This is a genomic window from Achromobacter sp. ACRQX (assembly GCF_022346505.1).
In the GTDB taxonomy this organism is placed as follows: domain Bacteria; phylum Pseudomonadota; class Gammaproteobacteria; order Burkholderiales; family Burkholderiaceae_B; genus Achromobacter; species Achromobacter animicus.
Genome location: NZ_JAKRML010000044.1, coordinates 1 through 40,378, shown reverse-complemented (window position 1 = coordinate 40,378; position 40,378 = coordinate 1). Strand labels below are relative to the sequence as shown.

The window sequence follows — 40,378 nt, the reverse complement described above, 5'->3', positions numbered from 1 at the left end:
TCGCGATCTGCACCATCAGCAACAGCTTGCGGCGGTCCATCGTGTCGGCCAGCGCGCCGGCCAGGAGCGACAGCAGGAAGACCGGCAGCGCGCCCGCCGTCTGCACCAGCGCCACGAACATCGGCGACGGCGACAGCGACGTCATGAGCCATCCCGCGCCCACGTCATGCATCCAGGTACCGATGTTGGACAGCACGGTGGCAACCCAGATCACGGAGAAGGCGGAATAGGCGAAAGGCGAGGACGGCTGGGCGTCGGCGGGGCGGATGTCGGCGGTCGTCATGGGAGGCTCCGGGGCTGCCGGTCAATACGAGAAAAAAAGCCCGCGGCATCGGCCGCGGGCCTGGGGATTTAGCGAGCGATAACCGGCGCAGCGACAGGCGCGATCGCCTCATGCTTCGTCTGCGTACGTTGCGCGGCCTTGTGCACCATCGTGTAGGCGTAGTCCACGCCCATGCCGTACGCGCCCGAGTGTTCCTTGACGATTTCCATCACGGCATCGTACGAATCGCGGCGTGCCCAATCGCGCTGCCATTCCAGCAGCACTTGCTGCCACGTCACCGGCACCACGCCGGCCTGGATCATGCGTTGCATGGCCATGTCGTGCGCTTCCTTCGACGTGCCGCCCGACGCGTCGGAAACCATGTAGATCTCGTACTCGCCTTCCAGCATGGCGCACAGCGCAAAGGTGGTGTTGCAGACTTCGGTCCACAGTCCGGCGACGATCACCTTCTTGCGGCCATTGGCGGCGAGCTGGTCGCGCACCTTCTGGTCATCCCAGGAGTTCATCGACGTGCGTTCCAGCACTTTCTTTTCCGGGAAGACATCGAGCAGTTCGGGGTAGGTATAGCCGGAGAACGACTCGGTTTCGACGGTGGTGATGATGGTCGGAATGTCGAACGCCTTGGCGCCCTTGGCCAGACCCACGACGTTGTTCTTGAGCGTCTGGCGGTCGATCGACTGCACGCCGAAGGCCATTTGCGGTTGGTGATCGATGAAGATGATCTGGCTGTTTTCAGGGGTCAGCACTTCGAGCTTGGCGGTGGCGTTGGTCATGTCAGTGTCCTTGAAGAAGTAGGTTTGGGGTGTTGCTTGCAGCGCGTTGCTGCGATGAACAGAACTATATTCTTCGGGACAATACGGCGGTAGATGGCGATTTTTGACTTCATCGTTCTTTTTATGGAACGATGGTGAGCAACGAAGGATCTTTGCAGACGGTGCGGCAGCCGCCGGCATAAAGCTTGCAATCGACAGCGGATTCCGGTCCTATCCAGAGCAGAAGATGCTATGGGATGGATTTCAGAAGCGGCTTCCAGGGATTAACCTCGCCGCAAAACCCGGCAATTCGAACCATCAGAATGGGATTGCCCTCGATATCTCCGTTAGAGCAGCGGACGGCAATGAAACATAAGAGTGGCTCAAACAACATGCACCTGCATTTGGCTTCGTACGTACTGTCAACGCTGAGCCATGGCACTGGGAATATGACCCCGCTCGCGCACAGCTCGCGGTGCAGAATGGCACCTACAAAATTCCTTCAGTGACGAACTGATCGGTCATCGGCGCAGGGCGTTCGCCCCCCGCTGCGCTACAGTCGGTCGTCCAGCGTGTGAGTTGTATCTAGCCGAGGCGTATCAAGCAGTCGTGCTTTTACATCGAGCAGCTTTTCGTCAGATACATCGAAGCGCTCAACCCACGCTTCGCCTTTTGGTCCGGTCAGCCGCGGTTCGCCGGCGGCACTGGCCGCCAGGTGTAACCCGAACACAGCACTGCGCAGCGATTTGAGCGCTGCGTTAGGTAGCGCGTACTGTGGAGGCTTAGGGTCGATAGCCGTCGCAGCAAGGCCGGGTTCGTTGCCAGCCTGAATGACGATGCCAGCGCCGTAGTCATAGAAGGCGAACCAGTCTGGCGGCAATTCCGAGCGCAACGTGTGCAAGCCGCCTGCCTGCGCCACCATGTCACGATTGATTGCGGTCAGCCAAGACACTGTCTTGAACCTGTCGGGCTTGAGCACCATGGCGGAGAAAACTGGCGTCCCCACATCAACGCCGCGGGCCTGCTCCGACGCGAAGGCTTCGGTGGGCTGATTACTGTTCCATTCCGACGGGGACAGCACAAAACCAAAACCGCCATGGCCATGCAATGCTTGCAGCCTCGCAGCGAATTCTACGAACAAGGTTTGAAAGGCTTTGGGTTGCTCGACAATATCAACAAAGGGCAACGCGAACCGCAACACATCCAGACGGCCTGTTTTTTTGGCGGCCCAAGCCGGTGCGGCATTGACATAAAAGGAATACGGGCCGGCATCCTCGCGCTTGGTGCCACTCGTGTACTGCAGGTCAAGCTTCTCGTCTTCGTCGAGCGTTGCGAAAAAATCGCGGATTGTCGGACTCTTGACGTAGGGCATGCACGGCGGGCCTGACGGGGGCTCGCCACGCCACAGCCATGTGAGGGCATCGCCCGCGTGCGCCAGGTAATCGTCAAAACACTGTGCGATTGCCTCCCGCTTAAGCTGTGTATAGCCGCCTTCGAAATATAAAGTGCCTGTAATGGCGATGACGGCGCCCACATAGTCGTGGCGGCTCTTAGGCATGAGCATCGCCCCGGGGAACTGCTGCGCCTGCGCGTTCTCGCGAAGTGCTGCGGCAAACGCCTCGCGGCTCATGTCGGGATGAAAAGCTGTCATAGGTCGTCTCAGGATACGGCGGGGATGGCCGCGGCTCATGGCTCACATTCTCTCAAGAGTTGGAGCCTCCGCAATGTCCGGGGCGATTCAAGAAGTGAATGAAAAATAGGCCGCACTGGGCGACCTATTCTGCATGGAAGCGCTGGCTTAAAGAGCACTTGTCTCAAGCGATTTTTATTCCTCGAAAGCGAACTTTATTCACGCGCTTTAAAAACTGAAAATAAAGTCGGTCGCAAACGGCCCGCGTGTCGATGGCTGCGAATGTTGGCGAGGTACAGGCGCACGTTGCGCCACACTTAAAACGTGTACTTCGCCGTCAGCAAGAACGACCGCGGCGCGCCGAAGTGGTTGTTGTCCTGGGTGCTGCCGATCGCCTGGTAGTAATACTTGTCGAACAGGTTATAGACGTTCAGGCGCAGATCCAGATTTTGTGAGGCCCGATACGCCACCACCGCATCCCACACGCTATACCCCGGCTGGCGCACGTTATACGCGGGCACACTGATCGCGCTTTGCACACGTACCGCCCCCCCCACCCGCCACGCATTCAGCGCGCCCGGCAATGTGTACATGGTCGAGAGCTTGAACAGATGACGCGGAGTCTGCGTGTCGTAGGGCGCGCCCGCACGGAGGCTGCCCGAATCCTCCAGGTACTTGGACTGGTTGTACGTATAGCCGGCAGCCACCTGCCAGCCCGGCGTGATTGCGCCCGCCACTTCAAACTCCACCCCCCGGCTTTGCACCTTGCCCGACGGCGCATAGCATTCGATCACCCCCGGGCTGCACGCGGACGTGGCCAGCGCGACCGGTCGGTTGCGCTGTCGGATCTGGAACACCGCCGCGCTGGCGTTGAGCCGTCCGTCGTAATACGCCCCCTTGATTCCGGCCTCCAGATTGGTGCCGATGACCGGGTCCAGCGGCGCGCCGCTGGTTGACTGGCTGCTCTGCGGCTGGAACACGCTGGTCCAGCTGGTGTAGACGGAATGGTGGCGGTCCAGGTCGTAGATCAGGCCCGCGTAGGGTGTCAGCTCGTGCTTGACCTTATAGTCCGCAGGCGGGCTGACGTAGTCGCCGGACTTCAGCGTCATGTCGTACTCATACCAGTCCAGCCGAGCGCCCAGCATTAGCGTCAGCGGGTCGGCAAGGCTCAGGCGGGTGGTGGCGTAGCCGCTCATCTGGCGCTGGTATCCCTTGCGCGACCAGGGGTAGACGAACGCGGGTTTCTCCACGGCGCTGGAGTTCCAGTGTTCCGGGTCGACCGTCATGTTGTAGTCCAACGGCCACCCGCCGGGGCCGTCGTCGTCCTTGTTCTTCAGGAAGCTGCCGCCCAACACCAATTCATGCGTGCGCCCGAGCAGCGAGAAGGGGCCGCTCAGGTAGCCGTCCACGCTGTACTGGGTTTTGTCATAGGCATACTGGCCCAGGCCCTGCCCGAAGAACGTCGAGTCTTCCAGCGGGTACAGATAACTGCCCAGCATGTTCATCCTGGCGCGCAACGTGCGGGCGGTGAGCTTGCCGGACCAGCCGTTCTCGAAACGGTGGTCGAGCTCGGCGAAGAAGCTGGTGTTTTCCTTGTTCCAATAGGCCCAGTCCGGCGACAAGCGGATCGAGCGATTGAAGTCGTAGAAGCTGCCGTCTCGGCGCGTGGGCAGCCCATTCCAGTCCGCGCCCGGGTTGTCCTCGCGGTTGTAGTAGCCGCCGACGCTGAGCGTCGTGTTTGCCGTGAGATCGGCTTCGATGGTGCCGTAGAAGAGCTGGCGCTGGTGCTCGTAGGCCTTCTTGAAGGTATTGGAATCCTGATACGCCACCACCCCCCGGGCGCGCAGTGTGCCGGCCTCGTTCAGCGGGCCCGAGCCGTCGACTTCGCCCCGGTAATTGTCCCAACTGCCGGCGCTCGCCGTCACCGAGAACTGCGGCACCGCCGTGGCGCGCTTGCGCACCAGGTTGATCGTGCCCGAGGGATTGCCGGCCCCCGTCATCATCCCGGCCGCGCCGCGCAGCACCTCGACGTGATCGTACATAGCCAACGTCGCCACGCCCTGCGTGTCGTAGTCGTAGCCCAGCGGCACCCCATCAGCCAGGAACGAACTGATCTCGAACCCGCGAGAGAAGAACTGCGTGCGTTCCCCGCCGCCGATCTGGCGCGTGGTCAGCCCGGTCGTGTCGCGCGCCACATCGTCCAGCGACTGAAACCCCCGGTCCTCGATCTGCTGGCGCGTCACCACGCTGACCGACTGCGGCGTCTCGCGCGGAGACAGCGCGAACTTGGACGCCGTGGACATGACCGTCGTGGTGTAGGAATGGGTGCCTTCCGTCACGCCCAGCGTGTCCGCTTCCACCGACACCGGCGCCAGCGTCGTCGTGTTAGCCGGGGCTACCGACAGGCTGCCGTCCGGCGTACGCCGCAGCTCCAGCCCACTTCCGGCCAGGGCGCGAGCGGTGGCTTCTTCTAAGGACATCCGGCCAGAGACGGCCGGCGCGGACTTGCCCGCCACAAGATCCGCCCGAAACGAGATCACCGCGCCCGCGATGCGCGCGATCTGGGTCAGCGTCACATCCAGCCGGCCCGCAGGCAAATCGTATTGGCGCAGCGCCTGGGCATGGGCGGTGCAGGCGGCGGCTGCGATGACGCAGGCGGCCGGAAACCTCAGGGAAAGCATGGATCACTCCGTGGTTGCGTGAGTACGCGTTCCCTGTATGTGCATCGGCACCATCAAAAAAACACCCGGCGCGTGAAATAGTCAGGCCAGATCGATCATCACGTACCAGCGGCTCACCCGCTGCATTCGGATCGGCAAGGTATTCCTCAGCGCCTCGAGCGCCCGGTCGCCATCGTCCAGCGGAAACAGCCCCGTCACGCGCAGCCGCGCCGCCTGCGGCGACATCCGCAGCCAGCCCGCCCGGTAACGGGCCAGCGCATCCACCACGGTTTGCAGGGGCTCGTCATGGACTTCCAACTCACCGTTCTGCCAAGCGGCGGCGTGTGCCTGGCCGTTCTGCACCGCATCCACCTGCCGCGCATCGAACCACACGCTCTGCCCCGGTGCCAGGGGCTGGCGCACGCCTGCTAGCGTGGTCACCACGGCGGTCCCGCTCAATGCCAGGCAGAAACTGCGCCCGGCAGCGCAGCGCACCATGACGCGCCCCTGGGCAAGCCTGACCTCGCCTTGCGGCAGCCGCAGCTGCAACTCCTGGCTGCCCCCCAACTCAAAAATCGCCGCCCCGGCCGACACGCGTACCACGTGCGGCCCCTCCCACGACGCCGCGCTGCGCGCATCCAGCTCCATGGTGTTGCCGTCCGGCAAAGCCACCCGCCGGCGCTCACCGGTGCGGGTGACATAGCCCGCCGCCAGAGATTGCAACGGCACATAGCGGTCCGCCACGCCCGCTCCCAGCAGCAGCGCCCCGCCCGCCAGCGCCAGCTTCCCCAGCCGCCGACGCTGCGCCAGCTGCGGCCCCACCAGCGAACGCCGCAGCGCATCGCCGTCGGCCAGCAGCCCTGGCCGCAGCGCATGCAACGTACCATTGAGCGCTGCGTTCAGCCGCTGCCACGCCGCGCCATGGCCCGGGCTCTCCGCCAGCCATCGTTCAAACGCCGCGCGGTCTGCATCGCTGGCCTGCCCGCTGGACAAACAGACCTGCCACTCGATCGCCGCCTCGCGGGTGCGCGCATCCAAGGCCGTCATACCCAAAACACCTCGCAGCAACGGTTCAAGGCCTGCACGATGTACTTGCGCACCATGGTCGGCGATACCTTCAGCCGCGCCGCAATTTCCACATGCGTCATCCCATCGAGCTGGCTATACAGAAACGCCATCCTGGCTTTGGCAGACAGCCCCTCGAGCGCCACATCCAGCGCCTGCAAGGCTTGCAGGGTCTGCACCCGCTCCTCGGCCGACGGCTCCAGCGGCTCCGGCTGCAACCGCAACGTCTCCAGCCAGGCCTGCTCCAGCTCGCGCCGCCGCCACAGCCGCCACGTAATTCGCCGGGCGATCGTGACCAGCATGGCCCGCGGCTCGTTTAGCTGCTCCAACGCCGGCAGGCAAAGCAACTGCGTAAACGTCTCGCCCGCCACGTCCTCCGCGTCCTCGCGGTTGCGCAGGCCATTGCGCAGCCGCCGCTCCAGCCACGGGTGGTCATTCTTATAAATGGTGGAAAAACGGCTATCGCGTGTCGAGGCCACGGGCTGCGCTATAAACAAATAGGAATCGTTATCAATTATCGCATAGGGCGCGCCGCTGTTTCCAGTCCCACCCCCTGTTCCTGCGAAACTCCCCGCCACGGTACGACTCGGCAATCTCAGCAAACGCTCGCGTGAGATGGGGATGCATGTAGTCGAGGTTGGCGTCGACGATGCCGCACGTAGTTAGGCAAAGCAATCGTGAGGCACGCGCGACCGACTTTATTTGTCGTTTTCATGCTGAGCAGATCCACGTGCCAAATGTGAACAGGGCCGCGTATTCGCGGCCCTGTTCACGTTTGGATAAGCGCTGCGCTACCGCATCACTCCACCGTCACGCTCTTAGCCAGGTTCCGCGGCTTATCCACATCCGTCCCCCGCGCGCATGCCGTGTGATACGACAGCAACTGCAGCGGCACCGTATGCAGAATAGGCGACAGCTTGCCATAGTGTTCCGGCATACGAATCACATGCATGCCTTCGGCGCTCTGGATCTTGCTGTCGGCGTCGGCAAACACATACAACTCGCCGCCACGCGCACGCACTTCCTGCATGTTGGACTTCAGCTTTTCCAGCAGCTCGTCCTTGGGCGCGATGGTGACGACCGGCATGTGCTCGGTGACCAGCGCCAGCGGACCGTGCTTGAGCTCACCGGCCGGGTAGGCTTCGGCGTGGATGTAGCTGATTTCCTTGAGCTTGAGCGCGCCTTCCAGCGCGATCGGGTAGTGCATGCCGCGGCCCAGGAACAGGGCGTTTTCCTTGGAGGCGAAACGATCGGCCCAGGCCATGATCTGCGGTTCCAGCGCCAGCACCGAACCGATGGCGGACGGCAGGTGGCGCAGGGCCTTCAGGTGCTCGGCTTCCTGCTCTTCCGTGAGCTTGCCGCGCGTCTGCGCCAGCGCCAGCGTCAAGAGGAACAGCGCGGTGAGCTGGGTGGTGAAGGCCTTGGTCGAGGCCACGCCGATTTCGACGCCGGCGCGCGTGATGTACGACAGCTTGCACTCGCGCACCATGGCGCTGGTGGACACGTTGCAGATGGTCAGCGTGTTTTCCATGCCCAGGGAGCGGGCGTGCTTCAGCGCGGCCAGCGTGTCGGCGGTTTCGCCGGACTGCGAGATCGTCACGACCAGCGAGCGCGGGTTCGGCACGCTGTCGCGGTAGCGGTATTCGCTGGCGATTTCGACGTTGACCGGGATCTTGGCGATGGATTCGATCCAGTACTTGGCGGTCAGGCCGGCGTAGTAGCTGGTGCCGCAGGCCAGGATCAGCAGGGAATCGACTTCCTTGAAGATCTTGTAGGCCTCGTCGCCAAAGAGTTCGGGCGTGATGGACTCGATGTCCTGCAGGGTGTCGCCGACCGCGCGCGGCTGCTCGAAGATTTCCTTCTGCATGTAGTGGCGATAGGGGCCCAGCTCGGCGGCGCCCGTGTGCACGTGCACGGTGTGCACTTCGCGATCGACGTTCTTGCCGGCGGCATCCACAATCCAGACGCGCGAGAGCTGCAGGTCGACGACGTCGCCGTCTTCCAGGTAGATGATCTGGTCGGTCGTGCCGGCCAGCGCCAGCGCGTCGGACGCAAGGAAGTTCTCGTTCTGGCCCACGCCCACCACCAGCGGCGAGCCTTGACGCGCGCCGACCACACGGTGCGGTTCGTCGCGGCAGAACACGGCAATCGCATACGCGCCATGCAGGCGGCGAACGGCGTTCTGCACCGTTTCGAAGAGGTCGCCCGAGTACAGGTGATTCACCAGGTGTGCGATGACCTCGGTGTCGGTCTGGCTTTCGAAGACGTAGCCGACGGCTTGCAGCTCGGCGCGCAGTTCGTCGTGGTTTTCAATGATGCCGTTGTGAACGAGCGCGATGCGCGGCTCGTCGTTGCCCAGGTGCGAAAAGTGCGGGTGGGCGTTGTGCGTGGCGGGCACGCCGTGCGTGGCCCAGCGGGTGTGGGCGATGCCGGTGAAGCCTTGGATCTTGTCCTGCGCAACCTGGTCGGCCAGCTCGGCCACGCGCTGCGTGCTGCGCGTGCGGCGCAGATGGCCGTCGGCGTAGACAGCGACGCCGCAGGAGTCATAGCCGCGGTATTCCAGGCGCTTCAGGCCTTCAACGAGGATCGGGGTGATGTCGCGCTGGGCGACGGCGCCAACAATGCCGCACATAGGAGTGACTCCGGGTAAGTTCAGTACCGACGCATTGTGCGCGACCCTTAAAGAAATTTGATTTCTTTATGTTCGACAATTTGGCAGTTAATTCCCTTACACAAATGTGATTAAATTATCTTTCGTCAGAATCGACATTTTGAATTAATCATGCAAAACACGTCCATTCCCCTGCCTGAACTGGATGATCTGGACCGGCGCATTCTTGAACAGTTACAAGAAGACAGCTCGCTGACCAACCAGGATCTGGCCGCGCGGGTGCACGCATCGCCCCCGACCTGCCTGCGGCGGGTGCGGCGATTGGTGGAAGAAGGGGTGATCGACCGGCAGGTGGCCATCCTGTCGGCCGAGAAGCTGGGCAGCACGCTGACGGCGATTGTGGAGATCACGTTGGACGTGCAGGCCGCGGAAAGCCTGGACGCGTTCGAGCAAAGCATGCTGACGGAGCCGGCGGTGCTGCAGTGCTACCGGGTGTCGCCCGGTCCGGATTTTGTGGTGATCGCGCAGGTGAAGGACATGCCGGCGTATCACGCGCTGGTGCACCGCGCCTTCACCGCGCAGGCCAACGTGCGCAACGTGCGCACGTTTTTCTCGGTGCATCGCGCCAAGTTCGAGACGCGGATTGATGTGCGGGGGTGAAGTGCCGGCGTGAGGTGCGGCTATCGAACAGCCGCAGGGAAACGCGGCAGATGAAGCGGCCTACTTCCGCCCCACCAACCGCTCAAACTGCGCCAGATACCGGTTCCCCATCTTCTGCACGTCGTGCTCATTGCGCACGTACTCATACGCACGTTCGGTGACCTCGTGCCGGAACGCCGCATCATCCAGGCAGCGCGCCATGCCGGCCGCCATGGCCTGATGATCGCCCACGGCGCATAGCACGCCGCGGCCGTCGGCCAGGCTTTCCTTCAAGCCGCCGGCGTCGGTGGAAACAACGGGCACACGTTGCAGGAAGGCGTCGAGCACACTGCTGCCCAGCGCTTCTTCCTCGGAGCTCATGACGAAGACGTCGAGGATGCTGTAGAAGTCTTCCACGCCCTTTCTAAAGCCGGCAAAGCGGTAGACGTCTTCGATGCCGAGCTTGCGGGCCTCGTCCTTGGCCTGCTGTTCGCGGTCGCCGCCGGCGCCGAAATGCAGGAAGACGAAGTCGCGGCGCGTCTTGGCCAGTTCGCCGACAGCGCGCACCAGCGTAACGGGGTCCTTGTCGCGGATGAGGGCGGCGGAGGTCGCCATGACCTTCTTGCCCTCAAGGTCGAACTCGCGCACCAGGTTGGCGACGTTCTCGGTGTTGATCTGATGCGGTTCAACGGCGCTGCGGATGATGACGGGCTCGATGCCCAGTCGGCGCGGCTCGCCGGCGGCCATCTCGCTGATGGCCACAAACAGATCCGTGTGGCGCCACTTGTACCCGGTCTTCCATTCGTCGCCCGGCTTGACGACGAACGACGTGCGGCGCGAGAACACGACCGGCCGGCGGTGCAGCCATTTGGTCAGCACGGCCCACGTGATGGTGTTGGCGGTCTGCGCGTGGATGATGTCGTAGCGGCCGGCGCCGGCCAGAAACGCGAGCTGTCCGGGCACGTTGCGCACGGTGTGGGCGACGAATCCTTCCTGGCGGGCGCGCTCGGCCAGCGGCGCGCCTTCGCGGCACATCACTTCGACGTCATGCCCGGCCTTGCGGAACGCGCGCATGCAATACAGCGTCTGGCGCTCGCCGCCGCGCCAGCCTTTCTCGAAGTTCAGTTGCAGGATCTTCATGCGCGGCCGATGCCTGAATACTCGAAGCCCAGGCCGCGCACGTCGGCCGGCGTGTACAGGTTGCGGCCGTCGATGATGAGCGGCGTCTTGAGCAGGGCCTTGACGCGATCGAAGTCGGGCGCGCGGAAGACCTTCCATTCGGTGGCGATGAGCAGAGCGTCGGCGCCGTCCAGCGCGTCGTACATGTCGGTGGCGAAGCTGACGCCCTGATGGCCAGCCAGCGCGCGGCCGGCTTCGTGCATGGCCACCGGATCGTAGGCGCGCACCTCGGCGCCGCGGCGCGTGAGTTCGGCGATGACGGTCAGGCTGGGCGCCTCGCGCATGTCGTCGGTGTTGGGCTTGAAGGACAGGCCCCACAACGCAATCTTGCGGCCGCGCAGGTCTTCGCCGAAGCGTTCGACCAGTTTCTCGGACAGGCGGAATTTCTGCGCGTGGTTCGCGGCTTCGGCGGCTTCGATGACGCGCATCGGCAGGCCGTGCTCGGACGCCGTGTTGACCAGCGCCTGCACGTCCTTCGGAAAGCACGAGCCGCCGTAGCCCGCGCCGGGATACAGGAAGTGATAGCCGATGCGCGGATCGGCGCCGATGCCGCGGCGCACCTGTTCGACGTCGGCGCCCAGGACTTCGGCCAGGTTCGCCATCTCGTTCATGAACGAGATGCGCGTGGCCAGCATGGCGTTGGCGGCGTATTTGGTCAGTTCGGCGGAGCGCACGTCCATCACCATCAGGCGGTCGTGCGTGCGCTGGAAGGGCTCGTAGATGCGGCGCATGACGCCGATCGTGTAGTCGTCGTCGGCGCCGACGATGACGCGGTCGGGGCTCATGAAGTCGTTGATGGCCGCGCCTTCCTTCAGGAATTCCGGATTGGACGCCACCGTGAACGGCAGGTCCACGCCGCGCTCGGCCAGTTCCTTGGCGACCACGGCGCGCACCTTGTCGGCCGTGCCGACGGGCACCGTGGACTTGTCCACGATCAGCTTGCGCGAGGTCATGTGGCGGGCGATATTCTGCGCGGCGGCCAGCACGTACTTGAGGTCCGCGGAACCGTCTTCGCCGGGCGGGGTGCCCACGGCGATGAACTGGACGTCGCCAAACGCCACGCTCTGGGCGACGTCATCAGTGAAATGCAGCCGGCCGGCCTGCACGTTGCGGCGCACCAAGTCTTCGAGACCCGGCTCGTAAATGGGAATGCCGCCCTGGCGCAGAAGCGCGATCTTGGCCGCGTCCACGTCCAGGCACATGACATCGTTGCCCATGTCGGCCAGGCACGCTCCCGACACCAATCCTACGTAACCGGTACCCACGACCGTGATTTTCATGCCTGTGCGCCTTCAAATAGGTAATCTTTGCGCCCGGAAAGTGAAACCGGGCGCCGGCCGCCATTATAGAAGCGGCCCGCGCCCGAGGGTCCGAGCGGGTTCAAGCCGGCGCCAGCGGCTGCTAAGTCCGCAGCTTGTTGAAGCGGACGGTGTTGACCACCACGGCCAGCGCCGCGCACACCGTGCCCAGCACAAGCGCCAGTCCCGGCCCGTGGGCCGCGCTGACACTGAAGGCAATGGCCACCAGCGCGGTGCCGAAGCTCTGCCCGAAAACCCGGGTGGTGGCCTGCAAGCCGCCCGCCGCGCCGCTGCGCAGCCGGGGCGCGGCAGAGAGCAGCGCGCGGTTGTTCGGCGTCTGGAAGAAACCGAAGCCCACGCCCGCCACGAACATGCCGGCGATGACCGGCCAGTTCGACACCGTGGACGGCAGGAGCGCCAGCCAAAGCATGCCCGCGACCATCGTGGCCGCGCCAATGCCACTGAGTGTGGCGGCGGAATAGCGGTCGGAGAGGCGTCCAGCCAGCGGCGCGATGATGGCCGTGCCGACCGGCCACGCGCCCATCAGCATGCCCACTTCCAGATACGGCCGGCCAAGCACCTGCTGGAAGTAGAACGGCAGCGACACATACGAGGCCATCTGCGCGGCGAAGGTGCACGCCGACGCGCCCACCGCGAACGCCAGCGGCCGGATGCGCAGCAGGTCCACCGGCACCAGCGGCGCGGTCTGCTGGCTGGCGCGGCGCACCAGCACAATACCCGCCACCGCTGAAATCGCGACCAGACCGATGCCGCGCAGCAGATCCTCGCCCATCATGTCCACGCCGGAGATGAACACGCCCAGCGTCGCCATGCAGAGCAGCGCGCTGATCCAGTCCAGCTTCACATCGTTGCGCGGCACTTCGGGCAGATGGCGCAGGCCAAACATGGCAAGCGCGCAGATCGGCAGGTTGACGGCAAAGATCCACGGCCACGGCGCCACGGACAGAATCGCCGAGCCGATGGTGGGGCCCAGCACCGACATCACCGCCACCGTGGTGGCGTTGATGCTGATGCCCCGCCCCAGCATCTTGAGCGGATAGATGTTGCGCACCAGCCCGCCAAACATGCACATGAGCGTGGCGGCGCCCAGCCCCTGGAACACGCGCGCGGCGGTCAATTGCCACAGCGTGCCGGCCAGCGCGCAGCCCAGCGAGGCCAGTGTGAACAGCACCAGTCCGAACGTGAACATGCGGCGAAAGCCGATGCGCTCGGCCAGCGCGGACAGCGGCAAGAGCGCCATCACGACGGCCAGGTTGTAGGCGTTGACGATCCAGACCGCCTGCGCGGGCAGCGCGTTCAGATCCTTGGCGATCGTGGGCAGCGCCACGTTGGCGATGGTGGTGTCCAGCACCGACAGGCTAATGCCTGTCATCACGGTGGCCGCCGCCCAGTACCGGCGCGGCGCCGGCAGGCCGTCGGGCGGCGCGGGCTTGGTCCCGCCGCCCGCGGCCGCTTCCTGTTCCTGCGTCACGACTTCTTGACCGGGCGCTGCCATCCGTCGACGGTGACCTGCTTGGGACGCGACACCGTCAGCTTGTCGGCCGGTGCGTCGCGCGTGAGGGTGGTGCCGGCGCCCAGCGTGGCGCCGCGGCCCACGCGCACGGGCGCGACGAGCTGCGTGTCAGAGCCGATGAAAGCGTCGTCTTCGATGACGGTGCGGTGCTTGTTCACGCCGTCGTAGTTGCAGGTGATGGTGCCCGCACCCACGTTCACGCGCGCGCCGATGTCCGCATCGCCGATGTAGGCAAGATGGTTCGCCTTGCTGTCAGCGCCCAGCACGCTTTTCTTGATCTCGACAAAGTTGCCGACGTGGCTGCGATCGCCCAGCTCGGCGCCGGGACGCAGGCGGGCATAAGGACCCACGCGCGCATCGCGGCCGACTTCGGCCTGCTGCAGGTGGCTGAAGGCTTCGATCTGCGTGCCCGCACCGACGCTGACATCACGCAGCACGCAATGCGGGCCCACGCGCACGCCGTCGGCCAGCGAGACCTGGCCTTCGAACACGCAGCCCACGTCGATGAACACATCGCGGCCGCAGGTGAGCGTGCCACGCACGTCAAAGCGCGCCGGGTCGGCCAGCGTGACGCCGGCTTCGAGCTGGCGGCGGGCCTGCTCGGCCTGCCAGCGGCGCTCCAGTTCGGCCTGCTGCACACGGCTGTTCACGCCCAGCGTTTCCCAGCCGGCGCCCGGCTGGGCCGCCCCCACGGGCACGTCGTCGACCACGGCCAGCCCGACCACGTCGGTCAGGTAGTACTCGCCCTGGGCGTTGTTGTTGTCGATGCGGGTCAGCCAGTTCTTCAGCTTCGCGGTGGGCGCGCTGAGAATGCCGGTGTTCACTTCCTTGATTTCGCGCTCGGCGTCGGATGCGTCCTTGTGTTCGACGATGCGGCACACGTTGCCGTTGGCGTCGCGCACGATGCGGCCGTAGCCGGTGGAATCGGCCAGCACTTCGGTCAGCACGGCGGCGCCCTGGCCGCGCGCGTCCAGCAAACGCTGCAGCGTTTCGGGCTGCACCAGCGGCACGTCGCCGTAGAGCACCAGCGTGACGTCGTCCTTGCCGTCGCCTTCCAGCAGCAGCGGCACGGCCTGTTGCACGGCGTGACCCGTGCCCTGTTGCGGTTGCTGCAGCACGAAGTGCAGGTCCGGCTGGCCTTCAAACGCCTGCTTGACGCGTTCAGCGCCATGGCCGACCACCACGATGATGCGCGCGGGCTTCAGTTGGCGCGCGCTGTCCAGCACGTGCGACAGCATGGGTTTGCCGGCCAGCGTGTGCAGCACTTTGGGAAGGTCGGACTGCATGCGTTTACCCAGTCCGGCGGCAAGAATCACAACATTAAGCATAGGTTCCAGTAGGTTGAGAGACGGGCGGGCGGCCTTGCGGCCTACCCGCGTGTCGATTGAAGGATGGGTTCAGGGCTTGCCGTCGGCAGGCCCATTTTTCTTGGCGGTCTTGGCCGTGCGCTTGGCGGCGGCCGGCTTGCGCGCGGCGGCGGGTTTGGCGGGCGGCTTTCCGGTCTTGGCGTCCGGCTGGGCCGACGCCTTGGGGGCCTCGGAGTCGGATTTGGACTTGGACTTTGCGGCGTCCGGCGCGCCTGCTGCGCCCGTTGCGCCGGCCGGCATGGATGCAGCGGTAGCCGCTGCGATCTGATTGAACTGCTGCTGCAGCAGGTCCCACCACGCCTTGGACGCTGACTGCGCCGCGGCGCCCATCTGTTCGCTCATGGCGGCGGCCGATTCCGGTCCGCTCCCGGCCGATGCGCCTGCGCCTTCCGGTTGAGCACCCGACTGCGCGGCGCCGTTTTCCTTTTCACTTGCAGGGGTCGCATTGCTGGACTGCGCAGAAGCGGCACTGGCAGACCCCGCCGTTTTTGGCGCCGGCTTCAACCCCAGCGCAACTTCCAGCGGCGACGCCGCGGCGCCGTCCTGGCTTGCGCCCATGTCCATACGCGATGCGCTGTCCACGAAGGCGCGCAAGGTGCTGATGGTGGAGCGCTGCACTTCCATGCCCTGGATGGTGCTCGAGAGCATGCTGAGATTCATGCGCAGCCAGTTTTCCACCGAGCGAAGCTCGGCGATGCGGCGGTCCAGGTCTTCCAAATTCATCGGCGGGGCCATGGGCAGGCTGCTGGCAAGACCGCCGGGACCGGTCAACCCGGCCCACGCCTGACGCATCATCTCCATGCTGGCCAGCAGCGGGTTGCCCGACAGATCAGAGCTCTGGCCCATGCCGGGCAGGACGAACGGGTTGTTGTATTGGTCGCTCATTCCAGGTGTCTCCATAGTCGGGTGCTTGCTGCCGGCGGCCGGGGTCACCCGGGCAGCAGTTGATTGTTCTCCACGCGCACGTGGTCGCCGGACGCGAACGCGAACGGCTGCGCGCTGCGGAACTGGCGGGTGCTGCCATCATTCATGCGCACTGTGAGTTCATAGTGCGTCACTGTTTGTTGCTGTCTGATATTACGCTCAACTTCACGGCCTGCCAAAGCACCGCCGACCGCGCCCAGCACCGTCAGCGCCGTCTTCCCGTTGCCTCCGCCAAACTGATTACCCACAACGCCGCCGGCCACGCCGCCCGCGATGGTCCCGACCAGATGGTTGCTGTCGTCCTTGGTGGGCACCTGCACCTGGCGGATGGTCTGGACCACGCCGCAGGTCGCGCAGGCCTGCTGCGCCGGCGCTGCGGCCGCACGCTGGGGCTGGGCGGGTTGCGATGGCTGCGATTGCTGCGCCTGATGCATCTGGCCGGCGGGCCTGCCCGCGCCCGGCGGTGCGGTATTCGCGGCGGTGGGCGGTTCAGCGGCCGGCGCCGGCGCCAGGTTGGCGTCCTCGGGTCCGGCCTCGGCCACGGCGGCCTCCGCGTGCGGATTGGCGGACGGCGACGGCAGCCAGCCCAGCACGGCAGCGACGCCTACCGAACACATGACGATGACGGCGATCGCCGCGGCGGCAAGCAGCGGATGCAAGCCGCGGCGCGGCGACGCGGAAGAGGTCGAGGTATTCATGACGATGCTCCATCGTAACTAACCGGCAGTGGTATAGCACCCGCGCGCAGTTTCGGCATGTTGCGATGGTGACCCTTCATTGCAGGGCAGATGGAGGGTGGACAGGGTGGGGCATTCGTGGACAATAGGCCCCATGGATTCGATCACGCTGACCCAACTGGAACAGGCAATCAACTACTGGCGCAACACGTCGCCATCAGTGGGAGAAGAGTCTCGCCTGTGCCCCGAGGCGGCCGCGCTGGCCACCCCTTACGCGCTGATGATCATCAGCCATCAACGCGAAATCGCCGCCGCCGAACTCGGCGATAAAGCGCGCGCGGCGCTGGCGGCCTGGGCGGCTGCAAAGGTCTGAGCAGGCTGGCGGCCAGTTCCGCCGCAATCGACCCCGCCGTTATCCCTTGAGCAGCGCCTGGATGTCATGCGTCAGGGCGTCAACCCCGACATTGTTGTTGACCAGCACGCGCGACTCGCCCTTGCCGTCCAGCAGGTAGAACGCGGCCGTGTGGTCCATCGTGTAGTTGCCGTCCTTGGTGGGCGCCTTGGCGTAATAGGCCTTGAACGACGCCGCCGCCTTCTTCACCTGGTCCGGCGTGCCGGTCAGCCCCAGGAACCGCGGATCAAACGCCGTGACGTACTGCTTGAGCACCTCGGGCGTATCGCGCTCAGGGTCCACCGAAATCAGCAGCACCTGCACGCGATCGGCGTCCGGACCCAGCTTTTTCATGACTTCGCTCAGTTCGGCCAGCGACGTGGGGCACACGTCTGGACACTGCGTGAAACCGAAGAACACGACCACGACCTTGCCGGAAAAGTCCGACAGCTGGCGCATCTTGCCGTTGTGATCGGGCAGTTCCATGGCGCGGCCCAACTGCGTGCCGCTGATGTCGCTGCCCTTGAACACGGGTTTGCTTTCGCCGCAGGCAGCCAGGGCGGCGGCGACGGCGGCAGCTGCGCCCAGTCGCAGGGCCAGCCGGCGGCTGGCGGAAAACACGGACATCAACAACCTCCAGGGGATCAGCGCAACAGGCCGACCCAGTGGTCCACCAGCAGCGCGCCAAACAGCAGCGCCAGGTAGAGAATGGAAAAACGGAACATGCTGCGGGCCAGCTCGTCGCTGTACGCGCGGTACAGGCGCCAGGCGTAGGACACGAACATGCCGCCCAGCACCAGGGCGGACAGCAGATAGAGTTCGCCGCTCATGCGGATGGCGTAGGGCAACAGCGTGGTCGCCATCAGGGCCAGGCTATACAACAGGATGTGCAGCCGGGTGAACTGGTTGCCGTGCGTCACCGGCAGCATGGGCAGGCCGGCCTTGGCGTAATCGTGATTGCGATAGAGCGCCAGCGCCCAGAAGTGCGGCGGGGTCCAGATGAAGATGATGAGGACCAGCACCCAGGCCTCGGCCGGCACCGAGTCCGCAACGGCGGCCCAGCCCAGCGCGGGCGGCATTGCGCCCGACAGGCCGCCGATCACGATGTTCTGCGGCGTGCGCGGCTTGAGGATGATGGTGTAGATGATGGCGTAGCCCACGAACGTGGCGAACGTCAGCCACATGGTCAGCGGGTTGACCATGTTGTAGAGCACGAACATGCCCGCGCCGCCCAACAGGCCCGACAGGCTCAGCACCTGGAATGCCGAAATGGTGCCGCGCGCCGTGGCCCGGCGCGCGGTGCGCAGCATGCGGGCGTCGACTTCCTGTTCGATCAGACAGTTGATGGCGAACGCGGCAGCGGCCAGCAGCCAGATGCCGATCGTGCCGAACAGCACACGGCGCATGTCGGGAATGCCGGGCGCCGCGAGGAACATGCCGATCACGGCGCAAAACACCGCCAGCTGCGTAACGCGCGGCTTGGTGAGAACGAGGTACTGGCGGAGCAATCCGGATTGAGGAGCGGCAAGACTGGTCATAGTGGACCTCATTTTAAACGCGCACCAAATTGGGGTCGTACCGCCCCACCGGCTCGCGGCCGGCCGACGCCAGCCGCACCATCAAAACCACCGCCGCCAGCGTCAGGCCCGCAGCGCCCCCATTGTGCAGCACGGCGATCAGCAGCGGCCACTGGAAGAAGATGGTGGTCAGTCCCGTGAAGAGCTGCGCGGCCAACAGGGCCAGCATCAGCGTGGCCGGGCCGCGCAGGCCGGGCTCGGCGGCGCGCAGCCGCCACGCCAGGATGCCCAGGTAGACGAACACCACGAAAGCGAAATTGCGGTGCACCCAGTGAATCGCCGTCAGCGCGGGCTGCGAGATCATTTCGCCGGAAGGCAGCTCGCCCAGGCCCCGGATGACGGAATAGCCGCCGTGGAAGTCCATTTCCGGCACCCACACCCCGTGGCAGGTGGGAAAGTCCATGCAGGCGAGCGCCGCATAGTTGGTGCTGACCCAGCCGCCCAAGGTGACCTGCACCAGCAGAAGTCCGAATCCGACCGCCACCCACGGTTTCCAGCGCACGGCCTGCGCGCTCACCGGGAGATGCGGACGCTCGCGCGAAGACAGCCAGGTCATCAGCGCCAGCACCGACAGGCCAAAGACCAGATGGGCCGTCACGACAGCGGGCATGAGCTTGTGGGTCACGGTCCAGGCGCCGAACGCACCCTGCACGCACACGGCGACCAGCGTCATGATGGCCAGCGCGGGCGAACGGCCCAGTTCGCGGCGATAGCGCCACGCCATGTAGACGATGCCGATGATGAGCATGCCCAGGATGGCGCCGACATAGCGGTGGATCATCTCGATCCAGGCCTTGGACAACGTCACCGGCCCGAAGGGCATGGCCTGCGAGGCCTCGTGGATGTCGCCCATCGCGCCGATCGGCGTGACGCTGCCGTAGCAGCCGGGCCAATCCGGACAGCCCAGGCCGGAATCCGTCAGGCGCACGAAGGCGCCGAACATAATGAGGTCCAGCGTCAGGAACCAGGTAAAGAAGACGAGCTTGCGATAACGCGCTTTGATGCGTTCCATATTCAAATCAAAAACCTACATTCAACCAATGCGCGAGTTATAGACGAGCTTGCTGATGTCCTTGCGCACCCGCACGCCATCCGCCTCGGCGGGATACTGCATCATCAGGTTGCCCAGCGGATCGATCACCCAGATCGGATCCTGCAGGCCGGGCTGGCCGGCGGCCGTGTCGCGCGCCAGGAGGAACCGCGCCAGCTGATCCGGATCCACGCGCACCATCACCGTACCCTTGTAGGCCTCCAGCACCTTGTCCGGCACCACCGCGTCATCCGTGATGAACCAGACGCGCGCCAGGCGGTCCACGTTCTTGCCCTGGCTGGCGTGGCTGTTGCGCGTGATGAACAGCTTGCGCGCGCAGCTTTCGGGGCAGGCCGCGCCGTCGGCGGCCACCAGCAGCCATTTGCCCTTCAGGCTTTCCAGATCGAAGGGCTTGCCGTCCAGCGTGGTCAGACGCAGTTCGGACGCCGCGGGCATGGGCCGTTGGGGCGACAGCAGCGTACCGTAATTGCTGGAATCGGTGGGCCACCACTGCGGGTTCAGGTAGACCACGAACGCCGCGACGATGGGCGCCAGCGAGCACAGGAACACCAGCACCATGGGCGTCAACGAACGCTTGACTGCGGGCTTGTTGGTTGGAATGTCGCGAGCCACTTTTTATCCTGGATTAGCGTTGGTCATCTGCGTGCACGCATGCGCGCCTGGGCCTGCTGGTCCACGCGCTGGCGTGAGCGGCGGATGGCGCCCCCCAGCACCACCAGCCATGCAATGGCGGCAATTGCGCCAAAAGCGAACCACTGTACCGCGTACGACGTGTTCTGCTGGAAATCGACAGAGGGCTGGGGCCAGTCGCGCACCAGGCCATCATCGGCCTGGCCGCCTTGGCTCAGCACCGTGGGCAAAAAATTCAGTCCGGTCGCGCGGGCATAGGCGTCCAGCGGCAGGTTCTGCACCTGCGGCACCGTGCCGCCCGCCACCGGCAGCGCCGCGGGCAGGGTGGAGGCTTCCGCGCCGCTCAGCGACCACAGCTCGAACATGCGCGGCACACGCACCGACAGCTCGCCCTGCACGGTCTGCACGCCCTCGGGCGTGGCGGGCAGTTGCGGCTCGCCCTGGCCCTGGATGACGCGCGGCAGCCAGCCCCGCAGCACCAGCACCGCGCGGTTCGTGGCCGCGTCCAGCAGCAGCGGCGTGGCCAGCCAGTAGCCCGGCCGGCCTTCATGGTTGCGATTGTCCAGCAGTACACTGAATTGCGGCAGCCACGTGCCGCTTGCTTGCGCCACGCGCCAGGGCGTCATGTCGGCGAGCGGCGTTGACGGCGTCAACGCCAGCGGCGCTTGCTTGCGGCCCGCTTCGATCGAGGCCAGAATGGCGCGTCGCTCATCGCTGCGGCGCAACTGCCATTGCCCCAGCGACACCAGGACCATCACGGCCAGGCCAAGCAGCAATAAGGCGGCTACCGTGTAGCGGGTGGAATGCGGTCGGGACATCTGTCGTTGCTGAATCTGAATAGTCGGGAGACCACAATGCGCGTTTTCGTCGTTCTGGCCTTCATCGGGATACTGGCCAGTCTGGCATCCGCCCTGGTCTACCTGATGCGGGACAAAGGTACCACCAACCGCACGGTCAACGCGCTGACGGTCCGCATCGGCCTGTCGGTCGCCCTGTTCCTGTTCGTGCTGTTCGCCCATCACATGGGCTGGATCGAAAGCACCGGTTTTAGATAGGCTGCACGGGTCCCGGTTCCCCGGGTCCTGCACCGCATTGCCGGCGCGCGCCTCCAAATAGCCTGAAAGCGCGATGGATGCCGGCTTGCCGCCCAGCCATCCCTTCGCGCTTTCCCGTGCTGCAACCGCAGCCGGCGCCGCCGGCCGCGATCAGAACCACGACGTCAGAACCAGTACACGAACAGGTACAGGCCCAGCCACACCACGTCGACAAAGTGCCAGTACCAGGCCGCGCCTTCGAACCCGAAGTGATGGTCCGGCGTGAAATGCCCGCGGATCAGGCGGATCAGGATGACGGTGAGCATCGTGGCGCCCAGGATCACGTGGAACCCGTGAAAGCCGGTCAGCATGTAGAACAGCGACCCGTACGCGCCCGAGTTGAACTTGAGGTTCAGGTCCTGGTAGGCATGGATGTACTCAAACGCCTGACAGGCCACGAACACGAAGCCCAGGATGACGGTGGCCGCCAGCCAGAACTTCGCCTTGCCGCGGTGGTTTTCACGCAGCGCATGGTGGGCGATGGTCAGCGTGACGCCGGAGCTCAGCAGCAGGGCCGTGTTGATCGTGGGCAGCCAGAAGGGACCCACGGTCTGGAACGGTTCCACCACGCCAGCAGGACCGAAGTTCGGCCACGCGGCCTGGAAATCCGGCCACAGCATCAGGCGGTGGTCGATGTCGCCCAGCCACGGCGTCGTGATCGTGCGCGTGTACCAGAGCGCGCCAAAGAACGCCGCAAAGAACATGACCTCGGAGAAGATGAACCAGCTCATGCTCCAGCGGTACGAACCGTCGATGCGCTTGCTGTTCAGCCCGGTCTCGGACTCGTGGATGGCATCGCCGAACCAGTAATACATGACGATGACCACGCCGATGAACCCCACCAGCACGGACCACTTGCCCCAGTCCGCGCCGTTGACCCAGGCCGCGGCTCCCAGGCCCATGAAGAGCAGTGCCACGGCCATGCGCACGGGATGGCCCGAGTCGGCGGGGACAAAGTAGTACGGTGCCTCTTTACCTTGAACCGAGTGGCTTGCACTCATGGCTTTCTCCCTGGTACAGATTTAGATTTAGGTAATTCAAGTCAGGCTGGAAACGGCCCAACGAACAATTAAAACCAGCACAGTCACAAAGATTGCCGCTGCCAGCAGTCCGGCCACGATGACGTGGACCGGATTGAGCTTGGCGCTGTCCTCACGGTAGCCCGCGCCCTTGCGCACGCCGAAGAACCCCCACGCCACCGCCTTCATCGTCTGAAGGAAACTCAGCTTGCGCTGAGACGTTTCGCGAAGGTCGTCGCTCATGGCCCCGGCTCCTAGCCGACGGCCTTGCCGGTCAGCAAGGCCGAACCGCGGATCACCGTCCAGGCAAACACGGCAACGACGAAAACCAGAAGAACCAGTCCTGCGATCTTGTTACGGCGGCGCTGCTCGGGTGTCATTGCTGTGCTACCTGGAACATGGATAGGGATTTACTTCACTTCGGGCGGCGTTTCGAAGGTGTGGAACGGCGCGGGCGACGGCACCGTCCATTCCAGTCCTTCGGCGCCTTCCCACGGCTTGGCCGGGGCCGGTTCACCCTTGCCCATGTAGCAGCGCAGGATCGCAACCAGGAAAATCAGCTGCGACAGGCCGAACCAGAACGCGCCGATGGTGGCGAGCTGATGGAACGTCGTGAACTGCGCGGCGTAGTCGGCGTAACGGCGCGGCATGCCGGCCAGACCCAGGAAGTGCATCGGGAAGAAGGTCACGTTGAACGAGATCAGCGTGGACCAGAAGTGCAGCTTGCCCAGCTTTTCGCTGTACATGCGGCCCGTCCACTTGGGCACCCAGTAATAGGCACCTGCAAACAGCGCGAACAGGGAACCGGCCACCAGCACGTAGTGGAAGTGCGCCACCACGTAATAGGTGTCGTGGACCTGGATGTCGATCGGGGCCACCGACAGGATCAGGCCCGTGAAGCCGCCCATCGTGAACACGAAGATGAAGCCGATGGAAAACAGCATCGGCGTCTCGAACGTCATGGACCCGCGCCACATCGTCGCGACCCAGTTGAACACCTTCACCCCGGTCGGGATGGAGATGAGCATGGTGGCGTACATGAAGTAGAGCTGGCCGGTCACCGGCATGCCCGTCGTGAACATGTGGTGCGCCCACACGATGAACGACAGCACGGCGATGGAGGCGGTGGCGTACACCATCGAGGCGTAGCCGAAGAGCTTCTTGCGGGCGAACGCGGGCACGATGGCCGACACGATGCCGAACGCCGGCAAGATCATGATGTAGACCTCGGGGTGCCCGAAGAACCAGAACACGTGCTGGTACAGGACCGGGTCACCGCCGGCGGCGGCATTGAAGAAGCCCGTGCCGAAGTGGCGGTCGGTCAGCACCATGGTGATGGCCGCGGCCAGCACCGGCATCACGGCCAGCAGCAGGAACGCCGTGATCAGCCAGGTCCAGCAGAACAGCGGCATCTTCATCAGCGTCAGGCCGGGCGCGCGCATGTTCAGGATGGTCACGATGATGTTGATCGCGCCCATGATGGACGACGCGCCCATGATGTGGATGGCGAAGATGGCCAGGTCCATGCCGGGGCCCATCTGCAGCGACAGCGGCGCGTACAGCGTCCAGCCCGCGGCGGTGGCGCCGCCCGGCACGAAGAACGAGGCGGTCAGCATGATCGCGGCGACCGGCAGCAGCCAGAAGCTGAAGTTGTTCATCCGCGCGAACGCCATATCGGATGCGCCGATCTGCATCGGAATCATCCAGTTCGCAAAGCCCACGAAGGCCGGCATGATCGCGCCGAACACCATGATCAGGCCGTGCATCGTGGTGAACTGGTTGAACAGCTCGGGGCGGAAGAACTGCAGGCCGGGCTCGAAGAGCTCGGTGCGCAGCAGAAGGGCGAGCGTGCCGCCCTCCAGAAGCATGACGAACGAGAAGATGAGGTACATCGTCCCGATGTCTTTGTGGTTCGTTGCAAAAAGCCACCGGCGCCAGCCCGTGGGCACGCCGTGGTGGTGGTCATCGTGACCGTGGCCGTGGCCCGGCGACACGTGGTCTACAGTGACGCTGCTCATGATGGACTCCTTCCTGCTGAGTGCCAGCCCCGTTCAACGGGGCGGCAGGGTATCTCTGACTAAACGGAACCGGTTCTACCGGTGAAGGAACGGCCCAGGCGCAATCAGCGCGCGGGCGTGATGTCCTTCGGAAGAACCGTCGGGTCCTGCCCCTTGCCGGCGTTGCTCCAGGCATGGCGCGTATAGCTGATGACCGCTGCGATCTCGACATCGTTGAGCTGCCCGCCGAACGCCGCCATGGCGGTGCCGGGCTTGCCCTTCAGCACGGTGTTGATCTGCTCCCCCTTGGGGCCCAGAACAACCTTGTCTCCGTCGAGCGGCGGGAAGGAACCGGGAATGCCCTTGCCGTTGGCCTGGTGGCAGGCCACGCAATTTGCCGCGAAAACCTTTTCGCCGCGGGCAACCAGTTCAGCTTCCGTCCACTCTTTATTGGGATCGTCGGCGTTTGCCGCCATCTTCTTCTTTTGGTCTTCAACCCACTTATCGTAGTCGGGCTGCGCCAGGACTTCCACGACGATGGGCATGAAGGCGTGGTCCTTGCCGCACAATTCCGCGCACTGGCCGCGATAGATGCCAGGCTTTTCGGCGTTGAACCAGGTGTCGCGCAGGAACCCGGGGATGGCGTCCTGTTTCACGCCGAAGTCCGGAACCATCCACGAGTGGATGACGTCGGCCGCCGTGAGGACGATGCGGATCTTCTTGTTGGCGGGGACGACCAGGTGGTTGTCCACTTCCATCAGATAGAACTCGCCCTTGGGCTCGCGGTTCTCGATCTGGGCGCGCGGCGTGGAAAGCGTGGAGAGGAACTTGATGCCGGCGGCCGAGCCGTCCAGATATTCGTAGCCCCACTTCCATTGATAGCCGGTGACCTTGACGGTCAGGTCCGCGCTGGAAGTGTCTTTCATGGCGACGACCGTCTTGGTGGCCGGCAGCGCCATGGCGATGACGATGATGAAGGGGATGACCGTCCAGGCGACTTCGACGCCCAGGTGTTCGTGGAAGGTCGCCGCCTTGTGGCCGCGGGACTTCCGGTGCGCCCAGATGGAGTAGAACATCACTCCAAAGACGCCGATGAAAATCACAATACAGATCGTGAGCAGCAACCAATGCAGCCACATGATGTCGCGCGAAATCGCGGTGACGCCTTCATGCAGGTTCAGCTGATTGACCTTCGGACCGCCGGGCATGTTTTGCACCTGGGCACCGGCCACGCCGCCAATCAGCATCGCACAAGCCCCCAGTATCCCTCTCCACTTCTTCATGCTTACCTCGAAATACGGCGCGAAGGCCCATTTGCTGGTGGCGGAAGTCACCGGAATACGGGCAACACGCAATTATTAGATGGCAGGGCGATGCAGGGAGATAGAGCGGCCCTGTCGTTCCCTCTCGAAATCACAAAGAAACTGGCGGATTATAGCGGACGCGCAAACAGATGTAATTTAGTGCTCTTGAATTCATGCGGCCCGCCCCCATGTGCGCTCGCCCCTTGACTACGGGCCGTAAACCGGGTGGCTTAAAATCGCCCGCAACCTCATCTCCTTGGCGCCACGATGCAAAAGCAGTTGCCCGATTTGTATGCCGCCCTGTGCGCCCGCGCGCAGGAGCCCGCCCCTGAAGGCGCGCGCGCTTTATATATAGCGGGGCGCCGCTGCGGCTGGGCCACGCACGCAGCCTGCGATGCGCTGCGCGATGCGCCGCAAACGCACGCGGACGACACGGCGCTGCGCATCGGCGAGGGTCTTGCGCCCGGCAATGCGCTGGACGCCGTGCTGGAACAGGCCGCGGAACTGTTGCGCCAAGCCAACTGCCTGCGCGGCTGGCGCGATGAATTGCTGGACGTTCTGGATGGCGACGAGCCGCTGGGCGTCATCGAACGCGCCGCCGTGCGGCCGTTGGGTCTGTTGACCAAGGCCGTGCATCTGAATGCGTGGACGCCCGACGGCAAGCTGTGGGTCGCCCGGCGCTCGCTCAGCAAGTCGACCGATCCCGGTATGTGGGACACGCTGGTCGGCGGACTGGCGGGAAGGGGCGAGGATCTGGAACTGGCGCTGGTGCGCGAATGCGGCGAAGAAGCCGGCCTGGACGAACCCGACCTCGCGCGCCGCACGCCGCTGCGCACGATTTTGCGCATCCACCGCCGGCTGCCCGAGGGCTATCAGGTGGAAGATGTGCTGACCAGCACGTGCATCCTTGCGCCGGACGCGCGGCCCGCCAACCGTGATGGCGAGGTCATGGAAATCGCCACCGTCGACGTCGCGACGGCCTTGCACCATATCGCCGAAGGCGAGTTCACGCTGGAAGCGGCCCTGGTGCTGGTCGAAGACATCATGCGGCGCCAGGCCGTCGGCGACATCAAGATCTGAATCGTTGAATCGGGCCACGCCCACGGGGCGGGCCCAGTCACCCTCAAATGAAACTGCCGGCACGCGCGCGGTGGCGCGCCCGGCAGAGTGCGGCTAGCGGGACGCTGGTTCCGGCGTTCCCAGCACGGGGCCGCTCGGCGCAGCGGCGCCCGACGCGTCGGCGTCCGACGCATTGGCGCCCGGAACCTCTCCGCCGTCAGCCGGCTCGCCGCGCAGTTCACGCGCCGCCCGCAGGTCCTCGCCTTCCGGCGGACCGCCTGCGCCGGCCGCTTCCGCCGCTTCGGCCGCCTGCGCGGAGCTAGGCCCCGCCACCGGCGCGGGCGTGGCCGCCGCCGCCGCGGAAGCCTGCGAAAACTGCTTCCAGACTTCAATCGCCCGCAAACGCTGCTTGGCCACGACCTGAATGCGATCGCGCAGGTTTTCGTCGCGGGCCAGCAGCGCATGGAAATCGCGCGAAGTCAGCATCAGCAGCTTGCTGTACCCCAGCGATGTCACGTCCGGCGTCAATTGCTCTTCGCCTAAAAGACCCAGTTCGCCAAAGAATTCGCCGCTACCCAGCTCGATCATGGTGTTGTCGGGCAGATGGACCGCCACCGCGCCCGACGCCACAAAGCACATCTCCTCGCCGTGCCGCCCCTTGGTCAACACCCGCTGGTCGGGCAGGGCCAGGCGCGGCTTGAGCAGCTTGCTGATGGCGCGCAGGGAGTCGGGCGACAGGCCTTCAAAAAGCGGCACGCGCTTGATCAGTTCGGCCGCACTCATTTCGATGTCCAGCGGCGGATGCTTGTCGATGTGCGCCCAGCGGCTTTTCAGTTGCTCGGTCAGGTCGGCATAGACCTCGCCGCTGATCAGGAACTGCTCAAGCATGTCGCGGTAGCGGATGCGTTCAAGCTCGCGCGCCACGCGGCCCAGATAGCTTTCCTGCAGCCATTGGGCGTACGACGGATATTGCAGGTTCAGCGCCTGCATCGCGTTTTCGATCAGGTCCAGGCGGCGCTGATGCAGCGACACGATGCGCTGCGTGGCCTCTTCGCCCAGCAGCGGCGTGATTTGTTCGCGGGCAAAGCCGATCAGGCGCTGCGCGACCGACCGCTTGCTCATCAGGTTGGCAAAGCGCTGGCCGAGCTCGCGCGCCAGCCATCCCTGGAATCCAAATACGTAGTGCAGCCGCAGCGCCAGCCGGAAGCCCGTCGAATAGCGGACGTCGGCAGCAATAGCGCGCTCAAAGCCCTCCACGCCGCCCAGCCGGATCGCATCTTCCAGCCGCTCGGCCCGCGCCAGCAGCGTTTCCGCCATGCGCCAGTCCACGATCTGCGCCTTCAGGATGTCGAAGAACATTTCCTCTTCGCGCTGCGCCACGATCGCCAAGCCCACGGCCACGCGCTGCTCGTCGGTCATCTGGCTGACCCGGCCGTCGTGCACGCTGGCCAGGCTGGCGTCGAACACCGCACGGATGCGGTCGCGCACTTCGTTGCCGATATGTTCGGCCTTGGCCACTTCCTCGGTCTTGCCCTGCAGGTCTTCCAGCGCCACGGCCAGCACCTGGTTGCGGATGGTGCGCTCAACGGGCGACAACTGGTTCAGCCCGAGCATCCGGATCAGCGGCCGCAGGCTGATGCCATTGACGAACAAGGTCATCAGCACGAAGCCCGTTGTCGCCACGGCAATGAACTGGCGCGCCTCTTCGGGCACGCCGGTCTGTTCGGTCACCGCCAGCGCCAGCGCCAGCGACACGGCGCCGCGCAGGCCGCCCCACAGCATCACCACCTTGTACGGATTGCTGACCTTGGTGCCCAGCCGCGTCAGACCCAAGAGCGGCAGCAGCCCGAACACCACAATCGCCCGCGCCACCAGCGTCACCACGAACACCACACCCACCAGCACCAGTTCCTGCCAATCGGCCGCCGCCATCAGCTTGGGGATCAGCATCGCAGCAAACAGGAAGATGAGGGAGTTGGCCCAGAAGCCAAACTGCTCCCACGCGCTGGACAGATGCTCGAAGGTGGTCGGCGACATGCGCGTGCGGCCGGTGGAGCCCACCACCAGGCCCGCGATCACCGTGGCCACCACGCCCGAGACGTTCAGGTAATGCTCGGAGATGAAGAAGGACAGATAGGCCAGCGTCAGGGTCAGCGTGATCTCGGCGGTAGGAAAGCCGCGCAGCCAGGCAAACAGGAAGCAGGCCAGACGCCCCATCGCAAAGCCGGCCACGCCGCCGCCGATGAAGTGCACGATGAAGTCGTTGAAGATGCCGCTGACGGACAATTCGCCCTTGCCGCTCAGCACCGCCAGCAGCACGGAATACAGCGCGATGGACGCCGCATCGTTGAACAGGCTTTCGCCCTCGACCAGCGTGGTCAGTCGCTTGGGCGCGCCCACTTCGCGAAAGATGCCGACCACCGCCACCGGGTCCGTCGTGGCCACGATGGCGCCGAGCAACAGGCACACCACCAATCCATAGGGCGAGATGGCGTCCAGCGTCACGCCGACCACAACCGTGCAGACGACCACGGCCACGATGGCCATCATCAGGATCGGACCGATGTCGTCCATCAGACGCCGCACGTTCATCGACAGCGCCGTCTCAAAGAGCAGCACCGGCAGGAACACCATCAGGAAGGTCTCTGACGAGATCTCGAAGCGCTCCAGCGAATCGAGAAAGTCGCCGATCCAGGCCGGCGCCCAGCCGTGCACGTGAATCACGATCCCGAGCAGACAGCCAACGATGGCGAGCAGCACCGAATAGGGCAGCTTGACGCGGCCGGCCAGGGGCGGCATGAAGCAGACCAGCGTGAGCAGGCCCGCAAGACCAAATACAAGAAAACCAACATCCATGGGTAGCGCCGCGTCCCGATCGTAGTGCGTGTGGAAAGTTCCACAAGAATAGCGGCTTTTTTCCGGCGCTCGCGGCCGGGGCGTGACGGGAATCGAGGAGAATGCACGTTTCGTTACCCCAATGGACGCTTGCGAAACGTGCCGCGCCATGTTTTTTGGGTAATGTGGCATCACGCGAACTTTTGCAGGAGCGGCACGTGGCACGCATCCACACCTTGACCCGGCGCCACGACGCGCCCGCGATGCTCGTCCAGTTGACCGATAGCCATCTGTTCGGCGAGCCCGAAACGTCGATGCTGGGCGTCAATACCGACGCGAGCCTGCGCGCCGTGCTGCGCCAGATCGAGGCCGATGGCAAGCATCCCGACCTGCTGCTCGCCACCGGCGACCTGTCGCAGGATGGCGAGGCCGCGGGCTACCAGCGCTTTGCGCGCATCCTGTCCGAATCGGCCGCGCTGGATCGCGCAACGATCCGTTGCCTGCCGGGCAATCACGATCAACCGGCCGTCCTGCGCCAGGAATTGTCCGACTGGTCGATGCCGGTGACGGACGTGGGCGCATGGCGCGTCGTCACGCTGGACACGACGGTGCCCGGCTCGAACGCCGGCCATCTGTGCAATAGCGAACTCGACATGCTGGAAGCGGCGCTGGCCCAGGCGCCCAACCGCCACACGCTGGTGGCGATGCACCACAACCCGATGCAGATCGACAGCCACTGGCATGACTCGATGATGATCGACAACCCGCAGGCGCTCTTCAAACTGCTTGCACGGTTTCCGCAGGTACGCGTGCTGCTGTGGGGCCACGTGCACCACGAGTTCGACCGCCGCCGCCACAATCTGCGCATGCTGGCCACGCCGTCCACATGCTTTCAGTTCAGCATCCGCGACGGCAAGCACATCGTCGACAACATGGCGCCGGGCTACCGGTGGATCAAGCTTTATCAGGATGGATCGATGGCGACCGGCGTGCGCCGCGTGCAGGACGCGCTGTGGCACACCGCGCTGCAACCGCCAGACAGCGCGCGCGCCGCTTGATCTGTCCGAGGACGGCGTCGAAACAGGCGCCGTTTTTTTTGGGCGCTGCGTTCCGAGCGCGCATAAAAAACGGGGCACCGATATGCTAGGTGCCCCGCAAGCATCCGTCTCATAGGGGAGGGGAAAGAGGAGAAGCCGAGACGGATGACAAGACTGCTAACCGAAGTTCGCGGTCTACATGAAGTTAGGCGGCGCCTTCCTCATTAAGTTTCTGCGAACGCAGAAAATTTGCCCCCGAATTTGTATCAATTTATTGGCCGTCCCGTTGTCATCGGCCGGCTGCTGAACGCGGCGCGCAATGTCAGGCGCCAAAGAAAAAGGCCGCAATGTGCGGCCTTTGTCATGCGCGGGACAGCAATCACGAGGCGAGGTTGCCGCGCATCTTCTTGAGCGCCGCCGCTTCGATCTGGCGAATGCGTTCGGCCGACACGCCGAACTCTTGCGCAAGCTCGTGCAGGGTGGCGCCGCCGTCGTCCTGCAGCCAGCGGGCTTCGACGATGCGGCGCGAGCGCGGATCCAGCGCTTCAAGCGCGGTGGTCAGGCCGGCGCTTTGCAGGTGATCGCGCGCAGCGCGCTCCAGCACGCGCGTGGGTTCCTGGCGGCCTTCGTCGGACAGGTAGGCGATCGGCGCGTAGCTGTCGTCGTCGTCATCCTGGTTTTCCAGCGACATGTCGCGGCCGGACATGCGGACTTCCATTTCGCTCACGTCTTCGTTGCGCACGTTCAGCTCGCGAGCGATGTGGTCGACCTGTTCGGGATCCAGGGTCTGGCCGTCGGGACGCATGCTGCGCAGATTGAAGAACAGTTTGCGCTGCGCCTTGGTCGTGGCCACCTTGACCAGCCGCCAGTTGCGGATGATGTATTCGTGGATTTCGGCCTTGATCCAGTGAACCGCGAACGACACCAGGCGCACGCCGCGCTCGGGGTCGAAACGCTTGACGGCCTTCATGAGGCCGACGTTGCCTTCCTGGATGAGGTCAGCGTGAGGCAGACCGTAACCCAGATACTGACGGGCCACGGACACCACAAGACGCAGGTGCGAAAGAATCAGCTCGCGGGCGGCACCCAGATCTTCCTGGTCGCGCAGGCGGCGGCCGAGTTCCGTTTCGCGATCCGCGGACAACACCGGCAGGCGGTTGACCGCGGAAATATAAGCGTCGATCGTACCGAGAGCGCCCGGATTGGCGATGGCCAACGCCAGAGCGTTGCCGGAGGCGGTCAACGAGGTACTGGGTTGCTTCATAGCGGGGGTCTCCGGATGGCGAGAAAACGACATGAATTCGATGTTAGCACTCAAGTAATAGGAGTGCTAATTCGACTGTTGCGACGCGTCAAAGTTTCAATTCCGTGACGCGTCCCCGTTTATTCGGGAGCCGGGGCGGTTCACCACCCGAGGCGCTTCAGCCCTTCGGCGGTGGCTTCGCCGTCCGGACGGATGAAGAGCGCGCCGCGCGGGTCCATGAAGACCTGGTAACGGGCCCCGTCGAACAGGGGCATGTAGGCGCCGCTGCCAAATTGGACATCGACAAAGGGGAACCAGTTCGGAAAACTTTTCTTCAGGGAACCCAGGTCCGGTGCGGGCCAGTCGTCCAGGGGATGCACAGAGCGCGTGGCCGTCGCTTCGCGGGCGGCATCGCTGTAGCGGCCCGACAGGCGCTCCAGCCGATACAGGGGCGGCACGCCGGCCATGAGCGCCGGCAGTTTCCAGCGCACGACCCGGGCGTCGATCTGCCACTGGTCGCCGTAAAGTACATATTGCTTGTCGCCGATGCCCGGGGCATTGGCGTTGACCTGGAACTGGCCCTCGGCCTGTTGGCGGATGTCGATGCGGGCGACCGGCTGGTCGGTAGTCAGGCGAACGAACTGCACCAGCGACAACGCGAGCAGGCCCGATACGCATCCCAGGCAAACCAGCAGCAGGCCGCATGCGCGGCGCACCGGCCGGAACTGAAACATGCGGCGTCCGCGTTCGTCGCGGGGACCACCCCTGCCCAGCAGCATGACGATGCCGGGCAACAGGACGATGACGGCGCCCAGCAGGATCCAGGCGAAGGGAGCAATTCCGTTGATCAAATCAGGCGTTCCTATTCAAGCCGCCGCGTCGTACAGCGCGGCGGGCGCAGGAAGCCGCCACCCGCCGCGGCAGGCTTCCAAGTATAGAAGCGCGTCTTCAGGCGTCCGGTTTTCCAAGCCGTTCGACGTGAAACCGGATGTGATCCTCGATGAACGTCGAGATGAAGTAATAGCCGTGGTCGTAGCCGGCCTGGCGGCGCAGGGTGAGCGGCTGTCCGGCGGCGGCGCAGGCCGCCTCGAATACCTCGGGATACAACTGTTCAGCCAGAAACTGGTCGGCTTCGCCCTGGTCGATGAGGATGCCGCCGGGGAAGGGCTGCTGCAGTCCGCGCATCAGGGCGGACGCGTCGTAGGCCGCCCAGTCTTCGGTTTGCGCGCCCAGGTAGGCGCCGAACGCCTTCTTGCCCCACGGGCATTGGCTGGGCGCCGCGATCGGTGCAAACGCTGACACCGAACGGAACTTGCCGGGATTGCGCAGCGCCAGCACCAGCGCGCCGTGGCCGCCCATGGAGTGTCCGAAGATGCCGGTGCGCGACGCGTCGCCCGGCAGTGCGCCGCCGGTGACGATGCCATGCAGTTCTTGCGTGACGTAGCTGTACATGCGGTAGTGATCGCGCCATGCAGTCGTGGTGGCGTCGACATAGAAGCCGGCGCCGGTGCCCAGGTCCCAGCTTTCGTCCTCGCCGGGCACGCCAGCGCCGCGGGGGCTGGTGTCGGGCGCCACCAGCATCACGCCCAGTTCCGCTGCCAGCCGCTGCGCGCCGGCCTTGATCATGAACGTTTCTTCGGTGCAGGTCAGGCCCGCCAGGTAGAACAGCACCGGCACCGGGCCGTGCTCGGCCTGCGGCGGCACGTACACGGAAAACCGCATGGGCAGGCCGATCTCGGTGGAGTCGTGGCGGTAGTAGCGCTGCGTGCCGCCGAAGCACCGATGCTGCGAGATGAGTTCGAGGGACGCGGCCATGGGCTTGCTCCGGAAAAGAAAAAATCGAGGTGGATAAAACGTCGGCGGGTTAGGGGAATCCACGGTGCGACGTTCCGTCGCCGAATGTTAACCTGCCCCTCAATGAGCGCTCGCCACAAAAAAATACGATTCCGCGCTCAGATTGTGATCACGGCACTTGACCAGCGCCCACCGTGGCACTATTTATATACCGTGTGTGAAGACAACCCGTTCTTCCTGATACGCAAGCCCTGACACTATGGCCCGTCTGCCCCGTCTGTATGCCCCTGGGCTGCCCCAACTGGTGCAGGCCAACTTTATTCAGCCGTTGGCGGCGCCATCGCAACCCGCGCCCGCCGACATCCTGAATCAGCTCGCCACGTGGCTGGGCGAGTCGGCCCAGCGGCACCGCGTATCGGTGCACGGCTGGCTCCTCGCCAACGACCGCATCCTGCTGCTTGCCACGCCCGCAGACGAAGAAGGCCTGCCGCGGCTGATGCAGACGCTGGGCCGCAATCTTGCGGCGCGGCTGCGCGGCGGGCGGGTGTTCGCCGGCCGTTACCGGTCGGCGCTGCTGGAACCCGGCGCGTGGGTGCTGCCCTCGCTGGTCTGGCTGGAAACGTATCCGGTTCGCAGCGGGGCTTCGCAGGACCCCGATTCGTGGCCCTGGTCGTCCGCGTCCAGCCATACCGGCAACACCAGCGCCGCGCCGGCCCAATGGCAGTCCGATCACGCCGACTACTGGGCTTGCGGCAACACGCCGTTCGACCGGCAGGCCAATTACCGCAAGCGGCTTCAGGATGGGCTGTCGCGCGAGGAAACCCAACGCATCGACCAGGCGGTCTCTGGCCAGTGGGCGCTGGGCGGTCCCAGCTTTATTGCCAGCCTGGCTCATACGGCCAGCCGGCGTGTGGCGCCCGGCCAGCGTGGCCGGCCCCGCAAGAAGCCGGCCGCGGCGCCCGCGGACAATGAGTCCAGCCCGCCGACGCCACCGACCACCACGCCACCGGTCAACAACTCCTGACCCCCCGACCCGCCATCACGGCGGGTTTTGTTTGTCTGCGTCCGGACATTGCGGTTGCCGCGCTGCCGCCGCAAGGCATTCGGGCAACCCGCGGAGTCGGCGCCGCAAAAACACGATCTGCTCGTGCGCTTGGCGACATCTGCGCCGCAAAAGCGCGATCCGCGCGCGCGCTTGACTCACATCATTGCGGGATCTGCGCGACGACAAGGTGCAATTTCCCCACACCTGAGATTGATCGCGCACAGAAAAACATGCTTTTAAACAGGGACGGATAGCGTGATTTTGCACCGCTTTGGACGCCCGAGTCACTGCGACAAAAGACGTGCTTCGGCGACAGCCAATAACGGCGCGGCCGTTGTTGTGTCCCTATATTCATGCGCTATGACGGCGCACCTATTTAATTAGGGTCATACCCCGTTTGTTCCTGTTGCACCCTGCTTGCGTCGGGGGTATCGTCCGACTCCTGCACTGCAACATTAGACGCAGGCCCACTGCGGAGCGCGCCATGCCCCAAATTACCCCGACCGAATCCTGTCCCACCTCCAAGGCAGTTGCCATCGATGCCACCCGCATCGGCCTGCCTTCGGCCCAGGGCCTGTACAACCCCAAGAACGAACATGATGCCTGCGGCGTCGGCTTCGTTGCCCACATCAAGGGCAAGAAAAGCCACGCGATCATCCAGCAGGGTCTGAAGATTCTTGAGAACCTGGACCACCGCGGCGCGGTCGGCGCAGACAAGCTCATGGGCGACGGCGCAGGCATCCTGATCCAGATCCCCGACACGCTGTACCGCGACGAACTCAGCCAGCAAGGCATCATCCTGCCCCCGCCCGGCGAGTACGGCGTGGCCATGGTGTTCCTGCCCAAGGAAACGGCGTCGCGCCTGGCCTGCGAACAGGAACTGGAGCGCTCGGTGCGCGCCGAGGGCCAGGTTGTGCTGGGCTGGCGCGACGTGCCGGTGGATGTCGACATGCCCATGTCGCCCACCGTCCGCGACTGCGAACCCGTGATCCGCCAGCTGTTCATCGGCCGCGGCGCCGACGTGATGGTGCCGGACGCGCTGGAACGCAAGCTCTACGTCATCCGCAAGACCGCCAGCCACGCCATCCAGAACATGCATCTGGCGCACGGCAAGGAATACTTCGTGCCCTCGGCCTCGGTGCGTACCGTGGTCTACAAGGGCCTGCTGCTGGCCGATCAGGTCGGCCGCTACTACCGCGACCTGGCCGACACCCGCACGGTGTCCGCGCTGGCGCTGGTCCACCAGCGTTTCTCGACCAACACGTTCCCCGCCTGGCCGCTGGCCCACCCGTACCGCATGATTGCCCACAACGGTGAAATCAACACGGTCAAGGGCAACTTCAACTGGCTGCGCGCCCGCGAAGGCATGATGCAGTCAGCCGTGCTGGGCGACGATCTGAAAAAGCTGTACCCCATCGTCTATGAAGGCCAGTCGGACACCGCAACGTTCGACAACTGCCTGGAACTGCTGGTGAATTCGGGCTACTCGCTGGCCCACGCCATGATGATGATGATCCCGGAAGCCTGGGAACAGCACACGCAGATGGACGAAAGCCGCCGCGCTTTCTATGAGTACCACGCCGCCATGATGGAGCCGTGGGACGGCCCCGCCGCAGTCGCGTTCACCGATGGCCGCCAGATCGGCGCCACGCTGGACCGCAACGGCCTGCGTCCTGCCCGCTACCTGGTCACCGACGACGACATGGTCATCCTGGCTTCCGAAGCCGGCACGCTGTCGATCCCCGAAAACCGCATCGTCAAGAAGTGGCGCCTGCAGCCGGGCAAGATGTTCCTGATCGACCTGGAACAAGGCCGCATCATCGACGACGCCGAGATCAAGCTGCAGTTGGCCAACAGCCGTCCGTACCGCCAGTGGATCGAACGCCTGCAGATCAAGCTGGAATCGCTGCCCGCGCCGCGTCAGGTCGCCGTGGCCACGCAATCGGCCGTGTCACTGCTGGACCGCCAACAGGCATTCGGCTGGACCCAGGAAGACTACAAGTTCATCCTGGAGCCCATGGCATCGAGCGGCGAGGAAGTCATCGGCTCGATGGGCAATGATGCCCCGCTGGCCGTGCTGTCGGACCGCGCCAAGCCGTTCTACAACTATTTCCGCCAGCTGTTCGCCCAGGTCACGAACCCGCCGATCGACCCGATCCGCGAACAGCTCGTGATGTCGCTGGTGTCCTTCATCGGTCCCAAGCCGAACCTGCTGGACATCAACAACGTCAACCCGCCGCTGCGCCTGGAAGTGTCCCAGCCGGTGCTGGACTTCGCCGCCATGGCGCAGATCCGCGACATCGACCAGGTCACGGGCAAGAAATTCCGCAGCTTTGAACTGGACATCACGTACCCCGCCGCCTGGGGTCCCGAGGGCATCGAAGCCCGCGTGGCGGCCTTGTGCGCGCGCGCCGTCGACGCGGTGCGCAGCGGCTACAACATCCTGATCGTGTCGGACCGCCTGGTCGACAGCGAGCGCGTGGCCATCCCTGCGCTGCTGGCCACGTCGGCCGTGCACCAGCACCTGATCCGCGCCGGCCTGCGCACCAACACGGGTCTCGTCGTCGAAACCGGTTCGGCCCGCGAAGTGCATCACTTCGCGCTCCTGGGCGGCTACGGCGCCGAAGCCATTCACCCCTACCTGGCGCTCGAATCGCTGGGCAAGATGAATGACCCCGAAAAGGCCGTGAAGAACTACATCAAGGCGCTGGGCAAGGGCCTGAACAAGGTCATGTCCAAGATGGGCATTTCCACGTACATGTCCTACACCGGCGCGCAGATCTTCGAAGCCGTTGGCCTGCAGAGCGCCCTGGTGAACAAGTACTTCACCGGCACCGCTTCCAACATCGAAGGCATCGGCATCTTCCAGGTCGCCGAAGAAGCGCTGCGCCAGCACCGCGCCGCCTTCAGCACCGACCCCGTGCTTGCCAACGACCTGGACGCCGGCGGCGAATACGCCTACCGCGTCCGCGGCGAAGAGCACATGTGGACGCCGGATTCGATCGCCAAGCTGCAGCACGCGTCGCGCGCCAACAACTACCGCACGTACAAGGAGTACGCGCAGATCATCAACGACCAGAGCCGTCGCCACATGACCCTGCGCGGCCTGTTCGAGTTCCGCTTCGACCCGTCGCGCGCCATCCCGCTGGACGACGTCGAGCCGGCCAAGGAAATCGTCAAGCGTTTTGCCACCGGCGCCATGTCGCTGGGCTCGATCTCGACCGAAGCCCACTCGGTGCTGGCCGTTGCCATGAACCGCATCGGCGGCAAGTCCAACACCGGCGAAGGCGGCGAGGACGAACTGCGCTACCGCGCCGAAATGCGCGAAGGCAAGAGCACCATCAAGGACGGCGACACGCTGGCCTCGGTGCTGGGCACGGACCGCATCGAAGCCGACGTCGAACTCAAGCGGGGCGACTCGCTGCGTTCGAAGATCAAGCAGGTGGCGTCGGGCCGTTTCGGCGTGACCGCCGAGTACCTGTCGTCCGCCGATCAGATCCAGATCAAGATGGCGCAGGGCGCCAAGCCCGGCGAAGGCGGCCAGCTGCCCGGCCACAAGGTGTCGGAATACATCGCCAAGCTGCGCTACTCGGTGCCCGGCGTGGGCCTCATCTCGCCCCCGCCGCACCATGACATCTACTCGATCGAAGATCTGGCGCAGCTGATCCACGACCTGAAGAACGTCAATTCCAAGTCCTCGATCTCGGTCAAGCTGGTGTCCGAAGTCGGCGTGGGCACGGTGGCCGCGGGCGTGGCCAAGGCCAAGGCCGACCACGTCGTGATCGCCGGCCATGATGGCGGCACGGGCGCGTCGCCGGTGTCGTCCATCAAGCACGTGGGCACGCCCTGGGAACTGGGCCTGGCCGAAACGCAGCAGACGCTGGTGCTGAACCGCCTGCGCAGCCGTATCCGCGTGCAGGCCGACGGCCAGATGAAGACCGGCCGCGACGTCGTCATCGGCGCGCTGCTGGGCGCCGACGAATTCGGCTTCGCGACCGCGCCGCTGGTCGTCGAAGGCTGCATCATGATGCGCAAGTGCCACCTGAACACCTGCCCGGTGGGCGTGGCCACGCAGGATCCCGCGCTGCGCAAGAAGTTCCAGGGCAAGCCCGAGCACGTCGTGAACTTCTTCTTCTTCATCGCCGAAGAAGTCCGCGAAATCATGGCCCAACTGGGCATCCGCAAGTTCGACGACCTGATCGGCCGCGCCGATCTGCTGGACATGCGTTCGGGCGTTGAGCACTGGAAGGCACAAGGGCTGGACTTCACCCGCGTGTTCCACCAGACGGTGTCCGACGCCGAAGTGCACCAGACCGAAGAGCAGGATCACGGTCTGGCCGGTGCGCTGGATCACCTGCTGATCGAGCGCAGCAAGCCCGCGCTGGAGCGTGGCGAGAAGGTGTCGTTCATCGTGCCGGTGCGCAACCGCAACCGCACGATCGGCGCGATGCTGTCCGGCGCCGTGGCCTCGCGCTACGGCCATGACGGCCTGCCCGACGACACCATCCACATCCAGTGCAACGGCACCGCCGGCCAGAGCTTCGGCGCGTTCCTGGCGCACGGCATCACGATGGACCTGGTGGGCGAAGGCAACGACTACGTGGGCAAGGGTCTGTCCGGCGGCCGCATCATCGTGCGCTCGCCCAACGACTTCCGCGGCTTCGGCCCCGACCACATCATTGCCGGCAACACCGTGCTGTACGGCGCGCTGGCAGGCGAGGCGTTCTTCAACGGCGTGGCGGGCGAGCGTTTCGCGGTGCGCAACTCGGGCGCAGCAACCGTCGTGGAAGGCACCGGCGATCACGGCTGCGAATACATGACCGGCGGCACCGTCGTCGTGCTGGGTTCCACCGGCCGCAACTTCGCGGCGGGCATGTCCGGCGGCGTGGCGTACGTCTGGGATCCGGACCGCACGCTCAAGCACCGTGTGAACCTGTCGATGGTGGAACTGGAATCGGTCGTGCCGCACGCCGAGCAGCAGTCGCTGAACAACATCGACATCTGGCACAGCGCGCAGCGCGGTGGCGAACGCGAGACGGACGAGTCCATCCTGCGCCGCCTGGTGGAAGATCACTTCCGCTACACCGGCAGCTACCGTGCCCGCGAAATCCTGGGCGACTGGGAAGCCTCGCGCGGCAAATTCGTGAAGATCATGCCGACGGACTACCGCCGCGCATTGGGTGAAATGTGGCGTGCAGCCAACCCGCAACAACTGGCTGCGTGAGGGATACCATGGGAAAGATCACTGGATTTATGGAATTTCAGCGTCTGCAGGAGGCCTCCGAGGCCCCGCAGAAGCGGCTGAAGAACTGGCGCGAATTCGTGCTGCACCTGACCGACGATCAGGCCAAGCAGCAGGCGGCGCGCTGCATGGACTGCGGCATCCCGTTCTGCAACAACGGCTGCCCGGTCAACAACATCATCCCGGACTGGAATGACCTGGTGTACAAGCAGGACTGGCGCCGCGCGCTGGACGTCCTGCATTCCACCAACAACTTCCCGGAGTTCACGGGCCGCATCTGCCCGGCGCCCTGCGAAGCCGCCTGTACCTTGAACATCAACAGCGACGCCGTGGGCATCAAGTCCATCGAGCACGCGATCATCGACAAGGGTTGGGCCGAAGGCTGGGTCGCGCCGCAAGTGCCGGCGCGCAAGACGGGCAAGAAGGTCGCCGTCGTGGGCT

General features: G+C 64.8%; 35 protein-coding genes and 1 pseudogene. 9 read left to right on the top strand and 27 right to left on the bottom strand.

The genetic code is table 11. The annotated features are described in order from the left end of the window. Both MHZ91_RS26890 and MHZ91_RS26885 read right to left on the bottom strand, forming a co-directional pair. On the bottom strand, positions 1–283 hold a 283-nt coding region (locus MHZ91_RS26890), incomplete at its 3' end, for an MFS transporter (protein WP_239216440.1). Between the two features lie 68 nt (positions 284–351). Beyond that, positions 352–1,056: a hydrolase gene (locus MHZ91_RS26885; RefSeq protein WP_175123867.1), complete on the bottom strand. Its 705-nt coding sequence runs from the start codon at positions 1,054–1,056 to the stop codon at positions 352–354. 103 nt (positions 1,057–1,159) lie between these two features. Between MHZ91_RS26885 and MHZ91_RS28430 the strand changes: the two genes are divergently transcribed. Beyond that, on the top strand, positions 1,160–1,411 hold the full coding sequence (locus MHZ91_RS28430) for a M15 family metallopeptidase (RefSeq protein ID WP_370647899.1): 252 nt from the start codon (positions 1,160–1,162) through the stop codon (positions 1,409–1,411). Between the two features lie 177 nt (positions 1,412–1,588). On the opposite strand, the gene MHZ91_RS26880 is transcribed toward MHZ91_RS28430, so the two are convergent. From MHZ91_RS26880 to glmS, 5 genes are all read right to left on the bottom strand, one after another. Beyond that, entirely contained in the window at positions 1,589–2,686 is a 1,098-nt protein-coding gene (locus MHZ91_RS26880) for a type VI immunity family protein (RefSeq protein WP_239216439.1), read from the bottom strand. 296 nt (positions 2,687–2,982) lie between these two features. Continuing rightward, a complete protein-coding gene (locus tag MHZ91_RS26875; RefSeq protein WP_239216438.1) occupies positions 2,983–5,346 on the bottom strand; it encodes a TonB-dependent siderophore receptor in 2,364 nt (787 codons plus the stop codon). An 81-nt stretch (positions 5,347–5,427) separates the two neighbouring features. Further along, the gene (locus MHZ91_RS26870; protein ID WP_218342357.1) at positions 5,428–6,372 is read right to left on the bottom strand and encodes a DUF4880 domain-containing protein; all 945 of its coding nucleotides are present in this window, start codon (positions 6,370–6,372) and stop codon (positions 5,428–5,430) included. After that, positions 6,369–6,869, bottom strand: coding sequence for a sigma-70 family RNA polymerase sigma factor (locus tag MHZ91_RS26865; protein ID WP_239216436.1), 501 nt, complete (start codon positions 6,867–6,869; stop codon positions 6,369–6,371). The genes MHZ91_RS26870 and MHZ91_RS26865 overlap by 4 nt, the downstream gene beginning before the upstream one ends. A 320-nt stretch (positions 6,870–7,189) precedes the next feature. Next, positions 7,190–9,022: a glutamine--fructose-6-phosphate transaminase (isomerizing) gene (glmS, locus tag MHZ91_RS26860; RefSeq protein ID WP_191576302.1), complete on the bottom strand. Its 1,833-nt coding sequence runs from the start codon at positions 9,020–9,022 to the stop codon at positions 7,190–7,192. A 150-nt stretch (positions 9,023–9,172) separates the two neighbouring features. On the opposite strand from glmS, the gene MHZ91_RS26855 reads away from it, so the two are divergent. Continuing rightward, positions 9,173–9,661: an Lrp/AsnC family transcriptional regulator gene (locus MHZ91_RS26855; RefSeq protein WP_175123873.1), complete on the top strand. Its 489-nt coding sequence runs from the start codon at positions 9,173–9,175 to the stop codon at positions 9,659–9,661. 60 nt (positions 9,662–9,721) lie between these two features. Here the strand turns inward: MHZ91_RS26855 and MHZ91_RS26850 are convergent, their stop codons facing one another. From MHZ91_RS26850 to MHZ91_RS26825, 6 genes are all read right to left on the bottom strand, one after another. Then, complete coding sequence (locus tag MHZ91_RS26850) at positions 9,722–10,780, bottom strand: glycosyltransferase family 4 protein (protein ID WP_175123874.1); 1,059 nt, start codon at positions 10,778–10,780, stop codon at positions 9,722–9,724. Next, on the bottom strand, positions 10,777–12,099 hold the full coding sequence (locus MHZ91_RS26845; protein ID WP_218342359.1) for a UDP-glucose/GDP-mannose dehydrogenase family protein: 1,323 nt from the start codon (positions 12,097–12,099) through the stop codon (positions 10,777–10,779). The genes MHZ91_RS26850 and MHZ91_RS26845 overlap by 4 nt, the downstream gene beginning before the upstream one ends. Before the next feature lie 121 nt (positions 12,100–12,220). After that, complete coding sequence (locus MHZ91_RS26840) at positions 12,221–13,633, bottom strand: MFS transporter (protein ID WP_370647898.1); 1,413 nt, start codon at positions 13,631–13,633, stop codon at positions 12,221–12,223. After that, positions 13,606–14,979, bottom strand: a complete 1,374-nt coding sequence (gene glmU, locus MHZ91_RS26835; RefSeq protein WP_175137078.1) for a bifunctional UDP-N-acetylglucosamine diphosphorylase/glucosamine-1-phosphate N-acetyltransferase GlmU — start codon at positions 14,977–14,979, stop codon at positions 13,606–13,608. The genes MHZ91_RS26840 and glmU overlap by 28 nt, the downstream gene beginning before the upstream one ends. A gap of 69 nt (positions 14,980–15,048) precedes the next feature. Beyond that, the gene (locus MHZ91_RS26830) at positions 15,049–15,903 is read right to left on the bottom strand and encodes a PhaM family polyhydroxyalkanoate granule multifunctional regulatory protein (protein ID WP_239216433.1); all 855 of its coding nucleotides are present in this window, start codon (positions 15,901–15,903) and stop codon (positions 15,049–15,051) included. A 44-nt stretch (positions 15,904–15,947) separates the two neighbouring features. Next, a complete protein-coding gene (locus MHZ91_RS26825) occupies positions 15,948–16,640 on the bottom strand; it encodes a glycine zipper 2TM domain-containing protein (RefSeq protein ID WP_218342362.1) in 693 nt (230 codons plus the stop codon). Positions 16,641–16,773: 133 nt separating this feature from the next. Here MHZ91_RS26825 and MHZ91_RS26820 point away from each other — a divergent pair, with 133 nt between their 5' ends. Further along, positions 16,774–16,992 carry a DUF3717 domain-containing protein gene (locus MHZ91_RS26820; protein ID WP_175123880.1) on the top strand — a complete coding sequence of 73 codons (219 nt, stop codon included), beginning with the start codon at positions 16,774–16,776 and terminating at the stop codon, positions 16,990–16,992. Positions 16,993–17,031: 39 nt separating this feature from the next. Here MHZ91_RS26820 and MHZ91_RS26815 read toward each other — a convergent pair whose 3' ends face one another. From MHZ91_RS26815 to MHZ91_RS26795, 5 genes are all read right to left on the bottom strand, one after another. Then, positions 17,032–17,637 carry an SCO family protein gene (locus MHZ91_RS26815; RefSeq protein WP_239216432.1) on the bottom strand — a complete coding sequence of 202 codons (606 nt, stop codon included), beginning with the start codon at positions 17,635–17,637 and terminating at the stop codon, positions 17,032–17,034. A 17-nt stretch (positions 17,638–17,654) separates the two neighbouring features. After that, a complete protein-coding gene (gene cyoE, locus MHZ91_RS26810) occupies positions 17,655–18,548 on the bottom strand; it encodes a heme o synthase (protein WP_175123882.1) in 894 nt (297 codons plus the stop codon). A 13-nt stretch (positions 18,549–18,561) separates the two neighbouring features. Continuing rightward, positions 18,562–19,599 carry a heme A synthase gene (locus MHZ91_RS26805; RefSeq protein ID WP_239216431.1) on the bottom strand — a complete coding sequence of 346 codons (1,038 nt, stop codon included), beginning with the start codon at positions 19,597–19,599 and terminating at the stop codon, positions 18,562–18,564. Positions 19,600–19,620: 21 nt separating this feature from the next. Then, complete coding sequence (locus MHZ91_RS26800) at positions 19,621–20,196, bottom strand: hypothetical protein (RefSeq protein WP_175123983.1); 576 nt, start codon at positions 20,194–20,196, stop codon at positions 19,621–19,623. 77 nt (positions 20,197–20,273) lie between these two features. Continuing rightward, the gene (locus tag MHZ91_RS26795) at positions 20,274–21,086 is read right to left on the bottom strand and encodes an SURF1 family protein (RefSeq protein ID WP_239216430.1); all 813 of its coding nucleotides are present in this window, start codon (positions 21,084–21,086) and stop codon (positions 20,274–20,276) included. A 36-nt stretch (positions 21,087–21,122) separates the two neighbouring features. Here MHZ91_RS26795 and MHZ91_RS26790 point away from each other — a divergent pair, with 36 nt between their 5' ends. After that, on the top strand, positions 21,123–21,323 hold the full coding sequence (locus MHZ91_RS26790) for a twin transmembrane helix small protein (RefSeq protein ID WP_105236947.1): 201 nt from the start codon (positions 21,123–21,125) through the stop codon (positions 21,321–21,323). A 164-nt stretch (positions 21,324–21,487) separates the two neighbouring features. On the opposite strand, the gene MHZ91_RS26785 is transcribed toward MHZ91_RS26790, so the two are convergent. From MHZ91_RS26785 to coxB, 5 genes are all read right to left on the bottom strand, one after another. Next, on the bottom strand, positions 21,488–22,363 hold the full coding sequence (locus MHZ91_RS26785; RefSeq protein WP_175123885.1) for a cytochrome c oxidase subunit 3: 876 nt from the start codon (positions 22,361–22,363) through the stop codon (positions 21,488–21,490). Positions 22,364–22,399: 36 nt separating this feature from the next. Next, positions 22,400–22,624 carry a DUF2970 domain-containing protein gene (locus tag MHZ91_RS26780; protein ID WP_056565538.1) on the bottom strand — a complete coding sequence of 75 codons (225 nt, stop codon included), beginning with the start codon at positions 22,622–22,624 and terminating at the stop codon, positions 22,400–22,402. A gap of 11 nt (positions 22,625–22,635) precedes the next feature. Continuing rightward, positions 22,636–22,761, bottom strand: coding sequence for a cytochrome oxidase small assembly protein (locus tag MHZ91_RS26775; protein WP_217467855.1), 126 nt, complete (start codon positions 22,759–22,761; stop codon positions 22,636–22,638). 30 nt (positions 22,762–22,791) lie between these two features. Further along, positions 22,792–24,399 (bottom strand): cytochrome c oxidase subunit I, encoded by a 1,608-nt coding sequence (gene ctaD, locus MHZ91_RS26770; RefSeq protein ID WP_175123886.1) that lies wholly within the window; start codon positions 24,397–24,399, stop codon positions 22,792–22,794. Positions 24,400–24,503: 104 nt separating this feature from the next. Then, entirely contained in the window at positions 24,504–25,661 is a 1,158-nt protein-coding gene (gene coxB / locus MHZ91_RS26765; protein WP_175137072.1) for a cytochrome c oxidase subunit II, read from the bottom strand. Positions 25,662–25,949: 288 nt separating this feature from the next. On the opposite strand from coxB, the gene MHZ91_RS26760 reads away from it, so the two are divergent. After that, positions 25,950–26,762: an NUDIX hydrolase family protein gene (locus MHZ91_RS26760; protein ID WP_239216429.1), complete on the top strand. Its 813-nt coding sequence runs from the start codon at positions 25,950–25,952 to the stop codon at positions 26,760–26,762. A 93-nt stretch (positions 26,763–26,855) separates the two neighbouring features. Here MHZ91_RS26760 and MHZ91_RS26755 read toward each other — a convergent pair whose 3' ends face one another. Further along, complete coding sequence (locus MHZ91_RS26755; protein WP_239216428.1) at positions 26,856–29,597, bottom strand: cation:proton antiporter; 2,742 nt, start codon at positions 29,595–29,597, stop codon at positions 26,856–26,858. A 197-nt stretch (positions 29,598–29,794) separates the two neighbouring features. On the opposite strand from MHZ91_RS26755, the gene cpdA reads away from it, so the two are divergent. Continuing rightward, positions 29,795–30,634 (top strand): 3',5'-cyclic-AMP phosphodiesterase, encoded by an 840-nt coding sequence (cpdA, locus tag MHZ91_RS26750; RefSeq protein ID WP_239216427.1) that lies wholly within the window; start codon positions 29,795–29,797, stop codon positions 30,632–30,634. Positions 30,635–30,992: 358 nt separating this feature from the next. On the opposite strand, the gene rpoH is transcribed toward cpdA, so the two are convergent. The 3 genes from rpoH to fghA all read right to left on the bottom strand — a co-directional run bounded on the left by rpoH (position 30,993) and on the right by fghA (position 33,671). Then, positions 30,993–31,877, bottom strand: a complete 885-nt coding sequence (gene rpoH, locus MHZ91_RS26745; protein WP_175137069.1) for an RNA polymerase sigma factor RpoH — start codon at positions 31,875–31,877, stop codon at positions 30,993–30,995. Between the two features lie 140 nt (positions 31,878–32,017). After that, complete coding sequence (locus MHZ91_RS26740; protein WP_105236942.1) at positions 32,018–32,707, bottom strand: hypothetical protein; 690 nt, start codon at positions 32,705–32,707, stop codon at positions 32,018–32,020. 97 nt (positions 32,708–32,804) lie between these two features. Further along, entirely contained in the window at positions 32,805–33,671 is an 867-nt protein-coding gene (fghA, locus tag MHZ91_RS26735) for an S-formylglutathione hydrolase (protein WP_239216426.1), read from the bottom strand. A gap of 238 nt (positions 33,672–33,909) precedes the next feature. Between fghA and MHZ91_RS26730 the strand changes: the two genes are divergently transcribed. The 3 genes and pseudogenes from MHZ91_RS26730 to gltD all read left to right on the top strand — a co-directional run. Further along, positions 33,910–34,674 carry a hypothetical protein gene (locus MHZ91_RS26730; protein WP_175123892.1) on the top strand — a complete coding sequence of 255 codons (765 nt, stop codon included), beginning with the start codon at positions 33,910–33,912 and terminating at the stop codon, positions 34,672–34,674. A gap of 505 nt (positions 34,675–35,179) precedes the next feature. After that, positions 35,180–39,919: a glutamate synthase-related protein gene (locus tag MHZ91_RS26725; RefSeq protein ID WP_175123893.1), complete on the top strand. Its 4,740-nt coding sequence runs from the start codon at positions 35,180–35,182 to the stop codon at positions 39,917–39,919. Positions 39,920–39,927: 8 nt separating this feature from the next. Next, positions 39,928–40,378, top strand: a pseudogene (gene gltD / locus MHZ91_RS26720) (glutamate synthase); the annotation flags it as partial.

What these genes read in the sequence shown, in the direction of transcription:
- MHZ91_RS26885 (WP_175123867.1), bottom strand. Translation starts at nt 1,056, where the DNA reads ATGACCAACGCCACCGCCAAGCTCGAAGTGCTGACCCCTGAAAACAGC.
- MHZ91_RS26880 (WP_239216439.1), bottom strand. Translation starts at nt 2,686, where the DNA reads ATGACAGCTTTTCATCCCGACATGAGCCGCGAGGCGTTTGCCGCAGCA.
- MHZ91_RS26875 (WP_239216438.1), bottom strand. Translation starts at nt 5,346, where the DNA reads ATGCTTTCCCTGAGGTTTCCGGCCGCCTGCGTCATCGCAGCCGCCGCC.
- MHZ91_RS26870 (WP_218342357.1), bottom strand. Translation starts at nt 6,372, where the DNA reads ATGACGGCCTTGGATGCGCGCACCCGCGAGGCGGCGATCGAGTGGCAG.
- glmS (WP_191576302.1), bottom strand. Translation starts at nt 9,022, where the DNA reads ATGTGCGGCATTGTTGGCGCCGTCGCCCAGCGCGACATCACCCCGATC.
- MHZ91_RS26855 (WP_175123873.1), top strand. Translation starts at nt 9,173, where the DNA reads ATGCAAAACACGTCCATTCCCCTGCCTGAACTGGATGATCTGGACCGG.
- MHZ91_RS26850 (WP_175123874.1), bottom strand. Translation starts at nt 10,780, where the DNA reads ATGAAGATCCTGCAACTGAACTTCGAGAAAGGCTGGCGCGGCGGCGAG.
- MHZ91_RS26845 (WP_218342359.1), bottom strand. Translation starts at nt 12,099, where the DNA reads ATGAAAATCACGGTCGTGGGTACCGGTTACGTAGGATTGGTGTCGGGA.
- MHZ91_RS26840 (WP_370647898.1), bottom strand. Translation starts at nt 13,633, where the DNA reads ATGGCAGCGCCCGGTCAAGAAGTCGTGACGCAGGAACAGGAAGCGGCC.
- glmU (WP_175137078.1), bottom strand. Translation starts at nt 14,979, where the DNA reads ATGCTTAATGTTGTGATTCTTGCCGCCGGACTGGGTAAACGCATGCAG.
- MHZ91_RS26830 (WP_239216433.1), bottom strand. Translation starts at nt 15,903, where the DNA reads ATGAGCGACCAATACAACAACCCGTTCGTCCTGCCCGGCATGGGCCAG.
- MHZ91_RS26825 (WP_218342362.1), bottom strand. Translation starts at nt 16,640, where the DNA reads ATGAATACCTCGACCTCTTCCGCGTCGCCGCGCCGCGGCTTGCATCCG.
- MHZ91_RS26820 (WP_175123880.1), top strand. Translation starts at nt 16,774, where the DNA reads ATGGATTCGATCACGCTGACCCAACTGGAACAGGCAATCAACTACTGG.
- MHZ91_RS26815 (WP_239216432.1), bottom strand. Translation starts at nt 17,637, where the DNA reads ATGTCCGTGTTTTCCGCCAGCCGCCGGCTGGCCCTGCGACTGGGCGCA.
- cyoE (WP_175123882.1), bottom strand. Translation starts at nt 18,548, where the DNA reads ATGACCAGTCTTGCCGCTCCTCAATCCGGATTGCTCCGCCAGTACCTC.
- MHZ91_RS26805 (WP_239216431.1), bottom strand. Translation starts at nt 19,599, where the DNA reads ATGGAACGCATCAAAGCGCGTTATCGCAAGCTCGTCTTCTTTACCTGG.
- MHZ91_RS26800 (WP_175123983.1), bottom strand. Translation starts at nt 20,196, where the DNA reads ATGGTGCTGGTGTTCCTGTGCTCGCTGGCGCCCATCGTCGCGGCGTTC.
- MHZ91_RS26795 (WP_239216430.1), bottom strand. Translation starts at nt 21,086, where the DNA reads ATGTCCCGACCGCATTCCACCCGCTACACGGTAGCCGCCTTATTGCTG.
- MHZ91_RS26790 (WP_105236947.1), top strand. Translation starts at nt 21,123, where the DNA reads ATGCGCGTTTTCGTCGTTCTGGCCTTCATCGGGATACTGGCCAGTCTG.
- MHZ91_RS26785 (WP_175123885.1), bottom strand. Translation starts at nt 22,363, where the DNA reads ATGAGTGCAAGCCACTCGGTTCAAGGTAAAGAGGCACCGTACTACTTT.
- MHZ91_RS26780 (WP_056565538.1), bottom strand. Translation starts at nt 22,624, where the DNA reads ATGAGCGACGACCTTCGCGAAACGTCTCAGCGCAAGCTGAGTTTCCTT.
- MHZ91_RS26775 (WP_217467855.1), bottom strand. Translation starts at nt 22,761, where the DNA reads ATGACACCCGAGCAGCGCCGCCGTAACAAGATCGCAGGACTGGTTCTT.
- ctaD (WP_175123886.1), bottom strand. Translation starts at nt 24,399, where the DNA reads ATGAGCAGCGTCACTGTAGACCACGTGTCGCCGGGCCACGGCCACGGT.
- coxB (WP_175137072.1), bottom strand. Translation starts at nt 25,661, where the DNA reads ATGAAGAAGTGGAGAGGGATACTGGGGGCTTGTGCGATGCTGATTGGC.
- MHZ91_RS26760 (WP_239216429.1), top strand. Translation starts at nt 25,950, where the DNA reads ATGCAAAAGCAGTTGCCCGATTTGTATGCCGCCCTGTGCGCCCGCGCG.
- MHZ91_RS26755 (WP_239216428.1), bottom strand. Translation starts at nt 29,597, where the DNA reads ATGGATGTTGGTTTTCTTGTATTTGGTCTTGCGGGCCTGCTCACGCTG.
- rpoH (WP_175137069.1), bottom strand. Translation starts at nt 31,877, where the DNA reads ATGAAGCAACCCAGTACCTCGTTGACCGCCTCCGGCAACGCTCTGGCG.
- fghA (WP_239216426.1), bottom strand. Translation starts at nt 33,671, where the DNA reads ATGGCCGCGTCCCTCGAACTCATCTCGCAGCATCGGTGCTTCGGCGGC.
- MHZ91_RS26730 (WP_175123892.1), top strand. Translation starts at nt 33,910, where the DNA reads ATGGCCCGTCTGCCCCGTCTGTATGCCCCTGGGCTGCCCCAACTGGTG.
- MHZ91_RS26725 (WP_175123893.1), top strand. Translation starts at nt 35,180, where the DNA reads ATGCCCCAAATTACCCCGACCGAATCCTGTCCCACCTCCAAGGCAGTT.